51 protein-coding genes, 1 tRNA gene and 1 pseudogene are annotated in these 55469 nt (G+C 73.8%); 27 read left to right on the top strand and 26 right to left on the bottom strand.

Features of this window, described 5'->3' with window-relative positions:
* The first annotated feature begins 284 nt into the window (after positions 1 to 284).
* From IG64_RS23695 to IG64_RS23670, 6 genes are all read left to right on the top strand, one after another.
* The gene (locus tag IG64_RS23695) at positions 285 to 1049 is read left to right on the top strand and encodes an IclR family transcriptional regulator (protein WP_037859583.1); all 765 of its coding nucleotides are present in this window, start codon (positions 285 to 287) and stop codon (positions 1047 to 1049) included.
* A gap of 392 nt (positions 1050 to 1441) precedes the next feature.
* Positions 1442 to 2236: an MIP/aquaporin family protein gene (locus IG64_RS23690; RefSeq protein WP_037859581.1), complete on the top strand. Its 795-nt coding sequence runs from the start codon at positions 1442 to 1444 to the stop codon at positions 2234 to 2236.
* A gap of 94 nt (positions 2237 to 2330) precedes the next feature.
* On the top strand, positions 2331 to 3869 hold the full coding sequence (gene glpK, locus IG64_RS23685) for a glycerol kinase GlpK (RefSeq protein ID WP_037859580.1): 1539 nt from the start codon (positions 2331 to 2333) through the stop codon (positions 3867 to 3869).
* Positions 3870 to 3877: 8 nt separating this feature from the next.
* Positions 3878 to 5494: a glycerol-3-phosphate dehydrogenase/oxidase gene (locus IG64_RS23680; protein WP_037859579.1), complete on the top strand. Its 1617-nt coding sequence runs from the start codon at positions 3878 to 3880 to the stop codon at positions 5492 to 5494.
* Between the two features lie 224 nt (positions 5495 to 5718).
* The gene (locus IG64_RS23675) at positions 5719 to 6390 is read left to right on the top strand and encodes a FadR/GntR family transcriptional regulator (protein ID WP_037859577.1); all 672 of its coding nucleotides are present in this window, start codon (positions 5719 to 5721) and stop codon (positions 6388 to 6390) included.
* A gap of 187 nt (positions 6391 to 6577) precedes the next feature.
* On the top strand, positions 6578 to 7747 hold the full coding sequence (locus tag IG64_RS23670; protein WP_078884184.1) for a PAC2 family protein: 1170 nt from the start codon (positions 6578 to 6580) through the stop codon (positions 7745 to 7747).
* A gap of 120 nt (positions 7748 to 7867) precedes the next feature.
* Here the strand turns inward: IG64_RS23670 and mshC are convergent, their stop codons facing one another.
* From mshC to IG64_RS23650, 4 genes are all read right to left on the bottom strand, one after another.
* Complete coding sequence (mshC, locus tag IG64_RS23665) at positions 7868 to 9097, bottom strand: cysteine--1-D-myo-inosityl 2-amino-2-deoxy-alpha-D-glucopyranoside ligase (RefSeq protein WP_037859575.1); 1230 nt, start codon at positions 9095 to 9097, stop codon at positions 7868 to 7870.
* A gap of 94 nt (positions 9098 to 9191) precedes the next feature.
* The gene (locus tag IG64_RS23660; RefSeq protein WP_107474334.1) at positions 9192 to 10031 is read right to left on the bottom strand and encodes an SCO1664 family protein; all 840 of its coding nucleotides are present in this window, start codon (positions 10029 to 10031) and stop codon (positions 9192 to 9194) included.
* The gene (locus IG64_RS23655; protein ID WP_037859571.1) at positions 9995 to 10585 is read right to left on the bottom strand and encodes a DUF3090 domain-containing protein; all 591 of its coding nucleotides are present in this window, start codon (positions 10583 to 10585) and stop codon (positions 9995 to 9997) included. The genes IG64_RS23660 and IG64_RS23655 overlap by 37 nt, the downstream gene beginning before the upstream one ends.
* Positions 10586 to 10664: 79 nt before the next feature.
* Positions 10665 to 11351, bottom strand: a complete 687-nt coding sequence (locus tag IG64_RS23650; RefSeq protein WP_037859568.1) for a histidine phosphatase family protein — start codon at positions 11349 to 11351, stop codon at positions 10665 to 10667.
* Positions 11352 to 11412: 61 nt separating this feature from the next.
* On the opposite strand from IG64_RS23650, the gene IG64_RS23645 reads away from it, so the two are divergent.
* Positions 11413 to 12414, top strand: a complete 1002-nt coding sequence (locus IG64_RS23645; RefSeq protein ID WP_037859566.1) for a magnesium and cobalt transport protein CorA — start codon at positions 11413 to 11415, stop codon at positions 12412 to 12414.
* A gap of 543 nt (positions 12415 to 12957) precedes the next feature.
* Here IG64_RS23645 and IG64_RS23640 read toward each other — a convergent pair.
* Positions 12958 to 14013, bottom strand: coding sequence for an LLM class F420-dependent oxidoreductase (locus IG64_RS23640; protein ID WP_037859565.1), 1056 nt, complete (start codon positions 14011 to 14013; stop codon positions 12958 to 12960).
* A gap of 175 nt (positions 14014 to 14188) precedes the next feature.
* On the opposite strand from IG64_RS23640, the gene IG64_RS23635 reads away from it, so the two are divergent.
* Both IG64_RS23635 and IG64_RS23630 read left to right on the top strand, forming a co-directional pair.
* Positions 14189 to 15172 carry an aldo/keto reductase gene (locus tag IG64_RS23635; RefSeq protein WP_037859564.1) on the top strand — a complete coding sequence of 328 codons (984 nt, stop codon included), beginning with the start codon at positions 14189 to 14191 and terminating at the stop codon, positions 15170 to 15172.
* Entirely contained in the window at positions 15169 to 17619 is a 2451-nt protein-coding gene (locus IG64_RS23630) for a helix-hairpin-helix domain-containing protein (protein ID WP_037859562.1), read from the top strand. Before IG64_RS23635 ends, IG64_RS23630 begins: the two co-directional genes overlap by 4 nt.
* A gap of 387 nt (positions 17620 to 18006) precedes the next feature.
* On the opposite strand, the gene IG64_RS23625 is transcribed toward IG64_RS23630, so the two are convergent.
* A complete protein-coding gene (locus IG64_RS23625; protein WP_037859560.1) occupies positions 18007 to 18762 on the bottom strand; it encodes a hypothetical protein in 756 nt (251 codons plus the stop codon).
* Between the two features lie 47 nt (positions 18763 to 18809).
* On the opposite strand from IG64_RS23625, the gene IG64_RS23620 reads away from it, so the two are divergent.
* Positions 18810 to 18998, top strand: coding sequence for a DUF5703 family protein (locus IG64_RS23620; RefSeq protein WP_037859559.1), 189 nt, complete (start codon positions 18810 to 18812; stop codon positions 18996 to 18998).
* A 164-nt stretch (positions 18999 to 19162) separates the two neighbouring features.
* On the opposite strand, the gene IG64_RS43100 is transcribed toward IG64_RS23620, so the two are convergent.
* From IG64_RS43100 to IG64_RS23605, 3 genes are all read right to left on the bottom strand, one after another.
* On the bottom strand, positions 19163 to 19978 hold the full coding sequence (locus tag IG64_RS43100; protein WP_037859556.1) for a chaplin: 816 nt from the start codon (positions 19976 to 19978) through the stop codon (positions 19163 to 19165).
* Between the two features lie 200 nt (positions 19979 to 20178).
* The gene (gene chpH / locus IG64_RS23610; protein WP_037859555.1) at positions 20179 to 20412 is read right to left on the bottom strand and encodes a chaplin ChpH; all 234 of its coding nucleotides are present in this window, start codon (positions 20410 to 20412) and stop codon (positions 20179 to 20181) included.
* A gap of 158 nt (positions 20413 to 20570) precedes the next feature.
* Entirely contained in the window at positions 20571 to 21896 is a 1326-nt protein-coding gene (locus IG64_RS23605; RefSeq protein ID WP_037859554.1) for a M20/M25/M40 family metallo-hydrolase, read from the bottom strand.
* A gap of 216 nt (positions 21897 to 22112) precedes the next feature.
* Between IG64_RS23605 and IG64_RS23600 the strand changes: the two genes are divergently transcribed.
* Positions 22113 to 22197 (top strand) — tRNA-Leu (locus IG64_RS23600).
* 50 nt (positions 22198 to 22247) lie between these two features.
* Here the strand turns inward: IG64_RS23600 and IG64_RS23595 are convergent.
* Together IG64_RS23595 and IG64_RS23590 are read right to left on the bottom strand one after the other, a co-directional pair.
* A complete protein-coding gene (locus IG64_RS23595; RefSeq protein ID WP_037859553.1) occupies positions 22248 to 23540 on the bottom strand; it encodes a phosphoribosyltransferase family protein in 1293 nt (430 codons plus the stop codon).
* A gap of 12 nt (positions 23541 to 23552) precedes the next feature.
* Positions 23553 to 23867, bottom strand: a complete 315-nt coding sequence (locus IG64_RS23590) for a dsRBD fold-containing protein (RefSeq protein ID WP_037859550.1) — start codon at positions 23865 to 23867, stop codon at positions 23553 to 23555.
* A gap of 237 nt (positions 23868 to 24104) precedes the next feature.
* On the opposite strand from IG64_RS23590, the gene IG64_RS23585 reads away from it, so the two are divergent.
* On the top strand, positions 24105 to 24476 hold the full coding sequence (locus tag IG64_RS23585) for a YchJ family protein (protein ID WP_199811646.1): 372 nt from the start codon (positions 24105 to 24107) through the stop codon (positions 24474 to 24476).
* Between the two features lie 24 nt (positions 24477 to 24500).
* Here the strand turns inward: IG64_RS23585 and IG64_RS23580 are convergent, their stop codons facing one another.
* The gene (locus IG64_RS23580; RefSeq protein ID WP_037859546.1) at positions 24501 to 25202 is read right to left on the bottom strand and encodes a FadR/GntR family transcriptional regulator; all 702 of its coding nucleotides are present in this window, start codon (positions 25200 to 25202) and stop codon (positions 24501 to 24503) included.
* 143 nt (positions 25203 to 25345) lie between these two features.
* On the opposite strand from IG64_RS23580, the gene IG64_RS23575 reads away from it, so the two are divergent.
* The 4 genes from IG64_RS23575 to IG64_RS23560 all read left to right on the top strand — a co-directional run bounded on the left by IG64_RS23575 (position 25346) and on the right by IG64_RS23560 (position 29248).
* Complete coding sequence (locus IG64_RS23575; RefSeq protein WP_107474333.1) at positions 25346 to 25891, top strand: gluconokinase; 546 nt, start codon at positions 25346 to 25348, stop codon at positions 25889 to 25891.
* A 75-nt stretch (positions 25892 to 25966) separates the two neighbouring features.
* Positions 25967 to 27364 (top strand): GntP family permease, encoded by a 1398-nt coding sequence (locus IG64_RS23570; protein ID WP_037859540.1) that lies wholly within the window; start codon positions 25967 to 25969, stop codon positions 27362 to 27364.
* A 10-nt stretch (positions 27365 to 27374) separates the two neighbouring features.
* Positions 27375 to 28139: an SDR family oxidoreductase gene (locus IG64_RS23565; protein ID WP_037859537.1), complete on the top strand. Its 765-nt coding sequence runs from the start codon at positions 27375 to 27377 to the stop codon at positions 28137 to 28139.
* A gap of 38 nt (positions 28140 to 28177) precedes the next feature.
* Complete coding sequence (locus IG64_RS23560; protein ID WP_051813282.1) at positions 28178 to 29248, top strand: L-idonate 5-dehydrogenase; 1071 nt, start codon at positions 28178 to 28180, stop codon at positions 29246 to 29248.
* Between the two features lie 166 nt (positions 29249 to 29414).
* On the opposite strand, the gene IG64_RS23555 is transcribed toward IG64_RS23560, so the two are convergent.
* Complete coding sequence (locus IG64_RS23555) at positions 29415 to 30041, bottom strand: cytochrome b/b6 domain-containing protein (RefSeq protein ID WP_037859535.1); 627 nt, start codon at positions 30039 to 30041, stop codon at positions 29415 to 29417.
* Positions 30025 to 30813: a molybdopterin-dependent oxidoreductase gene (locus IG64_RS23550; protein ID WP_037859533.1), complete on the bottom strand. Its 789-nt coding sequence runs from the start codon at positions 30811 to 30813 to the stop codon at positions 30025 to 30027. The genes IG64_RS23555 and IG64_RS23550 overlap by 17 nt, the downstream gene beginning before the upstream one ends.
* Positions 30814 to 31489: 676 nt before the next feature.
* Between IG64_RS23550 and IG64_RS23545 the strand changes: the two genes are divergently transcribed.
* From IG64_RS23545 to IG64_RS23530, 4 genes are all read left to right on the top strand, one after another.
* Complete coding sequence (locus tag IG64_RS23545; RefSeq protein ID WP_199811645.1) at positions 31490 to 32401, top strand: DMT family transporter; 912 nt, start codon at positions 31490 to 31492, stop codon at positions 32399 to 32401.
* 87 nt (positions 32402 to 32488) lie between these two features.
* The gene (locus IG64_RS23540) at positions 32489 to 33004 is read left to right on the top strand and encodes an NUDIX hydrolase (RefSeq protein ID WP_037859527.1); all 516 of its coding nucleotides are present in this window, start codon (positions 32489 to 32491) and stop codon (positions 33002 to 33004) included.
* A gap of 53 nt (positions 33005 to 33057) precedes the next feature.
* A complete protein-coding gene (locus tag IG64_RS23535; RefSeq protein ID WP_037859523.1) occupies positions 33058 to 33450 on the top strand; it encodes a YidH family protein in 393 nt (130 codons plus the stop codon).
* Positions 33447 to 33779, top strand: coding sequence for a DUF202 domain-containing protein (locus IG64_RS23530; protein WP_037859519.1), 333 nt, complete (start codon positions 33447 to 33449; stop codon positions 33777 to 33779). Before IG64_RS23535 ends, IG64_RS23530 begins: the two co-directional genes overlap by 4 nt.
* A 67-nt stretch (positions 33780 to 33846) precedes the next feature.
* On the opposite strand, the gene IG64_RS23525 is transcribed toward IG64_RS23530, so the two are convergent.
* From IG64_RS23525 to IG64_RS23510, 4 genes are read right to left on the bottom strand one after another with little or no spacing between them, the layout of a single operon-like run.
* Positions 33847 to 34776 (bottom strand): NADP-dependent oxidoreductase, encoded by a 930-nt coding sequence (locus tag IG64_RS23525; protein ID WP_037859516.1) that lies wholly within the window; start codon positions 34774 to 34776, stop codon positions 33847 to 33849.
* Between the two features lie 46 nt (positions 34777 to 34822).
* Positions 34823 to 35416, bottom strand: a complete 594-nt coding sequence (locus IG64_RS23520; protein ID WP_037859671.1) for a TetR/AcrR family transcriptional regulator — start codon at positions 35414 to 35416, stop codon at positions 34823 to 34825.
* A gap of 24 nt (positions 35417 to 35440) precedes the next feature.
* A complete protein-coding gene (locus IG64_RS23515; protein ID WP_037859514.1) occupies positions 35441 to 37114 on the bottom strand; it encodes a class I adenylate-forming enzyme family protein in 1674 nt (557 codons plus the stop codon).
* A complete protein-coding gene (locus IG64_RS23510) occupies positions 37111 to 37875 on the bottom strand; it encodes an SDR family oxidoreductase (protein ID WP_037859511.1) in 765 nt (254 codons plus the stop codon). The genes IG64_RS23515 and IG64_RS23510 overlap by 4 nt, the downstream gene beginning before the upstream one ends.
* A gap of 206 nt (positions 37876 to 38081) precedes the next feature.
* On the opposite strand from IG64_RS23510, the gene IG64_RS23505 reads away from it, so the two are divergent.
* Together IG64_RS23505 and IG64_RS23500 are read left to right on the top strand one after the other, a co-directional pair.
* Positions 38082 to 39329 (top strand): exo-beta-N-acetylmuramidase NamZ domain-containing protein, encoded by a 1248-nt coding sequence (locus IG64_RS23505; RefSeq protein WP_199811644.1) that lies wholly within the window; start codon positions 38082 to 38084, stop codon positions 39327 to 39329.
* A 161-nt stretch (positions 39330 to 39490) separates the two neighbouring features.
* Positions 39491 to 40804 carry a serine/threonine protein kinase gene (locus IG64_RS23500; RefSeq protein WP_037859506.1) on the top strand — a complete coding sequence of 438 codons (1314 nt, stop codon included), beginning with the start codon at positions 39491 to 39493 and terminating at the stop codon, positions 40802 to 40804.
* Positions 40805 to 40825: 21 nt separating this feature from the next.
* Here IG64_RS23500 and IG64_RS23495 read toward each other — a convergent pair whose 3' ends face one another.
* The gene (locus IG64_RS23495; RefSeq protein WP_078884183.1) at positions 40826 to 43624 is read right to left on the bottom strand and encodes a penicillin acylase family protein; all 2799 of its coding nucleotides are present in this window, start codon (positions 43622 to 43624) and stop codon (positions 40826 to 40828) included.
* Positions 43625 to 43887: 263 nt separating this feature from the next.
* Between IG64_RS23495 and IG64_RS23485 the strand changes: the two genes are divergently transcribed.
* Together IG64_RS23485 and IG64_RS39210 are read left to right on the top strand one after the other, a co-directional pair.
* The gene (locus IG64_RS23485; protein ID WP_037859499.1) at positions 43888 to 44493 is read left to right on the top strand and encodes a hypothetical protein; all 606 of its coding nucleotides are present in this window, start codon (positions 43888 to 43890) and stop codon (positions 44491 to 44493) included.
* A 244-nt stretch (positions 44494 to 44737) separates the two neighbouring features.
* Positions 44738 to 45440, top strand: a pseudogene (locus tag IG64_RS39210) (3-keto-5-aminohexanoate cleavage protein); the annotation flags it as partial.
* Between the two features lie 322 nt (positions 45441 to 45762).
* Here the strand turns inward: IG64_RS39210 and soxR are convergent.
* A complete protein-coding gene (soxR, locus tag IG64_RS23475) occupies positions 45763 to 46254 on the bottom strand; it encodes a redox-sensitive transcriptional activator SoxR (RefSeq protein WP_037859497.1) in 492 nt (163 codons plus the stop codon).
* 115 nt (positions 46255 to 46369) lie between these two features.
* On the opposite strand from soxR, the gene IG64_RS23470 reads away from it, so the two are divergent.
* The gene (locus IG64_RS23470; protein WP_037859494.1) at positions 46370 to 46831 is read left to right on the top strand and encodes a MaoC family dehydratase; all 462 of its coding nucleotides are present in this window, start codon (positions 46370 to 46372) and stop codon (positions 46829 to 46831) included.
* A gap of 23 nt (positions 46832 to 46854) precedes the next feature.
* Here IG64_RS23470 and IG64_RS23465 read toward each other — a convergent pair whose 3' ends face one another.
* The 3 genes from IG64_RS23465 to IG64_RS23455 all read right to left on the bottom strand — a co-directional run bounded on the left by IG64_RS23465 (position 46855) and on the right by IG64_RS23455 (position 49261).
* Positions 46855 to 47514 (bottom strand): TetR/AcrR family transcriptional regulator, encoded by a 660-nt coding sequence (locus IG64_RS23465; RefSeq protein ID WP_037859492.1) that lies wholly within the window; start codon positions 47512 to 47514, stop codon positions 46855 to 46857.
* A gap of 157 nt (positions 47515 to 47671) precedes the next feature.
* Positions 47672 to 47857 carry a hypothetical protein gene (locus IG64_RS23460; RefSeq protein WP_078884188.1) on the bottom strand — a complete coding sequence of 62 codons (186 nt, stop codon included), beginning with the start codon at positions 47855 to 47857 and terminating at the stop codon, positions 47672 to 47674.
* A 252-nt stretch (positions 47858 to 48109) separates the two neighbouring features.
* On the bottom strand, positions 48110 to 49261 hold the full coding sequence (locus IG64_RS23455) for an acyl-CoA dehydrogenase family protein (RefSeq protein WP_037859485.1): 1152 nt from the start codon (positions 49259 to 49261) through the stop codon (positions 48110 to 48112).
* A gap of 89 nt (positions 49262 to 49350) precedes the next feature.
* On the opposite strand from IG64_RS23455, the gene IG64_RS23450 reads away from it, so the two are divergent.
* Positions 49351 to 50004: a TetR/AcrR family transcriptional regulator gene (locus IG64_RS23450; protein ID WP_037859484.1), complete on the top strand. Its 654-nt coding sequence runs from the start codon at positions 49351 to 49353 to the stop codon at positions 50002 to 50004.
* A gap of 201 nt (positions 50005 to 50205) precedes the next feature.
* Positions 50206 to 50916 carry an ArsR/SmtB family transcription factor gene (locus IG64_RS23445; RefSeq protein ID WP_107474338.1) on the top strand — a complete coding sequence of 237 codons (711 nt, stop codon included), beginning with the start codon at positions 50206 to 50208 and terminating at the stop codon, positions 50914 to 50916.
* Positions 50917 to 50994: 78 nt separating this feature from the next.
* On the opposite strand, the gene IG64_RS23440 is transcribed toward IG64_RS23445, so the two are convergent.
* The 3 genes from IG64_RS23440 to IG64_RS23430 all read right to left on the bottom strand — a co-directional run bounded on the left by IG64_RS23440 (position 50995) and on the right by IG64_RS23430 (position 55070).
* Positions 50995 to 52077 (bottom strand): Zn-dependent alcohol dehydrogenase, encoded by a 1083-nt coding sequence (locus IG64_RS23440; RefSeq protein WP_037859480.1) that lies wholly within the window; start codon positions 52075 to 52077, stop codon positions 50995 to 50997.
* Between the two features lie 14 nt (positions 52078 to 52091).
* Positions 52092 to 53480: an aldehyde dehydrogenase family protein gene (locus IG64_RS23435; protein ID WP_037859478.1), complete on the bottom strand. Its 1389-nt coding sequence runs from the start codon at positions 53478 to 53480 to the stop codon at positions 52092 to 52094.
* A gap of 240 nt (positions 53481 to 53720) precedes the next feature.
* Positions 53721 to 55070: an ABC transporter ATP-binding protein gene (locus IG64_RS23430; protein WP_037859476.1), complete on the bottom strand. Its 1350-nt coding sequence runs from the start codon at positions 55068 to 55070 to the stop codon at positions 53721 to 53723.
* Between the last annotated feature and the right edge of the window lie 399 nt (positions 55071 to 55469).

The raw sequence follows: 55469 nt of genomic DNA, 5'->3' as shown, positions 1-55469 counted from the left end.
CTTTGCGTCTTCCCCGGCAGTCGCGGGCGATGGGCCCGGGGCTTCCCGAGGAGGGCGCACGCCGCAAGAGTAGCCGGGACCGGCGCGGGGAGGTCAGGGGCGTCCACCACCCGGACGACAGCCGGACGGGCGTGTCACCGTGACCGGGCGAGGTGGCCGGTTGCGTAACAGGTGCGGACCGGCCATTAGCGGAGAGTCGACATCGACCGGTAGTGTTCGGCATTGCCGAACGGTGGCAGTGAGTCGCACGCCGGCGGTCGAAGGGGACGGAGGGCAGCACGGCGATGGCACGGAACATCCAGTCGCTCGAACGGGCGGCCGCGATGCTGCGGCTGCTCGCGGGCGGCGAGCGACGGCTCGGCCTGTCGGACATCGCCTCGTCGCTGGGCCTCGCCAAGGGCACCGCCCACGGCATACTCCGCACCCTCCAGCAGGAGGGGTTCGTGGAGCAGGACGACGCCTCGGGCCGCTACCAGCTCGGCGCGGAACTGCTGCGCCTGGGCACCACCTATCTCGACGTGCACGAACTGCGGGCGCGGGCCCTGGTCTGGGCCGACGACCTGGCCCGCTCCAGCGGGGAGAGCGTCCACCTGGGCGTGCTGCACCAGCAGGGCGTCCTCATCGTGCACCACGTCTTCCGGCCCGACGACAGCCGGCAGGTGCTGGAGATCGGCGCCATGCAGCCGCTGCACTCCACGGCCCTGGGCAAGGTCCTGTCGGCGTACGACCCGGTCGCGCACAGCGAGGCGCTGGAGAGCGAGCGCAAGGCGTTCACGGACCGGACGGTGTGCGCCGCCGAGGGCTTCGAACAGCTCCTCGACCTCACGCGCGCGCGGGGCTGGGCGGCCGACGTGGAGGAGACCTGGGAGGGCGTGGCGTCCATCGCCGCCCCCATCCACGACCGGCGGCGGATGCCGGTCGGCGCGGTCGGCATCACCGGCGCCGTGGAGCGGCTGTGCCGGGAGGGCGAGCTGCGCCAGGAGCTGATAGCCGCGGTGCGCGACTGCGCCCGCGCGGTCTCCCGGGACCTGGGCGCCGGGCGGTTCTGAGACACCGTACGGCGCCTTCCCGCGCTCCCCGCCCCTCCGGGGCCACGCGACCCACCGGGCCGGCACGCACGCGCGTGCCGGCCCTTCGCACCCGCACGCCCCGTTCCACGCGGCCGCGCCGCCTTCGCACGCGCGTGCGGAGCAGGGTGTTCCGCGCCGTGCCGGGTGGGACGTTCAGTAACGATCGTGCTTTGCGCAACAGAACTCTTGACGCCCATGTGATGACGAGGTGAGACTCGCGTCCATCGGTCGGCATTGTCGAACACCTTGCGGAAAAACGCGTTAGAGTGTGACAGCGCCAAGGGCCGGCATCGCTCTCACCCCGAGGGCACCAGACCCCCGGAGGGACCCGGGGTTCAGCCACCCCTGGACGAAGGACAAAGGAGTCGCGGGTGTCCAGCTCCGACATCTTCATCGGCGAGACCATCGGTACCGCCATACTCATCCTGCTCGGCGGCGGCGTCTGCGCCGCCGTCACCCTGAAGGCCTCCAAGGCCCGCAACGCCGGCTGGCTCGCCATCGCCTTCGGGTGGGGCTTCGCGGTCATGACGGCCGCGTACATATCGGGCCCGCTCTCCGGTGCCCACCTCAACCCCGCCGTGACGCTCGCCATCGCCATCAAGGACGGCGCGTGGACGAACGTGCCGACCTACCTCGCCGGCCAGCTGCTCGGCGCCATGATCGGTGCGGTGCTCGTCTGGGGCGCCTACTACGGCCAGTTCCAGGCGCACCTGACCGACAAGGAGATCGTCGGCGGACCCGGCGCCCAGGCCACCGGCGCCAAGGCGGTCGAGGCGCAGGAGAAGGGCGCCGGCCCCGTGCTCGGTGTCTTCTCCACCGGTCCGGAGATCCGCAACGTGGTGCAGAACCTCATCACGGAGATCATCGGCACGTTCGTGCTGATCATCGCGATCCTCACGCAGGGCCTGAACGACAAGGGCAACGGCCTCGGCGTCATCGGCGCCCTCATCACCGGCTTCGTGGTCGTCTCCATCGGCCTCTCGCTCGGCGGCCCCACGGGCTACGCGATCAACCCGGTCCGTGACCTCGGTCCCCGCATCGTGCACGCCCTGCTCCCGCTGCCCAACAAGGGCGGCTCGGACTGGGGCTACGCGTGGATCCCGGTGGTCGGCCCGCTGATCGGCGCGGCCATCGCCGCGGGCGTCTACAACGTCGCCTTCGCCTGACGACCGGCGCGCTCGCCGCTGCCCGCGGCGAGCGCCGAGCCGCACCGCGCGCCGTACGCGCAGCCCCACTGACCACGGACCCCAGGAGCAGACAGTGACCGACGCCCACACCGCCGGACCGTTCATCGCCGCCATCGACCAGGGCACGACCTCCTCCCGCTGCATCGTCTTCGACCGGGACGGCCGGATCGTCTCCGTCGACCAGAAGGAACACGAGCAGATCTTCCCCAAGCCCGGCTGGGTCGAGCACGACGCCGCCGAGATCTGGACCAACGTCCAGGAGGTCGTCGCCGGCGCCATCGAGAAGGCCGGCATCACCCGCGACGACATCAAGGCCATCGGCATCACCAACCAGCGCGAGACCACCGTGCTGTGGGACAAGAACACCGGTGAGCCCGTCCACAACGCCATCGTCTGGCAGGACACCCGCACCGACGCCCTCTGCCGCGAGCTGGGCCGCAACGTCGGCCAGGACCGCTTCCGCCGCGAGACCGGCCTGCCGCTGGCCTCCTACTTCGCCGGTCCCAAGGCCCGCTGGCTGCTCGACAACGTCGAGGGCCTGCGCGAGCGCGCCGAGGCGGGCGACATCCTCTTCGGCACCATGGACACCTGGGTCATCTGGAACCTGACCGGCGGTGTCGAGGGCGGACAGCACGTCACCGACGTCACCAACGCCTCCCGCACCCTCCTGATGAACCTGCACACCATGGAGTGGGACGAGCGGATCGCCGAGTCCATCGGCGTGCCGACCCGGATCCTGCCCGTGATCCGCTCCTCCGCCGAGGTCTACGGCGAGATCAAGGGCGGCCGGCTGGGCGACCTGCTCGGCGGCATCCCGGTCGCCTCCGCGCTCGGCGACCAGCAGGCGGCCCTGTTCGGCCAGACCTGCTTCGCCGAGGGCGAGACCAAGTCGACGTACGGCACCGGCACCTTCATGGTGATGAACACCGGTGACAAGATCATCAACTCCTACAGCGGCCTGCTGACCACGGTCGGCTACCAGATCGGCGACCAGAAGCCGGTCTACGCCCTGGAGGGCTCGATCGCCGTCACCGGCTCCCTGGTGCAGTGGATGCGCGACCAGATGGGCCTGATCTCCACGGCCGCCGAGATCGAGACGCTGGCGCTCTCGGTGGAGGACAATGGAGGGGCGTACTTCGTACCGGCCTTCTCCGGTCTGTTCGCCCCGTACTGGCGCTCCGACGCCCGCGGCGTGATCGCCGGCCTCACCCGGTACGTCACCAAGGCGCACCTCGCACGCGCCGTCCTGGAGGCCACGGCCTGGCAGACGCGGGAGATCGCGGACGCCATGACCAAGGACTCCGGCGTCGAGCTGACGGCGCTGAAGGTCGACGGTGGCATGACCTCCAACAACCTGCTGATGCAGACGCTCTCGGACTTCCTGGACGCCCCCGTGGTGCGCCCGATGGTCGCCGAGACCACCTGCCTCGGCGCCGCCTACGCCGCCGGTCTCGCCGTCGGCTTCTGGGCCTCCACCGACGACCTGCGCCAGAACTGGCGCCGGGCCGCCGAGTGGACCCCCCGCATGGACGCGGACACCCGCGACCGTGAGTACAAGAACTGGCTCAAGGCCGTCGAGCGGACCATGGGCTGGCTCGAGGACGAGGAGTAAGAACCGCAATGACCAGTCAGTCCACCCTGCAGTCCGTGCCTGCCCTGGGGACGCACCCGGCCTCCGGCTCGAACCCGAGCCGGGCCGAGACCCGGGAGCAGCTCTCCAAGGCGACGTACGACCTCCTCGTGATCGGCGGCGGCATCCTGGGCATCTCCACCGCCTGGCACGCCGCGCAGTCCGGCCTCAGGGTGGCCCTGGTCGACGCCGGCGACTGGGCCGGCGCCACCTCCTCCGCCTCCTCCAAGCTGCTCCACGGGGGTCTGCGCTACCTGCAGACCGGTGCGGTGAAGCTGGTGGCGGAGAACCACTTCGAGCGCCGTGCGGTCTCCCGCCAGGTGGCCCCCCACCTGGCGAACCCGCTCACCTTCTACCTCCCCGTGTACAAGGGCGGGCCGCACGGCGCGGCGAAGCTCGGGGCGGGCGTGTTCGCCTACTCCGCGCTCTCCGCGTTCGGTGACGGCGTGGGCCACCTGCTCAGCCCGGCGAAGGCCGCGCAGGACGTGCCCGAGCTGCGCACCGAGAACCTCAAGGCCGTGGCCGTGTACGGCGACGACCAGATGAACGACGCGCGCATGGCGCTGATGACGGTCCGCGCGGCCGTCGAGGCGGGCGCGGTGGTCCTCAACCACGCCGAGGTCACGGGCCTGCGCTTCACCAAGGGCCGGGTGACCGGCGCGGAGCTGCGCGACCGGCTCTCCGGCGACGAGTTCGGGGTGGACGCCCGGCTGGTGCTGAACGCGACCGGCCCCTGGGTCGACCACCTGCGGAAGATGGAGGACCCGAACGCGGCGCCGTCCATCCGCCTGTCCAAGGGCGCCCACCTGGTCCTCAAGCGCACCGCGCCGTGGAAGGCCGCGCTGGCGACCCCCATCGACAAGTACCGCATCACCTTCGCCCTCCCCTGGGAGGACATGCTGCTGCTCGGCACCACCGACGAGGAGTACGAGGGCGACCCGGCCGACGTCGCGGTCAACGACAAGGACGTCGCCCAGATACTCGACGAGGCCGCGTTCTCCATCCGCGACCAGCAGCTCGACCGCGACCTGATCACGTACTCCTTCGCGGGCCTGCGGGTGCTGCCGGGCGGTCCCGGCGACACCGCCAAGGCCAAGCGCGAGACCGTGGTGACCGAGGGCAAGGGCGGCATGCTGTCCGTCGCGGGCGGCAAGTGGACGACGTTCCGGCACATCGGGCGCACCGTCATGAAGAAGCTGGAGGCGCTGCCGGGCCACCCGCTGGGCGACGACTTCGAGCCGATCTCGGCGCTGCCGAAGAAGCTGCCGCTGCCGGGCATCGCCAACCCGCGCGCGGTCGCGCACCGCCTGCTGGTGGACCGTCCCGCGCCCGGCCCGCGCATGGCCGCCGACACGGCCCGGCACCTGGCCACGCACTACGGCTCGCTGGCCCTGGACATCGCCCGGCTGGCCAACGAGAACCCGGAACTGGGCGAGCGGGTCCACCCGGACGCGCCGGAGATCTGGGCGCAGGTCGTGTGGGCCCGCGACCACGAGTGGGCCGAGACCCCGGACGACGTGCTGCGCCGCCGCACGACGCTGACGATCCGCGGCCTGGCCACGGACGAGGTCCGGGCCAAGGTCCAGGACGTGCTCGACAAGAAGTAGCCGGAAGTAGCCGGTGCGGCGGCACGGCCGGCCCGGCGTCCGGCGAGGGGCGCCGGGCCGGCCGTGCCGCGAGGCGGGGCGGTCCGGCGTCCATGGGCGGGGCGGGCCGGCCGGAGGCCTCCCGGGCGGGGCACGGGTCGTGCTGCCGCCCGCGCCGGGGCGGGGCGGCCGGGTCGCATAATGGCCGCCGACACATCCCATGCACGAGGGGCGGGAGGCCGAGCATGGCAGTGACCGACGAGGCGATCGAGAAGATCAAGGGGATGATCGTCTCCGGCGCGCTGCGGCCCGGTGACCGGCTGCCCAAGGAGAGCGAACTCGCCGCCGACCTCGGCCTGTCCCGCAACTCCCTGCGGGAGGCGGTGCGCGCGCTGTCGCTGATGCGGATCCTGGACGTGCGGCAGGGCGACGGCACGTACGTCACCAGCCTGGATCCCCAACTCCTGCTGGAGGCGCTGAGTTTCGTCGTCGACTTCCACCGCGACGACACGGTGCTGGAGTTCCTGGCCGTGCGCCGCATCCTGGAGCCGGCCGCGACCGCGCTGGCCGCCTCACGCATCAGCGAGCAGCAACTGATCTCCTTGGACGCCCAGTTGGACGCGCTCGGCGGCAACCCCTCGGTGGAGGAGCTGGTCGCCGCCGACCTGGAGTTCCACCGGGGCATCGTGGGCAGTTCGGGCAACTCGGTGCTGTGCTCGCTGCTCGACGGACTGTCCGGACCCACCACGCGGGCCCGGATCTGGCGCGGGCTGACCCAGGAGGACGCCGTGGGCCGCACCCTGCGCGAGCACCGGGCGATCCTCGGCGCGCTGCGCGACCGGGACGCGGAGGCGGCGCGCTCCTGGGCGACGGTGCACATCGCGAGCGTCGAGCAGTGGCTGCGCTCGGCGCTGTGACCGCGCCGGGCCGTCGCAGGTGCGGGCGCCGCGGGCGGGGCGGGCCGCGCCGACGATCATGGGTGTCCGACCGCCCCGGACGGGGCAGTGATGCGTTCACTCCCCCGTGCAAGGGGGTCGCGGGCGCCCCCGCCGCACGCCGTAAGGTTGGTGGGTCAAGCGAGGGCACGTCGGAAGGAGGCGCTGGGTGATCGAGCTCGAGGGGGTTCCCGAGCTGATCGACCCGGTCATGGTGGCCGCGTTCGAGGGCTGGAACGATGCCGGCGACGCCGCCTCCACCGCGGTCGCGCATCTGGAGAAGGAGTGGAAGGGCGAGGTGTTCGCGGCGCTGGACGCCGAGGACTACTACGACTTCCAGGTGAACCGCCCCACCGTCTTCATGGAGGGCGGTGTGCGGAAGATCACTTGGCCGACGACGAGACTGTCGGTGGTCCGCATCGGCGGGGACAAACCACGCGACCTGGTCCTGGTGCGCGGGATCGAACCGTCCATGCGCTGGCGCTCGTTCTGCAACGAACTGCTCGGTTTCGCCCACGAACTGGGCGTGGAACTGGTGGTCGTCCTGGGCGCCCTGCTCGGTGACACCCCGCACACGCGTCCGGTCCCGATCAGCGGGACGACCTCCGACGCGGACCTGGCCCGCCGGATGGACCTGGAGGAGACCAAGTACGAGGGTCCGACGGGCATCGTGGGCGTCCTCCAGGAGGCCTGCACGCACGCCGGGGTCCCGGCGGTCTCCCTGTGGGCCGCGGTCCCCCACTACGTGTCGCAGCCGCCCAACCCGAAGGCCACGCTGGCGCTGCTCAACCGTCTGGAGGACCTGCTCGACCTGCGCATCCCGCTGGGCGAGCTGCCGGAGGACGCGCGCGCCTGGCAGGTGGGGGTGGACCAGCTCGCCGCCGAGGACACCGAGGTCGCCGAGTACGTCCAGACGCTGGAGGAGGCCCGGGACACCGCCGAGCTGCCGGAGGCGTCGGGCGAGGCGATCGCCCGCGAGTTCGAACGGTACCTGCGCCGCCGGGACGGTGGCGGCCCCTCGTCCGGGGGCCACGCCACGGCGGACGGCGGCGAGGCCGGCTCGTTCCTGCGGGACGGCCCCGGCGGGCGCACCCGGCCCCCGAGGCCGCCGAGGCCCGAGGCGGAGTCCGGCGCCGGTGAAGAGGACCGCGGCAAGGACGGCGCCGGGGACGGGGGCGGGGACCACGCCCGCGACGGGGACGACACCCCCGGGGCGGGCGAGGGCCGGGCGACGGACGGCGACCGCGACGGAGGCGAGGGCCAGGACGCGGACGGCGACCGCCGCGGCGACCAGGGCCCGGACGGGAACGACGGCTCGGGCACCGACACGCGGGAGTGACCCGGCGGACCGGCCGAGTGAGCCGGCGGGGTGAACGGGCGTGGTGAACGGATCAGAGGCGGTGCGCGGATCGCGCACCGCCCCTGATGTCCGTACGGGGGCCGGACGTCGGCCTACGGGTCAGACCGCCACGCCGAGCAGGGCGTCCACGGCGCGCGAGACGAGGCCGGGCGCACCGGTGTCCGTGCCGCCCCGCTCCTGCTGGAGCGCGGCCCACCGGTCCACGGCGGCGAGCGCGGCGGGGGCGTCCAGGTCGTCGGCGAGGGCGTCGCGGATCTCCTCCACCAGGGCCTCGGCGGACGGTCCGTCGGGCCGGGAGACGGCCGCGCGCCAGCGGCCCAGGCGTGCGACGGCGTCCTGGAGCACCTGGTCGGTCCACTCCCAGTCGGAGCGGTAGTGGTGGGCGAGCAGGGCGAGCCGGATGGCCGCGGGGTCGACACCGTCGCGCCGCAGCCGCGACACGAAGACCAGGTTCCCCTTGGACTTGGACATCTTCTCGCCGTTCAGCGCGACCATGCCGGCGTGGACGTACGCCTTGGCCATGGGGAACTCGCCGGTGAGCACCTGGGCGTGCGAGGCGCCCATCTCGTGGTGCGGGAAGGCGAGGTCGGAGCCGCCGCCCTGGACGTCGAAGCCCATGCCGAGGTGGTCCAGGGCGATGGCCACGCACTCGATGTGCCAGCCGGGCCGGCCACGGCCCAGGGAGCCGCCGTCCCAGCTGGGTTCGCCGTCCCGGGCCGCCATCCACAGCATCGGGTCCAGCGGGTTCTTCTTGCCGGGGCGGTCGGGGTCGCCGCCGCGCTCGGCGGACAGCAGCCGCATCGCTGCGGCGTCGAGGTGCGAGACGCCGCCGAAGTGGGGGTCGGACTCGACGGAGAAGTAGACGTCGCCGTCCAGCTCGTAGGCGGCACCCATGTCGCGCAGGCGTTCGACCAGCGGGACGATGCCGGGTATCGCCTCCACGGCACCTATGTAGTGCCGGGGCGGCAGCATCCGCAGGGCGGTCATGTCCTCGCGGAACAGGGCCGTCTCCTGCTCGGCCAGCTTCACCCAGTCGACGTCGTCGCGCTGCGCCCGCTCCAGCAGCGGATCGTCGACGTCGGTCACGTTCTGGACGTAGTGGACCTGCCGCTTGGTGTCGAGCCACACGCGCTGTACGAGGTCGAACGCGTTGTAGGTCGCCGCGTGCCCCATGTGGGTGGCGTCGTACGGCGTGATGCCGCAGACGTAGATACGGGCGACGGGACCGGGGGCGAGGGTCACGAGACCCCCGGTCGCGGTGTCGTGGATCCTCAGGTCGCGGCCCTGACCAGGCAGGGCGGGGACCTCGGAAGCGGGCCAGGCATGCATGTCATGAGCGTAACCGGACCGCGGTCCCGTCCACGAACCGGATCTCGCAGTTGGCCGGGAAGGCGTTCTTGCCGGAACGCGAGGGGTGTGCTTCCTACACCGGTGGCCAGGGGATCGCCGGCCACTCCCCCGTCGGTTCCGGGTGGACACCGGTGCCGAGGAGGGCGTCCACGCGCGCGCGGGTGGCGTCGACCTCCGCCGGGGTGAGCAGAGCGGCCAGCCGGGTCGCGAGACCCGCGCCGTCGGCCAGGGCGTCCTTGAGGCCCTTCAGGACGCACAGGGCCTCCTGGGGCAGGGGCTCGCCGGCCCAGCCCCACAGCAGGGTGCGCAGCTTGTTCTCGGCGTTGAAGGTGACGCCGTGGTCGATGCCGTAGAGCCGGCCGTCCGCTGCGGGCAGCAGGTGGCCGCCCTTGCGGTCGGCGTTGTTGATGACCGCGTCCAGGACGGCCAGCCGGCGCAGCCGCTCGTCGTCGGCGTGCACCAGCAGCGCGGTGCGGTCCTCGCCGACCTCCGCGAAGCCGATCGCCTTCCAGCCCGGTCCCGGCTCCTCGGCGTCCAGCAGGGCGAGGAGTTCGGTGCCGGGGCCTTCGGGGGCCGCGTCGATCCACAGCTGGACCATGCCCTCGCCGTAGGGGCCGTCGCGCAGCACGGTCGGCGGGACCAGGCCCCAGCCGGTCGCCTCGGAGACCTCGTAGGCGGCGACCTCGCGGCCGGCCAGGGTGCCGTCGGGGAAGTCCCACAGCGGGCGTTCCCCGGCGACCGGCTTGTAGACGCAGGACGCCTGACGGCCGTCGTGGGCGACGGTGCACAGGAGCACCGCGTTGGAGGCCTCACGGATGCGGCCGCGCACGGTCAGCTCGCCCCGGGCGAGCAGCTCGGCGGGCGCCTGCTCGGGCGTCACGCCCCGCGGCGGTATCCGTTCTGGCGCGGACATACGTGTCCTTCCGGGTCGAGCGGGAGGCTGCACAGCGGGCACGGCGGCCGCCCGGCGTTGACGACGTCGAGGGCGCGCTTGGCGAAGGCCCTCGCCTGCGCGCCGGTGAGCCGGACCCGCAGCATCGGGGGTCCGTTCTCCTCGTCCTGGAGCAGCCGCTCCTCGGCCTCGGCGAGGTCCTCCTCGGACTCGGCGTCGAGTTCGACGAGGGCCTGGGCCTCGACGATCATGCGCTGCTCCTCGCCGTCCCAGGCCAGGGCCATGGTGCCGACCCGGAACTCCTCCTCGACGGGGGTGTCCAGCGGGCCGGTGTCGGCGATCTCGGTGGGGGCGACCGCGGGCACGGCCGCGTTGCCGCCGCTGCGGCGCACCACCTCGTCGAGCAGCTCGTCCATGCGCTCGGCGAGCGCGGCCACCTGGGTCTTCTCCAGGGCCACACTGGTCACCCGGGAGCCGGCGGTGGCCTGGAGGAAGAACGTACGGCGCCCGGGCAGTCCGACCGTGCCGGCCACGAAACGGTCCGGGAGGTCGTAGAGGAACACCTGACGGGACACGTCCTGTCTCCATGGGGATCGGGAAAACGACGGAATCTTGAGGTCGACGGCGACCGCTTCACCCTACTGCGGCCGACGATCACGGTGCGCCCGCGCCGCCCCCGACCGGTGCGTCGCCGCCGGCGGGCTCCTCGCGGGGCGCCAGGGACGTGAGGTCGCCGGTGTCGCCGAGGCGCACCAGGAAGGGCCGCAGGCGGGTGTAGCGGATCGCGGTGACGGAGCAGGGCTCCACGGAGATCCGCTGGAAGAGGTCGAGGTGCAGTCCCAGTGCCTCCGCGACGAGGGACTTGATGATGTCGCCGTGGGAGCACATCAGGTACACGGCGTCGGGGCCGTGGTCGCGTTCCACGCGCGCGTTCCACTCGCGCACCGCCTCGGCGGCGCGGGTCTGCATCGCGCGCAGGGACTCGCCGCCGGGGAAGGCCGCGGCGGACGGGTGCGCCTGGACGACCTCCATCAGCGGCTCGTCCTTGAGTTCGGCGAGTTTGCGGCCGGACCAGTCGCCGTAGTGGCACTCCCCGATCCGCTCGTCGGTGTGCGCGCTCAGGCCGGGACGGGCCTCAAGGAGCGGCTGTACGGTCTCCTGGCAGCGTTGCAGCGGGCTGGTGACCACCTCGGCGATCGGCAGCCCGCCGAGCCGGCCGGGCAGCGCGGCGGCCTGCTCGGTACCGCGTTCGTCGAGGGCGACACCGGGTGTCCAGCCGGCGAGCAGTCCCGCGGTGTTGGCGGTCGAACGTCCGTGCCTGACGAGGATCAGCGTGGGCATGCGGCCAGGGTAGGGGTACACGCGGCTCCGGCGTCGGCCGGGCGAAGGGAGAGAACGCTCCGTGATCGTGGACTGTGGCATCTACCGCGGCGGGCACCGGACGGAGGGCCCGGAGGACTTCTCCGACGCCCTGGCCGAGGCACGGGCGGCCGGCGGGTTCGTGTGGGTGGGGCTGCACGAACCGAGCGCGCAGGAGTTCGACCTGGTCAGCCAGGAGTTCGCGCTGCACGCGCTGGCGGTCGAGGACGCCCTGAAGGCGCACCAGCGGCCCAAGCTGGAGGTCTACGACGACTCGCTGTTCGTGGTGCTGAAGCCGGTGGTGTACGAGCCGCGGAGCGACGCCGTCTCGACCGGCGAGATCATGATCTTCCTGGGTGACTCGTTCGTCGTGACCGTCCGTCACGGTGAGGGCGACGGTCTCGCGACCGTACGGCACCGGCTGGAGCAGGAGCCGGAGATGCTCGGCAAGGGCCCGACGGCGGTGCTGTACGCCATCGCCGACACGGTCGTCGACCACTATCTGGACGTGGCGACCGAACTGCAGACGGACCTGGAGGAGCTGGAGGCGGAGGTCTTCTCCCCCGACCGGGGCGGCTCGCGGAACACCGCCTCCCGTATCTACAACTTCAAGCGGCAGATCACCGAGTTCCGCCGTGCGACAGGTCCGCTGGCCGTGCCGATGTCCCGGCTGGGCGGCACGGGGGTGGGCGCGTTCACCGCGACCGTGCCGTTCGTGGACGACTCGGCGCACCCCTTCTTCCGGGACGTCAGCGACCACCTGACCCGGGTGAACGAGTCCGTGGAGGGCCTGGACCGCCTGGTCTCGGACATCCTCTCCGCGCATCTGGCGCAGACCAGCGTCCAGCAGAACGACGACATGCGGAAGATCTCGGCGTGGGCGGCCATGGCCGCGATCCCGACGATGATCGCCGGTATCTACGGCATGAACTTCGACCACATGCCCGAGCTGCACTGGCTGTGGTCCTACCCGGCGGTGATCGCGGTGATGGCCGCCCTGGAGGTGCTGCTGTACCGGCAGTTCAAGCGGCGCGAGTGGCTGTGAGGGCACGCTGCGGGCGCGCTCGCGGGGCGCGCTGACCCAGGGGGCGCGGCGGTGGCTCAGGCGCACGCCGGGGTGCGCTCGGGCGGACTCAGGCGTCTTCGCCGGCGGGGGTGCCGGGGCCGTGAGTGCCGGGGCCCGGAGTCCTGGGCTGGGGGGCTGGGGCCGCCCGGCGCGTCGCGCCGCCGGGGCATCGTCAGGGCCGCCGCCCGGCGCACCGCCCAGGGCCGTAGACGGCGCGGACACCCGCCGCCAGAGCGCCGAACGGACCCGCGACAGCCGAGGACGAGGACGCGGTCCGTCCGGGCCATGACCGCGAGAACGCCGGACGGTGGGGAGAGGGAGACCGCCGTCCCGCCGGACCGTCGCAGCGGACGAGTCACGTGCGGGCTCGGGGTGGTGCGGCACGGGCGGGGGCGCATGGGACCGGACGGAGCGGCGGACACCCGGCGCGCGGGGCGTAACCCGGCGGGCGCCGGGGCGTTGTTCCCCGTGACGGCCGTGGCGGGGAAGACCCCCCGAGCCCCCACCACGGCCGCAGAAAGCTCACGCCAGTCCGGCGCGCTCCAGGGCCTCGGTGCCGGCCCGGAGGCTGGCCAGGCGCTCGTCCAGGGTGAATCCCGCCGGGGCGAGGGTCAACGTGGTCACCCCGGCCGCCGCGTAGGCCTTCATCCGGTCCGCGATCCGGTCGACGGAGCCGAGCAGCGTGGTCCGGTCGATCAGGTCCTGCGGTACGGCGGCGGCGGCGCCCTGCTTGTCCCCGGACAGGTACTTGTCCTGGATCTCGGCCGCCGCGCTCTCGTAGCCCATGCGCCGGGCGAGCTGGTTGTAGAAGTTCTGCTTGCGGCTGCCCATGCCGCCGACGTAGAGCGCCGTGTAGGGGCGGAAGGTGTCGGCGAGCGCGGGTACGTCCTTGTCCTCGCCGAGCGCGAGGGGGACCGTCGGACAGACGTCGAAGCCGTCCATCGACAGCCCGGCCTTCTCCCGTCCGGCCCGCAGATGGCGGACCGCCGTCTCCTCCAGGTGGTCGGCCGAGGGGAAGATGAGCAGGGCGCCGTCGGCGATCTCGCCGGTCTGCTCCAGGTTCTTCGGGCCGATGGCGGCGATGTAGAGCGGGATGTGCTCGCGCTGCGGGTGCACGGTCAGCTTGATCGGCTTGCCGGGGCCGCCGGGCAGCGGCAGCGTCCAGTGCTCGCCGTCGTGGGTCAGCCGCTCGCGGGTCATGGCCTTGCGGACGATCTCGACGTACTCGCGGGTGCGGGCGAGCGGCTTGTCGAACTTGACGCCGTACCAGCCCTCGGAGACCTGCGGGCCCGAGACGCCGAGGCCGAGGCGGAACCGGCCGCCGGACAGCGAGTCGAGCGTGGCCGCGGTCATCGCCGTCATCGCCGGCTGGCGGGCGGGGATCTGGAAGATGGCCGAGCCGACGTCGATGCGCTCGGTCTGCGCCGCGACCCAGGTGAGGACGGTGGCCGCGTCCGAGCCGTAGGCCTCGGCCGCCCAGCACACGGCGTAGCCGAGGCGGTCGGCCTCCTGCGCGACGGCCAGGTTGTCCGCGTCCATGCCGGCACCCCAGTAGCCGAGGTTGATCCCGAGCCGCATGCCCAATCCCCTTACCGATGAGTAACGTGCCTGTGCGGGAGACCCTAGCGCGGGGCCGCGGGATGCGGCAGGTCGCGGCCGGTGTGACGGCGGACTCGTCGGCTGCCGGGAGCGCCGGGAGCGGGTTGTCCACAGGTCACCCACGCGGCATCCGTGGCCAGTAATCTCGGCGTTCATGGAGCAGAGGCATCTCGGCCGTACGGGCCTGCGCGTGTCCCGCATCGGCCTCGGCACCCTCACCTGGGGCCGGGACACCGACGAGCACGACGCCGCGGACATGCTGAAGGCGTTCTGGGAGGCGGGCGGCACCCTCGTCGACACGGCCGACGTGTACGGCGACGGAGAGGCGGAATACCTGCTCGGGCGGCTCATGGAAGGGCTCGTTCCGCGCCACGACCTGATCGTGTCGACGAAGGCCGGCAGCGTGCCGGACCCCGACCGCCGCTTCGACGGCTCCCGCGGCCATCTGCTGGCGGCCCTGGACGCCTCGCTCACCCGCCTCGGCACGGACTACATCGACGTGTGGCACGTGCACGCCTACGACCCGTACACGCCGCTGGAGGAGACCCTCCAGGCCCTCGACCTGGCCGTGAGCAGTGGTCGGGTGCGCTATGCCGGGGTCTCCAACTTCTGCGGCTGGCAGCTGGCCAAGGCGGCCACCTGGCAGCTGGCGGCGCCGGGCACCCGGACCCGGCTGGCCAGCACGCAGATGGAGTACTCGCTGCTGCAGCGGGGCGTCGAGCGCGAGGTGCTGCCCGCCGCGCTCGACCTGGGCATCGGCATACTGCCCTCCTCCCCCCTGGGCAGAGGAGTTCTGACCGGCAAGTACCGCGACGGGCTGCCGACGGACTCGCGGGGCGCCTCGGACCATCTCGCGCCGTTCGTCGAGCCGTACCTCGACGACACCGCCGGCCGCATCGTCGACGCGGTGACCACGGCGGCGGACGGGCTGGCGGTGACCCCGCTCCAGGTCGCGCTGGCCTGGGTCCGGGACCGGCCCGGCGTGACCGCCCCGGTCATCGGCGCGCGCACGGCACAGCAGCTCACGGCGGCGTTGTCAGTGGAGACCCTTAGTCTTCCTGACGAGATCTGCCGGGCGCTCGACGACGTGTCGGCGCCCGTGCACCGCTATCCCGATCACGACTGGAGCACGCTGTGAGCACGGAGCCGGAGACCACGGAGAACACCGGGCCGGGGACCCCGGAAGCCGTCCCGGACCCGCGGGGCACCGGCCCGGACCCGGCCGGTACCGAGGCGTCCGGCGCGCAGGGGCCGGGCGCGGCGGGGGCCGGTGCCGAGGGGCCCGGCACCGACGAGCCCGGCACCGAGGAACCAGGCGACGCGGGGTCCGGGGGCGTCTCGGGCGACGGCGGGGCGGACACCGCCGGCCCGGGTGAGGGTGGCGCCGGCCCGGCGGACGCGAGCGCGGGCTCGGGTGCGGGCGCGGGCGGTACTGAAGGCGGCGAAGGCGCCGGCGGGGGCGGCGACGGAGCCGGCCGGGCCGGTGACGAGGACGGGCCGGGGGCCGGGGAGCAGGGCGGCTCCGACGGCGGAGGCCGGCTGTCCGAGGCCGAGGCGGAGCTCGCCGCGCAGCGGGTCGAGCGGGAACGCATCGCGCGGCGGAAGGCGGAGAAGACGGCGCCGATCGAGAGCGGGACCAAGCTCAGCGGCCGGGCGGCCGACCTGCTCGCCGCGGTACGGGCCGTGGAGAGCGGTGAGAAGCCCACGGCCGCGGTCTTCGCCGAGCCGGAGCCGGAAGCCGTGCGGCGCAGGCCCGCTCCCGAACCGGCACGGCGGCCGGCCCCCGTGCCGGCCGAAGCGGCCCCCGCGTCGCCGGCTCCCGGCGCCGGGACCGTCGAGGCCGTGGGCCGGGTACTGGCCGAGGGCGGCGCCCCGCGGACACTCGCCCTCGCGGTCGCGTCGGCCCTCGGTGAGAGTGCCGAGGACCGGCTGCGGGCCGATCCCTGGCAGTTGCTCCGCGTCCCGGGCGTACGTCCGGAGCAGGCGGACGGCTTCGCGCGGGCGCTGCTCGGGGCGGAGTGCGGGCCCGCCGACGAGCGGCGCGGCCGGGCGTTCACCGTCTGGCTCCTGGAGCAGGCGGCGCTCGCCGGGCACACCGCCCTCGACGCGCCGGCACTCACCGCCGCCCTGGCCCAGCGCGGTGTCCCCGATCCGGACGGTGCTCTGCAGGACGCGCTCGCGGAGGGCGAGGCACTGGTGTTCCAGGACGCCCTGGAGGAGCCGGGGGCACCGGCTGCCCCGGCCGGCGGCGAGGAGGGCGACGCGGAGGACGGCGGGACCGGCGAGGAACGCCCGGTGCGGATCCTGGTCGGCCTGGAGCGGTACGCGCTCGCCGAGGAGAGCCTGGCCGACGGCCTGGCCCGGCTCGTCAACTCCGTACCGAAGGAGGACGCCCCCGCGCAGAGCTGGGAGCGGGCCGCCGCTCAGGCCCGGGGTTCCACGGCCGAGCTGATCCGCGCGGTCGCGGGCCACGGTCTGGTGCTGCACACGGGCGGGGAGGCCTCCCGGTCCGAGGCGGCCCGGCTGCTCCGGGCGGCCCACGACCTGGGGCTGCGCGCCTGGGCCGCCACGCACAGCCCGCTCGGCCGGGACGCCTTCACCGCCTCCGGACAGGCCGGGGAGGGCGGTCACGCCGTCGCCACGGTGGCCGGGCTGCTGTCCGGCGCCGAGGGGCCTGGCCGGGACGCGGACGGCGCCCTCGACCTGGATCTCCTCGTCGTCCTCGACGCCCCCCAGCTCGACGTCGAGACGGCGGCCCTGGTCGTGGAGTCGCTGCCGGACGGTGCCCGGCTGGTGCTCGCCGGGGATCCCGCGGTGCTGTGGTCCGTGGGCCCCGGGCGGGTCTTCGCGGACCTGCTGGCGGCAGGGGTCTGCCCGCGCGTCGCCTCCCGGGTGCCGGACCCCGGTCCGCTGGGCGAACTGGTCTCCGGGATCGGCGTCGGCGAGCTGAACCAGGTGGACGCTCCCGGCAAAGAGGTGGTGATCGTTCCGGTTCGGGACGCGGGCGAGGCCGTGCACCGCACGGTGCAGCTCGTCGCGGACTCGGTGCCGCGGGCGATCGGTGTCCCGGCGGAGCAGACCGTGGTGATCACGCCGGGGCACGGCGGCGCGGCGGGTACCCGCGCGCTCAACGCGGCGCTCAAAGAACGGCTGAATCCGGGCCCCGGCCGCTTCGGCGGCTTCGACCCGGGTGACCGGGTGGCCTACTCCCCCGCACCCGGCCGGACGCTGCCCGGTCAGGTGGTGAAGGCCGACGCCGACGGGCTGCACCTGTCGTGCGCGGGCGAGCCCGTGGTCGTGCCCAAGGAGCGGGTGGAGGGCTGCGTACGGCTCGGGTGGGCGCTGACCGCGCACCAGGCCGTGGGCGGCCGGTGGCCCGCGGCGGTCGTGGTTCTTCCCGGGGACGCCGCGCAGGCGCTCAGCAGGCCGTGGGTCTACACCGCGTTCGGCCGGGCGAGCCGTCACCTGTCCGTGGTGCACGGGGTGGAGCAGGCGCTCCCCAGGGCCGTGGCCGAGGTCCCGGCCCGGCCGCGCACCACCCGGCTGCCCGTCCTGCTGGCCCCGCAGACGCGGGCCGAGGCGTAGGCCCGCACCCGGCGCCCCAGGACCCGGAGCCGGGACCGAGCAGGACCGGCACCGGAACGGATCCGCGGCCGGGGGCGGGGTGACGGCCCCGGACCCGTGCCGACGCGGGCTCAGCGATCCGGGCCGGGCCGCCACAGGCCCCGGCACGACCACCGGCGCAGGAGCCAGCAGGGTCAGCGGCCCGCACCAAGCCCGCAGGAGGCACCGGTACGGCCACCGGCGCCGCCCGCGCGGGGTCGGCAGGACCCGGCGGTCCGCACCAGGCCCGCCGCAGGCACCAGTACGGCCACCAGCGCCGCCGTCCGCGCAGAGACGGCCGGGCTCAGCCGTGCGCACCAGGCACGCCACAGCACCCGGCGCGACCGCCCCCGCAGGGGCCGGCCGGGCTCAGCGGTCCGTCGCGTCCAGGGGTTCCAGGTCCTCGTCGTCCTGCTCGTCGAGGCCGGAGCCGAGATCGTCGTCGTCGAGGTCGGACTCGAGGTCCTCGGCGTCGGCGTCCTCGTCGTCCGCCAGGTCCACGTCCAGCTCTTCGTCCTCATCGTCGAAGACCGCGCTGACGTCGAAGCGGCAGACCACGCGCTCCGGGTCGACCTGTTCGAACGGCGCTTCCAGCCAGTCACCCGGATCGGCGGGCTCGTCCGCGGCCGTGACCCACAGGGTCGAGTCGCCCTCCTCCAGGCCGAACTCCTTGTGCCGGGAGGCGATCTCGTCGGGTTCGAACTCGCCGAACAGCACACCGAGCGCCCCGTGCACCGTGTCGGGGGTGCCCGCGCCGATGCCCGTGCCGGTCCCAGCCTCCGCGGCCTCCACCCGCTCGGCCTGGGCCAGCAGCCGCTGCGGCTCGGCCACGGCGTAGTCGCGGCGGATCAGCACACTGATCGCGTTCGGCTCCTCGGGACCCGTGTACGGCGGCAGCGCGTCGTCGCCGGGGATCTCGAAGGGCGTGACCTCGTCGTAGTGGTCGTAGAGCAGCTCGTCGTACGCCTCCGCGGCCGCGGCCAGCTGGTTGAACGCCTCGTAGACGGCCGGGTCGTCGTCCCCCGACCTGCGTTCGACCGCCGCCAGGTGACGGTCGAGCGCGGTCTTGACCGCCTCGGCGGCGGCGCGTACCTCGGCAGCGGTGGGCTGCGCAGCATCAGACATAGTGCAGACGCTATCCGTACCGGGCCCCAGCCCGCACAATAGATGCGATGCCGGAATACGAATTTGTCGACGTGTTCGTCCCGCGCGGGGTGTCCCGCAAGGAGACGACGCGTCTGCTGACGGACCATGCCGAGTACGGACACTGGGAGTTGTACCGCCTGAGCCTGCTGCGGGACGGCAGCCGCAGGGTGCGGTTGCGCCGGCGGATCATCCGCCAGGTGCGTGCCACATGGTGAGCTGAGCCCGGGCCGGCGGCCACCGGAGCCAGCGGGCCCCGCGTCGGCGGGGCCCGCTGGGAGCTGCGGGACGAAAGTGGGTTCCGATCGGCGGGCGGCGCCGCCCGCCGGGACCCGCTTCTGTTCGCAGCTCCCAGTCGTGCCTCCGTACCGTGGACGACTGGTCAGGCCGAGGCACGCGCCCTGCGGTACAGCACCGCGCCCGCCAGCAGCGCGCCCGCGCCGACCGGCAGGACGAGGCCCATGGGCAGCTCGCTGCCGGTGTGGGCCAGCTGCCCGCTGCCGCGGGGAGCGGTGACGGTCTGCGTACCGGGGTGGTTGACGTGCACCGCTCCGCCGGGTGTCCGGCCCCCCGTCGAGGGCGGCGTGGCGGGCGTCCCCGGATGCCCGGGAGTGCCCGGGTGACCGGGAGTGCCCGGGTGACCGGGGTGGCCCGGGTGACCGGGGTGGCCCGGGTGACCGGGCGGGTTGCCGTGGCCGCCGCCCGGAGGCGTGTGGTGCCCGCCGCCCGTGTTGCCGCACTTGTTGCCCACCGCCGGGTTGAGCACCCCGACCACGTCGACGGTGTTGCCGCAGACGTTCACGGGCACGTCCACCGGCACCTGCACGGTGTTGCCCGAACCGACGCCCGGCGATCCCCCGGTGTGCCCGCCGGCCTGCGCGCCGCCGGAGCCGCCGTGCCCCTTCCCGCCGTGTCCCTTCCCCCCGTGACCGTGTCCGTCGGAGGCACCGCCGCCACCGACGTCGGCGCACTTGTTGCCCACCGCCGGGTTGAGCACCCCGACCACGTCGACGGTGTTGCCGCAGACGTTCACGGGCACGTGCACCGGCACCTGGACCGTGTTGCCGGACAGCACGCCCGGCGAGCCCGCCGCAGCGCCCGCGGCGCCCGCGTCGGCGTACGCGGCACCGCTCGCCGCGGCGATCACGCCGGTGGCTGCCGCCACGGTCATCAGGCCCTTGCGGGTGACCTGTCGCATTTTGCTGAATCCCTGCCTTCGACCTTTTCGAACCTTCCGGAACGCGCGTCTCGTGAACGGCGGGAATGCACCCGTCGCCGGCACGGCCGCGCGCGAAAAACCGGTCGGCCCCGGAGCGCATGGCGCGCGCTCCGGGGCCGACGGGTTCAGACCCCCCACGGAGTCGATGAAGTCAGACCCTCACGGGGCGGGGCACAACGTCACTTGTTGACGCAGGCGTTGCCGAAGGCGGGGTTCAGCAGCCCGATCACCGAGATCGTGTTGCCGCAGACGTTCACCGGCACGTGCACGGGCACCTGGATGACGTTGCCGGACACGACGCCCGGGGACTGCACGGCGGCACCCTGGGCTCCGGAGTCGGCGGCGGCCAGGCCCGCGCCCGCGAGGACGAGCCCACCGGTGGCAACCGCGGCAGCGACGACCTTCTTGATCATTATTCCTCCTAGTTGGCAAAAGCGATCCCGTGTTGCTGATCGCATTACCTGTAACGAGGAGGGAGTAATGGAGCTACGAGCTTATCGTCGCATTCACTCTTCTCAGTTGTTTCCGCACACGCTGCCGATTACCGCGGTCAAGCCGGGGCTGACCGGGGTCAGGAGGCGTCGATGAAACGGTCCAGCACCCGCACCCCGAACTTGAGGCCGTCCACCGGCACCCGCTCGTCGACGCCGTGGAACATGCCGGCGAAGTCCAGCTCCGGCGGCAGCTTCAGCGGCGCGAAGCCGAAGCCCCGGATGCCCAGGTCGTCGAAGGACTTGGCGTCGGTGCCGCCGGAGAGCATGTACGGGATCGCCTTCGCGGCCGGGTCCTCCGCCAGCAGCGCCGACTGCATGGCAGCGACCAGGTTCCCGTCGAACGTCGTCTCGACGGCCTTGTCGGCGTGCACGTCCTCGCGCCTGACCTTGGGGCCGAGGATCCGGTCCAGGTCGGCGAGGAACTCCTCCTCGAAACCGGGCAGGAAGCGGCCGTCGACGTGTGCCGTGGCCTCGCCCGGGATGACGTTCACCTTGTAACCGGCGCCCAGCTGGGTGGGGTTGGCGGTGTTGCTCAGGGTCGCGCCGATCAGCTTGGCGATACCGCCGAGCTTGGCGATCGTGCCCTCCATGTCCTCCGGGTCCAGCTCGGTGCCGAGCGCGTCGCCGAGTTCGTCGAGGAAGGCCCGGGTGGTCTTGGTCACCCGCACCGGGAACTTGTGGCGCCCCAGGCGCGCGACGGCCTCCGACAGCTCGGTGATCGCGTTGTCCCGGTGGACCATCGAGCCGTGGCCCGCCGTGCCGGCCACGGTCAGCTTCATCCAGTGCATGCCCTTCTCGGCCGTCTGGATCAGGTAGAGCCGCCGCTGCTCGCTGACCGTGAAGGAGAAGCCGCCGACCTCGCTGATCGCCTCGGTGACACCCTCGAAGAGGTCGGGGTGGTGGTCGACGAGGTGCCGGGCCCCGTAGGTGCCGCCCGCCTCCTCGTCGGCGAGGAAGGCGAGCACGATGTCCCGCGGGGGCCTGCGCCCGCTGCGCAGCCGGTCGCGCACGACGGCCAGCGTCATGGCGTCCATGTCCTTCATGTCGACGGCCCCGCGGCCCCACACGCAGCCGTCGGCGACCTCGCCCGAGAAGGGGTGGTGGGTCCAGTCGTCGGCGTTGGCCGGTACGACGTCGGTGTGGCCGTGGATCAGCAGCGCGGGCCGTGAGGGGTCCTCGCCCTCGATGCGGGCCACGGTGGAGGCGCGGCCCGGGTGCGACTCGAAGATCTTCGGTTCCAGGCCCACCTCGGCGAGCTTCTCGGCGACGTACTCGGCGGCCTTGCGCTCGCCCGGACCCGAGTGGTCGCCGTAGTTGCTGGTGTCGATCTGGATCAGCTCACGGCAGAGGTCCACGACCTCGTCCTCGCCGGTGACGCCCCTGGCCGTGTCCGTCTCGCTCACGCTGCTTCCTCCCGCTGGTGTGCTGGTGGGCCACCTCGTGTGCCGGTGGTCCGTTCATCCTCCCTCTCCCCCCGGCTCCGCCCCAAGAGTGGTCCCGGCCCGTCACACTCCGTTCACGCACGGTCCGGGGGCGGGCCGGGGGTGATCGGGCACGCCGGAAAGCCTGGTAATGTTTACGTCGTCGCCGCGAGGGAAACCCCGCACGACAGACACCTTGTCCGGGTGGCGGAATGGCAGACGCGCTAGCTTGAGGTGCTAGTGCCCTTTATCGGGCGTGGGGGTTCAAGTCCCCCCTCGGACACATTGAAGAACGGCGTCGACCACGGTCGGCGCCGTTCTTCGTCGTGCTCGTCACACGTGCGTGGCCGCCATGTGGTCCGTGAACCAGTCGCGGGCCAGGTCCGTCACCGCCTCCAGGGCGCCGCTCTCGCCGAAGAGGTGGGTCGCGCCCGGGACGACGGAGAGCCGGTTCTCGCAGGTCAGCACGGTCTGAGCCTGGCGGTTGAGGTCCAGGACGGTGGGGTCGGCGCCGCCGACGACGAGCAGCGTGGGCGCGGTCACCGCGGCCAGGGCGGGCCCCGCCAGGTCGGGGCGCCCGCCGCGGGAGACGACGGCGGCGACACGGGCGCCCGGTTCCGCGGCGGCCCGCAGCGCTGCGGCGGCGCCGGTGCTGGCACCGAAGTAGCCGACGGCGAGGTCGCGGGCCTCGGGCCGGGCGCGCAGCCAGCGGGTGGCACCGGTCAGGCGCGCGGCCAGCAGGCGGGTGTCGAACACGTTGGCCCGGTGTCCCGCCTCCTCCTCGGTGAGCAGGTCGAACAGCAGGGTGGCGAGGCCGGCCCGGTTCAGCCCGGTGGCGACGTACAGGTTGCGCGGGCTGTGCCGCCCGCTGCCGCTGCCGTGCGCGAAGACCACGATCCCGGCCGCGTCCGCGGGGACGGTCAGCCGCCCGCCCAGCCGTACGGAGCCCGCCGTCACCTCCACCTCGCGGTCGGCGGGTCCCCGGCGCCCGGCCGAGGGCGCGCGCCGCAGGCAGGCGACCACGTCCTCGTCGTCGAGCTGCCCGAAGTCGGCGTAGAACTGGCCGACGGCGAAGAATCCGACGGGGGTCGCCAGGCTGACCAGTTCGTCCGCCTCGCCCGCCAGCCGCCGGGTCCAGTCCGGCGGTGCGACCGGCACCGCGAGCACGGTGCGCGCCGCTCCCCTGGCGCGTACCGTCCGGCAGGCGGCGCGCGCGGTGGAACCCGTGGCCACGCCGTCGTCGACGAGCACGACGGTCCGTCCGGTGACGACGACCGGCGGGCGGTCGCCCCGGTACCGCGCGGCGCGCCGGGCCAGTTCCCGCCGCTCGCGTTCCTCGACGCGCTCCAGGGCGCCGGGCCGCACGTGCGCCCCGCGCACGACCGTGTCGTCGACGACCCGCACGCCGTCCTCGCCGATCGCGCCCATGGCCAGCTCCGGCTGGGAGGGCACGCCGAGTTTCCGTACCAGGCAGAGGTCCAGCGGCGCACCGAGCGCCGCCGCGACGGCGGCCGCGACCGGCACGCCCCCGCGGGGCAGGCCGAGCACGACCACGTCCGGGCCGGCGAGGTGCGCCAGGCGGGCGCCGAGCCGCCTGCCCGCTTCGTCACGGTCCGTGAAGAGCACCGTGCGGCTCCTTCACTCCCCGGCGGACCAGAGCGGCGCGGACGACGTCGCCTCCGGCGCTCCGACCGCCTCGATGTCGCCCGCGGCGGCGCGCAGCAGTTCGCGGCCGAGCGCGATCAGGGCACGGCCCGCGGCCAGTTCGTCGCCTATGTCGGGCACGGCCGGGTCGTAGGGGCTGCGGCGGGCCTCCGCGCAGGTCTCCACGACGTTGTCACCGGTGTCCAGGACGATCCGGGCCGTGGTGTCCGGGTCGTGTTCGGACAGGTACAGGTTCAGCCGCCACTCCTTGACGGACGCAGGCCGGCTGATGTCGACGGGTCGCGTCATCGTCGGTCCCTCCTCAGCTCCGCTCGCCGGGACGGTGGACTCTCCGCCTCTCCGCACCCCTTCCACTGTGCCTCGGACGCGGACGTGCCGCGCGGTCGTCCCGGCGGGCGGCGCGCGGCGGCACCCGCCGGTGTGCGACGGTGTGCGCCGGGGCGGATGGGCAGCCGGACGACGGTGTGGGCCGGGGCCGGTGGGCGGTGTGCGTCGGGGCCGGCGGGCGCGGGCACAATGGGCGCCATGACCACGCGTTCCTGCCCGTGCGGGCTGACCGGGCCGTACGAGAAGTGCTGCGGCCGTTACCACGCCGGCGCCGCCGCCCCGAGCGCCGAGGCGCTGATGCGGTCGCGGTACAGCGCCTTCGTCCGGCAGGACGCGGGGTACCTGCTGCGCACGTGGCACCCGCGGACGCGGCCGGCGCGGCTGGACCTGGACCCGGCGATGCGCTGGACGGGACTGGAGATCCTGGGGACGACGGACGGTTCCGCGTTCCACACCACCGGCACCGTGACGTTCCGGGCGTCCTACCGGGGCGGTTCGCTGCACGAGCGCAGCCGTTTCGAGCGGGTGGACGGGGCGTGGGTGTACGTGGACGGCGACTTCCTGGCGTAGGACCTCACCGCGGGGGCCGCCGCTCTACGGCGCCAGGATGTCCAGTTCCTGCAGGGCGCCGACGGTGATCTCGCGGGTCAGCCGCTCGGCCCGTTCGGCGTCGCGCTCGCGGACGGCCTCGGCGACCTGGACGTGGAGGGTGACCGCCGCCGGGTCGGGGTCCTCGAACATGACCTCGTGGTGGGTGCGGCCCGCCAGCACCTCGGCGACCACGTCGCCCAGGCGCGCGAACATCTCGTTGCCCGACGCGGTGAGGATCACGCGGTGGAAGGCCATGTCGTGGAAGAGGTACTGCTCCAGGCGGTGGCCGCGCGAGTTCGCGACCATGCCGAGGGCGCACTCGGTGAGTTCGGCGCACTGCTCGGGCCCCGCGTGCCGGGCGGCCAGCCCGGCCGCCACGGGTTCGACCGCCGAGCGCAGCACGGTCAGCGAGCGCAGTTGCCGCGGCCGGTCGGCGCCCGCCAGCCGCCAGCGGATGACCTGGGGGTCGTAGACGTTCCACTGGTTGTGGGGCAGGACGGTCACGCCCACGCGGCGGCGCGACTCGACCAGGTGCATGGACTCCAGGACGCGGACCGCCTCGCGCATCACGGAGCGTGAGACGTCGAAACGCTGTGCCAGTTCGTCGGTGCGCAGGACACTGCCCGGCGGGTACTCGCCCGCGGTGATGGCGGGGCCGAGGGTGTCCAGTACGCGGCCGTGCAGCCCCCGGCCCGGTGTGCTCATGCACTCAGCGTACGGGGCGGATCACGGAATCAAAAAGTCAGACTTATACGTCACAGTCTCTTGAATTCGTCGTACCTAATGGGTTTCAGTGTGGCGGACGCCGGATGTCGGCGTCCCATGTCGAGGAAGACAGCGAGGCAGTGATGCGCACCCCCCACGTCGTCGTGGTGATGGGCGTCGCCGGCACGGGCAAGACCACGATCGGTCCCCTGCTCGCGGCCCGGCTCGGCGTCCCGTACGCCGAGGGCGACGACTTCCACCCGCAGGCCAACATCGACAAGATGTCGGCCGGAATCCCGCTCGACGACGACGACCGGTGGCCCTGGCTCGATGCCATCGGCGGCTGGGCGCACGGGCGGGCGGGGCTCGGCGGGGTGGTGAGCAGCTCGGCGCTGAAGCGGTCGTACCGCGACCGGCTCAGGGCGGCGGCCCCCGGGATCGTCTTCGTCCATCTGACGGGCTCCCGGCAGCTCATCGAGGACCGGATGACGCACCGCCAGGGTCACTTCATGCCTACCGCGCTGCTGGACTCCCAGTTCGCCACGCTCCAGCCGCTCCAGGCGGACGAGCAGGGCGTCGCGGTGGACGTCTCCGGCTCGCCGGAGGAGATCACCGCGCGCGCCGTGGCCGCGCTGGACGGCCTCGACAGCACCGCGCGGTCCGCACCGGCCGAGCCGTCCCCCCGGTGACGCCGCTCCCCCACGGCCGCCGGCCGCGCCACCTCTGAAACCCACCGTCCCTCTTCACCACCAAGGGAACTCCCCGTGACCAGACTCAGCGTCGAGATGCTGGCAGCGGACGCGCCCCCGCCGATCACCTCGGCCGGACACGCCCAGCTGGGAATCGCCGTCCTGGCGGGCATCGCCGTCATCGTCCTGCTCATCACCAAGTTCAAGCTGCACGCCTTCCTGTCGCTGACCATCGGGTCCCTCGTGCTCGGCGCGGTCGCCGGCGCGCCGCTGGACAAGGCGATCACCAGCTTCACCAGCGGCCTCGGCTCGACGGTCGCCGGCGTGGGCGTGCTGATCGCGCTGGGTGCGATCCTCGGCAAGCTGCTCGCCGACTCGGGCGGCGCGGACCAGGTCGTCGACACGATCCTGGCGAAGGCCGGGGGCCGGGCGATGCCGTGGGCGATGGTGCTGATCGCCTCGGTGATCGGTCTGCCGCTGTTCTTCGAGGTCGGCATCGTGCTGCTGATCCCGGTGGTCCTGATGGTGGCCAAGCGCGGCAACTACTCCCTGATGCGGATCGGCATCCCGGCGCTGGCCGGCCTGTCCGTGATGCACGGTCTGATCCCGCCGCACCCCGGCCCGCTGGTCGCGATCGACGCGGTCAAGGCCAACCTGGGCGTGACGCTGGCGCTGGGCATAGTCGTCGCGATCCCGACCGTGATCATCGCCGGTCCGCTGTTCTCCAAGGTCGCCGCCCGCTGGGTGGACGTCCCCGCCCCGGACCGCATGCTCCCGGAGCGCGCCTCGGAGCAGCTGGAGCGGCGGCCGGGCTTCGGCGCCACGCTGGCCACGGTGCTGCTGCCGGTCGTGCTGATGCTGGTCAAGGCCCTCGTCGACATCGTCGTGGACGACCCGGCGAACATGACCCAGCGGGTCTTCGACGTGATCGGCTCGCCGCTGATCGCGCTGCTCGCCGCCGTGATCGTCGGCATCTTCACGCTGGGCCGGCCGGCCGGGTTCACCAAGGAGCGCGTCAACTCCACCGTCGAGAAGGGCCTGATGCCCATCGCGGGCGTCATGCTCATCGTCGGCGCGGGCGGCGGCTTCAAGCAGACGCTGATCGACTGCGGGGTGGGCCAGATGATCCTGGACATCTCCAAGAGCTGGTCGATCCCGGCGGTGCTGCTGGCCTGGCTGATCGCGGTGGTGATCCGGCTCGCGACCGGTTCGGCGACCGTGGCGACCGTCTCGGCGGCCGGTCTGGTCGCGCCGCTGGCGGCCGACATGTCGACCACCCACGCCGCCCTGCTGGTGCTGGCGATCGGCGCCGGTTCGCTCTTCTTCAGCCACGTCAACGACGCCGGCTTCTGGCTGGTGAAGGAGTACTTCGGGCTGGACGTCGGCCAGACGGTCAAGACCTGGTCGCTGATGGAGACGATCCTCTCCGTGGTGGCGGGCGCCCTGGTCCTCGTCCTGTCCCTGATCCTGTAGGGGTACGGCGATGACGGCTCACCCCCTCTTCGACATCGCCGGCCGCACCGCACTGGTCACCGGCTCCTCGCGGGGCATCGGGCTGGCCCTGGCCCGCGGCCTGGCCGAGGCCGGCTGCACGGTCGTGCTCAACGGGCGGGACGGCGGCACGCTCGCGAAGGCGGCCGCCGCCCTGCCCGGCGACCGGGTGCACACGGCGGCGTTCGACGTGACCGACGGCGCCTCGGTGGCCGCCGGGATCGCGGACGTCGAGGAGCGGGTGGGCCCGCTCGACATCCTGGTCAACAACGCGGGCATGCAACTGCGCGCCCCGCTCCTGGAGTTCACGGACGCGGACTGGCACCGGATCCTGGACACCAACCTCACCAGCGCCTTCCTCGTCGGGCGGGAGGCCGCCCGGCGGATGACCGGGCGCGGCCACGGCAGGATCATCAACATCTGCTCGCTGCAGAGCGAGGTGGTCCGCCCCGGCATCGCGCCCTACGCGGCCGCCAAGGGCGCGCTGAAGATGCTCACCAAGGGCATGTGCGCCGACTGGGGACCGTACGGGGTGCAGGTCAACGGACTCGGGCCCGGCTACATCCGGACCGAGCTGACCGAACCGCTGGTCCAGGACGAGGAGTTCAGCGCGTGGGTGCGCCGCCGCACCCCGGCCGGCCGCTGGGGCCGCACCGAGGACCTGGTGGGCGGGGTGCTGTTCCTCGCCTCCCCGGCCGCGGACTTCGTCTCCGGGCAGGTGCTGTACGTCGACGGCGGCATGACGAGTGTGCTGTAGGCGGCACGACGGACGTGCGGCCGGAAGGGCGGTCCCGGATGCTCGGCTGTGTGATCCACGGTCAGGGTGACCTGCGGGTACAGGAGCTGCCGGTGCCCGAGCCCGGCCCCGGGCAGGCGCTGGTCGCCGTCCGCTACGGCGGGGTGTGCGGCTCCGACCTGCACTACTGGCGCCACGGCGCCGTCGGCGACTTCCGGCTGAGGGAGCCGATGGTGCTCGGGCACGAGGTGGCCGGCACGGTCGTCTCCTACGGTCCCGGAGCCGGCGGCCCGGCCCCGGGCACGGCGGTCGCGGTGCACCCGGCGACCCCGTGCGGGACCTGTCCGGAGTGCGCGGACGGGCGGCGAAACGTCTGCCGGGACACCCGTTACCTGGGCAGTGCGGCCCGATTCCCGCACGTCCAGGGCGGCTTCGCGGCGCGCGTGGCCGTCCCGGCCGCGCAGGTGCGGCCGCTCCCGGCGGGTCTGGACCTGCGCCGGGCCGCCCTCGCCGAACCGCTCGCGGTGGCGCTGCACGCGGTGCGCCGGGCCGGGGACGTGGCGGGCCGGCACCTGCTGGTGACCGGAGCGGGGCCGATCGGCTGCCTGGTCGTCGCGGCGGCGCGGGCGGCGGACGCGGCCCGCGTGACCGTCACCGACCTGGTGCCGCGCGGCCTGCGGTACGCCTCGGCCGCCGGCGCCGACACGGTCGTACGGGCCGACGACCCGGCGGACCCCGGGTGGCCGTCCGAGGCCGACGTGGCCGTGGAGGCCTCCGGCGTGGCGGACGGGCTCGGCACGTGCCTGCGCCTGGTGCGGCGCGGCGGGGTGGTCGTCCAGCTGGGGATGCTGCCGGCCGGGCGGTCGCCGTTCGCCGGGAACCTCGTCGTCAGCCGGGAGATCGAGCTGCGCGGGGCGTTCCGCTTCGACACGGAGTTCGACGGGGCGCTGCGGCTGCTGGCCGCCGAACCCGTCTTCGACGAACTGGTCAGCGCGGTGGTCCCGGTGGCCGACGCCGAGGCGGCGTTCGCGCTGGCGGCGGACCGCGCGCGGTCGTGCAAGGTGCTGCTGGACTTCGGGGTCCCTCAAGTGGGCCAGGAGGGCCTCGGAAAGGTCGTCGGCTCCCGGTGACCTCGCCGTCCACGGGACCTCGTGGGCCACGGTGATCTCGGCGGTCACGGGACCTCGTCGGCCGAGGCGCCCTCGGCGGTCACGGGACCTCGTCGGCCGAGAGGCGTCCTCGGCGGTCACAGTGACCGACCCGGTGGTTCCGGCGGCCCCGTGAGCTGAACCGCCCTCACGGTCTCCACAGCGGGTGTTCGTGGTCCGCCCAGGTGCGGCTGACCATGCCGGTGCGCAGACCTCTGCGGGCCTCCGGGTCGCCGAGGGCCATGCCGATGTGGCCGGCCAGCACCACGCCGATGGTCAGGGCCAGCCAGTCGTGGACGAAGGTGGCCCCGGTGCGCCACCTCAGCGGGGTGAGGTGGGTGAACCACATCATCAGACCGGTACCGAGCATGACCACGGCGGCCCCCGCGATCCAGGCCGCGTAGACCTTCTGACCGGCGTTGAACTTGCCCGCGGGGCGCGCGGCGGGCCGCCGGTCGCGGCGCAGGGCGGCGCGCAGCCACACCTTGTCGTGCGGGCCGAAGCGGTTGAGGAAGCGCAGGTCGGCGCGGAGGGCGCGGGAGGCCAGGCCCAGCAGGACCGGCACCGGGAGCGCGAGGCCCGCGCACTCGTGGACACGGACGACCAGTTCGCGGCGGCCGACGAGCACCGCGAGCTGCGGGATGTACAGGAAGGCGGCCGTCAGCACGCACACGCCCATCAGCGCGGCCGTCGTGCGGTGCACCCAGCGCTGGACGGTGCCGAAGCGGCGGACGTCACCGACGGGCGGGGCCGCGGTCTCAGCTCGTGGGGTCATCATTGCGTCCGTTCGAACGGCCGACCCAGGCGTCGACGTCGTACCCCCGGTCCTCCCAGTAGCCGGGACGCACCTCGTCGGTGACGGTGATGCCGGAGAGCCACTTGGCGGACTTGTAGAAGTACATCGGGGCGACGTAGAGGCGCACCGGGCCGCCGTGGTCGTGGCCGAGGTCCTTGTCCTGCATGCGCAGGGCCACCAGCACGTCGGGACGGCGGGCCTGGCCGAGGGTCAGGCTCTCGGTGTAGGTGCCGTCGAAACAGGTGAACCGGACGGCCCGCGCCGTGCGGCGAACGCCCGCGGCCTCCAGGAGCCGGGAGAGCCGTACGCCTTCGAAGGGCGTGCCGGGCACCCGCCAGCCGGTGACGCACTGGACGTCGCGGACCATGCGGGTCTGCGGCAGGGCGCGGAGATCGGCGAGGGTGTACGTCGCCGGGTGATCGACCAGGCCGTCGACCCTCAGACGGTAGTCGGTGGCGTCCTCGCGCGGGACGGAGGCGGCGACCGAGTAGTAGCGGAAGCCGCCGCCGTTGGGCAGCAGCCCGGTCAGGCCGGTGGGGTCCTTGCCGGAGGCGGCGCCGAGGACACCTTCCAGACCGCGCTGCAGGGTGGGCGCGGCGGCCACGCCGAGGGCGCCCAGGCCCAGGGTGGCGAGGAAGACGCGGCGGCCGACGGGACGGCCGTGTTCCTCCGCCGCTGCGGCGGTGCGGCTCTGTTCCTCGGGCGGGCCGACCGGCCGGCGGCTCCGCTCCTCGGACGGTTCGGGGTTCACGTCTTCATTCGAGCACCCGGGCCCCTGGCGGGCCAGGGTTCGCGGGTGCACGTCAGACTTCCGTCATCTTCTGCCTCCGCCTTCGGCCGCCGTCTCCTGGGCCGGCCGGGGTGGGCGTCGGCCAGAATCCGACGGCCTGCCGTGTACACGGCGATCATCAGGAGGGCGCGGTGTGCCCCGGCCGGGCGCGGACGGTGACACGGTGCCCGCGGCGACGGCCCCCGCCGTCACCGGTGCGGGCGCGCCAGCGAGCGGCCCACAGCCCGCAGCTCACGGCTCACAGCCCGCAGGCCGCAGCCCGCAGCCCGCAGCCCGCAGCTCACGGCTCACGGCTCACGGCTCACGGACAGCGAACCCTCAGCCCGGCACACGGCCTCGAGGAACGTCGTCGCGTCACACGCGTCAACCGCCCTGCTCCGCGCGGCACTTGTGGAGCGGGGGCGCGGTCGGCCCCGCCGGGGCCGGGCGGAGGCGGGCGGAGGCGGGCGGCTCACCCGTGTGGCGTACGCCATGGCGGGGTTCTCCGGGGCGGCCCACCATGGACCTACTGCCGTGCCATCGCCCCGACGCACAGGGCGTCGTGGCCGAGTCGACCGCGCGGATCCGGGTACTGGCCCCAGCGAACAGCGCTCCAGGACGCTACAGTCGGCCATTACGCACCCCGTGGCCCGGCCGGATGATCGAGGTACGCAGCGTGTCGGTTCTGGTTCTGATTCTCGCCGTGAGTGCCGCCTGCTGCCTGGGCTTCGGTTTCGTACTCCAGCAGAACGCGGCCCAGCGGGCTCCGCTCAGCGACTTCCTCTCACCGCGGCTGCTGCTCGACCTGGTCAGGGTGCCGCGCTGGCTGGGCGGGATCGGGCTGATGGTCGTCGGCATGGTGCTGGGCGCGATGGCCCTGGGCCGGGGCGAGATCTCCCTGGTGGAGCCGCTGCTCGCCACGAACCTGCTGTTCGCGCTGGCGCTGTCGCGCAGACAGACCCGACAGCCGCTGGGCCGCCAGGGCTGGCTCGGTCTCGCGCTGCTGGCCGGGGGCGTGACGGCGTTCATCCTGGCGGGCCAGCCGCGGGCGGGCAGCGCGGTCACCGACCCGCTGCGGCACTGGCTGATCATCGGAACCGTGGTCGGCGTGGCGCTGCTGCTGACCACCTACGCCAAGCGGTCCCGGCTCAGCTGGGGGCCGGTGCTGCTCGCGGTCGCCGCCGGGCTGCTGTACGGGGTGCAGGACGCGCTGACCCGGGTGAGCGGGCAGCGGTTCTCGGCGGGCGGCTGGGCGGAGCTGTTCACCAGCTGGCAGCCGTACAGCCTGCTGGTGATCGGGGTGACCGGGCTGATCCTGGTGCAGAGCGCCTTCGAGACGGCCCCGCTGCGCATGTCGCTGCCCGCGCTCACCGCGGCCGAGCCGCTGGCCGGGATCGCCTGCGGCGTCGGCTTCCTCGGCGACCGGCTGCGCACCGACGTCGGCGCGCTGACCTGGGAGGCCACGGGCCTTGCGGCGATCGTGGCGGGCATCGTCCTGCTCGGCCTGCACCCGGCGATGCCCTGCGGCGTCTCGGTGCCCGAGCAGAAGCGGAAGCTGCAGCCGCGCTGACCCGCGCCGGCCGCCGCACCGGAACCTACTGCCGCGCGTCCTTGCGGCCGGCTGACCCGCGCCGGTGCGGCCTGCTTGGATGGGGGCATGAGCGCTGCGGACGAGATCCTCGACATCGTCGACGCCGACGACCGCGTCGTCGGCCGGGCTCCCCGCGGGGAGGTGTACGCCGGCGGGCTGCGGCACCGCTGCGTCTTCGTCGAGGCCCGGGACGCCCAGGGGCGGCTCTTCGTGCACCGGCGTACGGCGACCAAGCTGGTCTTCCCCTCCCTGTACGACCTGTTCGTGGGCGGGGTCGTCGGAGCCGGGGAGAGCTACGACGACGCGGCGCTGCGCGAGGCCGAGGAGGAGCTGGGCGTGACAGGACTGCCCCGGCCCGAGTACCTGTTCAAGTTCCTGTACGAGGACGGCGCCGGGCACAGCTGGTGGTCGGCGGTGTACCAGGTCCGCTGCGAGCTGCCGGTGCGCCCGCAGGCCGAGGAGGTCGCCTGGCACGGCTTCCTGACCGAGGACAAGGTCCGGCGGCGGCTGCGCGAGTGGGAGTGGGTGCCCGACGGTCTCGCCGCCCACGAGCGGCTCATGGCTCACCGGTCGGGTCGGTGACGGTGACGCGGCTCTCCGGGGCCGGCCGGCCCGCGCCCGGATAGGGTCCCCTCGTGATCGACTTCGTACGGAACGTCCGCCTGTGGTTCGCGCCCGAGGAGGTCAGGGAGGAGGGCTCGACTCCGGACTACCGCTTCTCGCTGGCCAACGAGCGGACCTTCCTGGCCTGGCTGCGCACCGCGCTCGCGCTGATCGGCGGGGGGTTCGCGGTGGACCAGTTCCTGCCGCACCTGGGGTGGGCCTGGCGCGTCGGGCTGGCGCTCGCCCTGCTCGCGGCGGGCGTGCTGTGCTCGCTGCGCGCGGTCAACCACTGGGTGCGCTGCGAGCGGGCGATGCGCCGCGGAGAGGACCTGCCCGCCTCCCGGTTCCCGGCGCTGCTGGGCATCGTCGTGGCGGTCGTGGCCGTGGCGATGGTCGTGGTGGTCCTGGCGGGACGGGCGGGGTGAGCGCGCGGGGCGGGGCGGCCGGTCCGGTGCGCGATCCCGGGCTGCAGCCGGAGCGGACGCGGCTCGCCTGGCGGCGTACGACACTGTCGGGCACGGTGGCGGCGGTGCTCGCGGTGAAGACGGCCCTGCACGGCGGCGTCTCCCCCGCCGGCGTCCTGGTCTGCGCCCTGTGCTGCCTGCTCTGGCTGGCGTTCCTGCTGCTGGCCCAGTTCCGCATCCGCCGCCTGGCGCGCACCGCTGCCCCGCCGGCCCTCACCGCCCGGCTCGCCACGACCGCGGTGCTGTGCACGGTGGCCCTGGCCCTGTGCGCGGCGGTGCTGGTCTTCTAGACCCGCCCCGGCAGCCCGCCTGCGCGCTCGGGCCTCCCGCCGCCCCGGCCTCCCGCGCCCTGTCCTCTCAGGACCCCACCGTCACGACGATCTTCCCGCGGGTGCGGCCCTCCTGGCTGCGCCGCTGCGCCTGTGCCGCCCGCTCCAGCGGGAACGTCTCCGCCACGTGCACGCGCAGCACGCCCTGGTCGGCCAGCTCGGACAGGCGGCCCAGATCCTCGGCGTCGGGGCGGACGAAGCAGTAGCGGCCGCCGTAGGAGACCACCTCCGGGTCGGCGATGGAGGCCAGCCGGCCCTCGGGCGCGAGCAGGTGGGCGGAGGTCCTGGTGGTCTCGCCGCCGACCGTGTCGAACACGGCGGCGACGCCCTCGGGCGCGAGCCCGCGCACCCGCTCCGCCAGCCCGTCGCCGTAGGTGACCGGCTCGCCGCCCAGGGAGCGCACGTAGTCGTGGTTGCGTTCGCTCGCCGTGCCGATCACGCGGGCGCCCAGGTGGCCGGCGAGCTGGACGGCGAACGAGCCGACCCCGCCCGCGGCGGCGTGCACGAGGACGGTCTCGCCGCGGGCGACCCGGAGGGTTCTGACGAGCACCTGGTAGGCGGTGAGTCCGGCCAGCGGCAGACCCGCGGCCTCCTCGAAGGAGAGGGCGCGCGGCTTGCGGGCCAGGGTGCGCACCGGGGCGGCGACGTACTCGGCCAGGGTGCCGCGGGAGAGGAAGTCCTCGCGGACGTAGCCGATGACCTCGTCGCCGGCCGCGAACTCGGTGACCGCGGCACCCGGGCGCACCACCGTCCCGGCGAGGTCCCAGCCCGGGACCACCGGGAAGACCGGGTCGAGCAGGGCGTCCAGGTGGCCCTCGCGGCACTTCCAGTCGACCGGGTTCACGCCGGCCGCCCGCACCTTCACCAGCACCGAGTCCGGGCCGACCTTGGGATCGCGGACCTCCCCGTACTCGAGCACCTCGGGTCCACCGTACCGGCTGTAGCTGATGGCCTTCATGGCACCGACCCTCCGGGCTGCGCGCCGCTCGCGCAACCCGGCGCACTCACGGGCGCAGCGCCCTCAGCAACAGGTCGGCCAGGTGGTCGGCGACCTGCTGCGGGGTGAGGGGGCCGTCGGGGCGGTACCAGGTGGACAGGTGGTGGACGGAGCCGAAGTGGTAGTCGACGACCAGGTCGGCGGGGGTGGCCCTGGTGAAGACGCCCTTGTCCTGGCCCTCTTCGATGAGCGCGCGGAAGCGTTCGTGATAGCGCCGGCGCTCGGCGCGCACCTGCTTGTTCTTCTCCGGGCTGAGGTGGTGCATGGACCGGAAGAAGATCATCGCGTCGTCGAGGTTGTCGATCGTGGTGACGACCACGTCGGCGGCGGCGTCCCGCACCCGCTTCTCGACGGGTTCGTCGGCGTCGGCGAAGGCCTCCAGCCGCTCCTGCTGGAGGCGCAGCATGCGCGCGTACACCTCGTGCAGGAGGTCGTCCTTGGAACCGAAGTAGTGGTACAGCGCGCCCTTGGTGACCCCGGCCGCCTCGACGATCTCCTGCACCGAGGTGCGGTCGTAGCCCTGGTCGGCGAAGAGCCGGGTGGCGGCGGCGAGCAGCCGCTGGGGCACGGGGGTCCCGGCCGATTCCGTCGTCCTGGGCACTGCCGCCACCTGCCTTTCCTGGTTCTACCGGGTGTCGTCGCGGGAACGCAGTTCCCGCCGGAGGATCTTCCCACTCGCCGTCTTCGGCAGCTCCGGCAGGATCTCCACCTGCCGCGGGTACTTGTAGGCGGCCAGTCTCTCCTTGCAGTACGCGGCGAGCGCGTCCGGGTCCGCCTCGGCGCCGGGGCGCAGGCTGATGTAGGCCTTCACGGTCTCCCCGCGGTAGCCGTCGGGGACCCCGACGACGGCCGCCTCGCGCACCGCCGGATGGGTGTAGAGGACGTCCTCGACCTCGCGCGGCCACACCTTGAAGCCGGAGGCGTTGATCATGTCCTTCTTGCGGTCGACGACGTACAGCCAGCCCTGTTCGTCCATGAACCCGATGTCGCCGGTACGCAGCTCCCCCTCGGGGAAGGTCTCGGCGGTGGCGTCGGGGCGGCGCCAGTACCCGGGCACGACCTGCGGGCCCTGTACGACGATCTCGCCCTGCTCGCCGAAGGGCACCTCCGCGCCGCTGTCGTCGAGGATCCGTACGACGGTGTCGGGGCCGGGCACGCCCACCGCGAGCGTCCCGGAGACCGGGTCGACGGGGGCCTCGCGGCCCGGGGGCACCGAGGCGCAGGGCGCGGTGCACTCGGTGAGTCCGTAGCCGTTGCGGATGTAGGGGCCGAAGCGGGAGCGGAACTTCTCCACCAGTGCGGGCGGCAGGGGCGCGCCGCCCGAGGAGATGACGTGGAAGGAGGAGAAGTGGTCCGGGGTGACGCCCGGGTGGGCGGCCAGCGCCATGAAGGCGGTGGACGGGCCGACGGTGTAGTGCGGGCGGTGCTCGGCGAACGCCTCCAGGACGACGGAGGGTTCGAAGCGGTACGCCAGCACCAGGGTGCCCGCGCTGTTCAGGCAGGCGCCGAACTGGCAGACCATGCCGGTGATGTGGAACAGCGGCGCCAGCGCGAAGTAGACGGGCCCCTCGGGCAGGCCCAGGCCGGTGCGCTGCCGCTCGGCGTTGTACATGATGTTGCCGTGCGTGTTGGTGGCGCCCTTGGGGGTGCCGCTGGTGCCGGAGGTGTAGCTGATCAGCGCGGTGTCGGCGGGTGCCGGGGCGGGCACGGCGGGGGCCGGGTGGCCGGCGCGGGCGACGTCCGTCAGGTCGTCGGCGTCCGCGGCCCGCGGCAGCCGTTCGAAGCCGAGCACGCGGGGGTCGTCGCGGGTCTGGAGGTCCCGTTCGCACGCGGTGAGCACGATCCGCACGGGCGAGCCGGCGGCCGTGGCGCGCAGGTAGGACTCCCAGGCCCGGTCGGAGCAGACGAGGGCGGTCACCTCGCCGTCCGCCAGGACGTGGGCCAGCTCGGCGGACTTGTACATGGGGTTGACCGGGACGACGGTCGCGCCCGCCTTCCAGGCGCCGAGGACGGCGAGCACGAAGTGCGGGGAGTTCTGCAGGACGACGGCCACCCGGTCGCCGGGGCGCAGGCCGCGCGTGGCGAGGTGCCCGGCCACCGAGTCGCTCAGCGCGTCGGTCTCGCGGTAGGTGAGGCGGGCGTCGAAGTAGGCGAGGAAGGTGCGGTCGGGGGCCTCGGCGGCCGACCGGCGCAGGGCGTGCACCAGGGAGCCGGCGGGGTCGACGGGGGCGCGCTGGGCCTCGTCGAGCAGGCGCAGCCAGGGCTTGGCCGCGTACCGGGAGGCGGGGGTGGCGGTCACCGGTTCTCCTCCCAGGTGCGCTGGATGCGGTTCATGTGGGCCACCCACCGGTCGGGGTCGTCCGCGCGGTTGCGGTAGAAACCGGCGACCTCGGGGTGCGGCAGGATCAGGAAGCGGTCCTCGGCGATGCCCTTGAACAGGGCGTCGGCGACGTCCCGCGGTTCGATGGCGGTGGGCTTGAGCATCAGGTCGCCCGCGCTGCCGGTGGCGGCCAGCATGTCGGTGCGCACGCCCTGCGGGCAGATGGCGTGCACCTTGATCCCGCGGTGGCCGTAGGTGAGCGACAGCCACTCGGCGAAGGCGTACGCGCCGTGCTTGGTGACGCTGTAGGGGGCGGCACCGATCATGGTGAGCAGTCCGGCGGCGGAGACGGTGGAGACGAACCGGCCCCGGCCGCGTTCGAGCCAGGCCGGGAGCAGTGCCTCGGCGGCACGGACGTGGGCCATGACGTTGACGTCCCAGGCGCGTGCCCAGGCCTCCTCGCCGGCCGCCTCCGAGCCGGGTGATCCGACCCCCGCGTTGGCGCAGTAGACGTCGACGGTGCCGCCGAGCGCGTCACGGGCGTCGGCCACGATCGCCGAGGCGTCTCCCGGCAGGGCGATGCCACCGGTCTCCTCGGCGACGGCGGCGGCCCGGGCGGCGTCGAGGTCGTTGACGACGACCCTGGCCCCCTCGGCGGCGAACCGGCGGGCCAGCGCGGCCCCGATGCCGCTCCCGGCTCCGGTGACGACCACTCCCGCACCCTGAACGGCTTGCACCATCGGTCTCCTTCGACGCGGCACGCTCCTGCTCTGCCGCGCCACACTAACCGGTCGGTATGTGCTGCGGGAAGAGGTGGCACGGCACCGGGCGGGGGCGGCTCCAGTGGTGTAGACCTCGGGCACTCCCGCAGGTTCGTTCCCAGCGGCCCGGGGTGCGCGCTAGCGTGCGTGACCATGACACCCGCCCTGATCACGGAGGTCGCCGCATGAAGCTGTCCAGACGGAGTCTGCTCGCCGGCACGGCCGCGGTCGCGGCGTCGGCCGGGCCGGCCGCACAGGCCGAGGCGGCCCCGCAGGGGCGCGGCCGGCCGCTGCGGACCGGGTTCGAGCGGCTGGCGGCCGACGGCTACGCGGTGCTGGACGGACAGCGGGTCGGCATCGTCACCAACCCGACCGGCGTCACCTGCGACGTGCGGCACATCGTGGACGTGATGCACGCCGACCGCCGGGTGGACCTGGTCGCCGTCTTCGGCCCGGAGCACGGCTTCCGCGGCACCGCGCAGGCGGGCGGTTCCGAGGGCCGCTACGACGACCCGGCCACCGGACTGCCGGTGTACGACACGTACCTCAAGAGCGGGCAGCCCCTCGCCGACGTCTTCACCGCCTCCGGCGTGGACACCGTCGTCTTCGACATCCAGGACGCCGGGGCCCGCTTCTACACGTACATCTGGACCCTGTACGACTGCATGGAGGCCGCCGCGCTCGCCGGGAAGCGGTTCGTGGTGCTCGACCGTCCCAACCCGGTGACCGGCCGGGAGGCGCTGGGCCCGGTGCTGCACGAGGAGTTCGCGACCTTCGTCGGGCGGCGGCCGGTCGCTCAGGCGCACGGCATGACGGTCGCGGAGCTGGCACGGCTGTTCAACGGGGAGTTCCTGAGCCGGCCGGTGCGGCTGGAGACCGTCCTGATGACCGGCTGGCAGCGGTCGGACTTCTACGACGCCTCCGGGCTGCCGTGGGTGCCGCCGAGCCCGAACATGCCGACCCCCGACACGGCCCTCGTCTACTCCGGCACCTGCATGTTCGAGGGCACGAACCTCTCCGAGGGCCGTGGCACCACCCGCCCCTTCGAACTCCTGGGCGCGGAGGGCATCGACGGGCGCTGGGCGGACGCGGCGAACGCCCTCGGGCTGCCGGGGGTGCGCTTCCGGGAGGCGTACTTCGCGCCCACCTTCTCCAAGTTCCAGGGCAGGACGGCCGGCGGGGTGCAGATCCACGTCCACGACCGGGCCACCTACGACCCGGTACGGACCGGGATCGCACTGCTGGTGACCGCCAAGCGGGTCTGGAGCGGCTTCGCCTGGCGCCCGGACGACTGGATCGACAAGCTCACCGGTTCCACTCGGGTGCGCACCATGATCGACGCGGGCGCGGACACCGACGAGGTGGCGGGCGGCTGGCGCGAGGAGCTGGCCGCGTTCCGCAGGACCCGCCGGCACTACCTCCTGTACCGGTGAGGCACGCCCGCCCCCGGTACCGGTGAGGCACGCCCGCGCCGTCACGGCAGGACGTCCGGAATTACTCCTTACGGGAGTGTCCTGACGTATGGCCAACGTCCCCCGGTCGCAGGACGATGCACCACACATCGCACCGCTTCGGGGGACGAGGGGGTCCGGCCATGACGGACACGGGCACGGGTGTCGCTCCGTACTGGGAGCTGACCTTCGACGCCGACGGGGACGTGGACGTCCCGGAACGGGACCGGCTGCTCGCCGGGGCCCGCGCCGGCGGCGTGCGCGACCTGATCGTCTTCGCGCACGGCTGGAACGACGACCGTTCCGGCGCCACGCGTCTGTACCAGCAGTTCTTCGCGCCGGTCCCGGGGCTCGCGCCGGCCGCGCGGATCGGGTACGTGGGTGTGATCTGGCCGTCGATGCGGTTCTGCGACGAGCCCATCCCCGACTTCCCGCGCTCCACCGCGGCCGGTCCGGTGTCCGGTCCCGCGCTCGACAAGGACACCCGGCACGCCCTCGTGGAGACCTTTCCGGGGCGGGCCACCGTGGTGGACCGGCTCACGCGGCTGCTGGACCAGCAGCCGCGCGAGGCGGCCGCCCTGGAGGAGTTCGGGCGGCTGGTGCGGCTGCTGGTGGAGGTGGTGCCGCCGGGGCCGCAGGGGCACTTCACGGCGGACACGGTGACGGAGGGCGTACCGGAGCGCGAGCCCGGCATCCTCACGCGCCCCGCGGCGGACGTCTGCGCCGAGTTCGCGCAGGCAGCAGCCCGGGCGGGGCGGGCGGGGCAGGAGTCGTTCTCGCTGCCGAACCCGTGGGAGGGCGCCAAGGAACTGCTGCGGCAGGCGACGTACTACACGATGAAGCGTCGCGCGGGCACCGTCGGCGAGCGCGGGCTGGGGCCGGCGGTGGGCCGCCTCGCCGAGGCGGCACCCGGTCTGCGGGTCCATCTGGTCGGGCACAGCTTCGGCGGGCGGCTGGTGTCGTTCGCGCTGCGCGGGCTGCCCGCGGGGGTGCGGACGGTGAAGTCCGTGACCCTGCTCCAGGGGGCCTTCTCGCACTACGCGTTCGCCGCCCGGCTGCCCGGCGACCCGCGCGCGGGAGGTGTCCTGCAAGGGCAGGAGCACCGGGTGGACGGCCCCCTGGTGTGCTGCACCTCGCGCTTCGACACGGCGCTCGGCACGTTCTATCCGCTGGCCTCGCGGATGGCCGACGACGACAGGTCGGTGCTGGGCGTGGACATCGGCGCACTGCTCGGCGCCCGCTGGGGTGCGATGGGGCACGACGGGGTGCAGGCCGTGCCGGGCACGCGCGCGTGCACCCTGGCCGAGGCGCTGAGGGGGCCGCTGCCGGCGTCCGGGTGCGTGAACGTGGACGCGGCCGGGGTGGTCCGGCGCGGCGGGCCGCCCGCCGGCGCGCACAGCGACATCGTGCACCCCGAGCTGGCGCGGCTGGTGCTGGCGGCGGGCCGCATCGTGTGACCCGCCGCCGGCACCCGGACGTCACCGGTGGGAGGTGTACTCCACCACCTGCTGGAAGGTGGGCCGGTTCTGCCAGCTGATGCTGCCGTGCTTGATGCCGCCCAGCGGGCGCTGGACGATCGAGTCGGCGCACCACTGGTCGCCCGCCGAGCACTGGTCGTCGCCGGGGTAGACCTGGGCCGCGGTCAGGCCCGCGGCCTGCTTGAGCGTGGCGGCCAGGGTGTCGTGGCAGGCGGTGAGGCTGCCGGCGCCGCAGTACTTGCCCGCCAGCGGCCCCCGCACCTGCTCACCGAGCACCGCCCGGATGTCCTTGTCGACATAGCTCCACCAGCCGTACTGGAAGGCGCTGCCGGCGTGCGAGCCGGTCGGGCCGTGTCCGGCCGACGGGGACTCGTCGACGGGCAGGTTCGCGCCGAAGGCGGTGAACAGGTCGCTGCCGAGGCCCGGTTCGAACTCGGCCTTGACCAGCAGCGGCCACCAGGCGTCCAGGATGCGGATCGCGTCGGCGTCGGCGTACTTCTTGGAACCGGCCGAGGTCTCGGTGCGGTGGGCGCCCGCGGCCACCCAAGCTCGCAGCTTGTCCACGGCCGCCGCTGTCGCGGGGTCGGTGACCGGTGAGCTGTCGAGCACCTTGAGCAGCTTCGGCAGCACGTCCTCGGCGCGCAGGTCGGCGACGGCCGCGTCCGCCATCGCCCGGGTGAGCGAGGCCCTGGTCACCCCGCCGGAGGCGACGAGCTTCTTCACCCGGTCCTCCAGCAGGTTGCCGCGGTGCACCGAGCCCTCGCCCCAGGGCGCCGCCGCGTAGTCCTCGGCCTGCTTGTTGTTCCAGGAGATGTAGTAGTCCTGGTCGACCGAGTTGGGGTGCGCGGCGGGCGCGGTGTAGTCGGCGGTGTTGGCCGCCGGGTCCCAGCCGCGCCACTCGTACGGCTGCCGCGCCCAGACCGGGAACTCGGCGTCGACGCCGTCGGCCCGCACCGGGTTGTCACCGCTGTTGTAGTAGGCGGTGTGCGCGGAGTCGGCGTAGAACCAGTTGAAGGTGAAGTTGATGTGCTGCGCGGCCTTCTGGAAGTCCTGCGGGCCCTGGACGAAGCCGGGGTCGTTGAGCATCTGGAAGCCGATGATCGAGTCGGCCTCGTGCAGGTAGGAGGAGCGCAGGGTGGTGTAGGCGACCTTCTTGCCGCCGACGGTGGCGCGGTACTGGACCGGGCCGTACTTGGTGCGCCACACCCGCATCGTGTAGGAGCCGGCCTTGGTGCCGTCGGCCACGGTCGGCTTCCAGGCGTTGGCCTGCTGGACCTGGTCCATGGCCGTGCAGGTGCCGTGGTAGAGGTAGTGGTGGTCGTCCTGGCACAGCTCGACGGCGTAGGTGTCGATGATGTCCTGGCCGGAGGTCGTGGCGCTCCACGAGTAGTCCTGGCCGCGCCCGAGTTCGACGTACATGCTCAGGCCCGCGAAGGAGGCGCCGCGGGCGCTGATGCCGGGGCCCTGGATCTCCTGGAGCAGCAGCAGCTGGGGCGCGAAGTAGCCGGTCTGCGGGCCGAAGACGGCCACGGGGTGGCCGCTGGCGGTGTGCCGGCCGCCGACGACGAGGGCGTTGGACATGCCCCGCCGGGCCGAGGAGAGGGCGGCCTTCGCGGCGGTGGCGGCCGCGGTGCCCGCCGAGCGGGCGGTGGCGCTGCCGGTGCGGTCGTACAGGAGGGGTTCCTCGGTGACCGAGCCCGCGTCGGGCAGGGCCTCGCCCTTCGGGGAGCCGGGCCTGGTGGCGTACGGGAAGCTCTGGCCGTCGTGGAGGGTGAGGACGGCCTCGGGGTCGTTGCGCTCGCGGAAGGACTCCCACACGCGGGTGCCCTCCTCGACGCCGTACTTGGCCTGGGCGGCCATCAGGGAAAGGGCGTTGTTCACCTCGCCGCCCCCGCCGGCGCCGAACAGCGAGCCGACCACCGAGGCCAGCGCGACCAGGTCGGTGACCTTGAAGTGGTCGATGGTGCCGGCGTTGGTGATGGCGTCCTTGTGCCCGGTCAGGACGTACTCGCCGGGGAAGTAGCGTCCGGGGTCGGCGGCGTCGATGTAGGCGTTGATGCCCGCGAGGTAGGCGTTCACGTCCGCGAGGGCCTGCTGTCCGCGCGCGCCGTTCTTCGCCACGGCGCTGTCGATCTGGGCCTGGAGGTCGGCCTCGGTGTAGGGCGCGTTGCGGTAGAACTGCTGCTCCAGGCCCTGGTTGGCGGGCGCGCCGCCCGCGAAGGAGGTCAACTGGCCGCGGCCGACGTGCCGGAAGACGTCCATGAGCCACAGCCGGTCCTCGGCGGCGGCGTACCCGGCGCCGAACTCGGTGCCGTAGCGCGTGGTGCCCGTGATGTGCGGCACGCCGGTCTTCTTGTCCCGCACGATCGTGACGTCGCCGCGGCCCGCGGGCTTCTCGGTGGAGGCGACCTGGTCGGACCGGACGCCGAACGAGGCGTCGTTGAAGAAGGTGTTGATCGTGTCGTCGGTCAGGGCCGGGTAGCCCTTGGCCAGGTTCGCGTAGGGGCCGAGCTGGTCCTCGGCGTGGGCGGGCTGGGTGCCGAAGCCCTGGTTGAGGAGGATCTGGGCGAGGGTGGCGTTGCCGTTCTCGCCCGGCGGCAGGATGTCCGAGCACCGGCCGCCGCAGTGGTCGTCGTCGGCCGCCGCGGCCTTCGGCGCCGCGTCCGCCGCGACCGCTTGGGAAAAGGGTGACAAAAGACCGGCAACGAGGACGCATACGGATGCCGTCTTCAGGAACCCGGGGAATCTGTGGGGAGTTCTCACTCTGTCGAGCGCGCTGTGTGGGGTGCGCCGTGGCATGACTGCTCCTCCCGACGGGGGTGGAGCGGGACGTTACCGGCGGTATCCCCGAGTTGGAAGATGAGCACGCGTCACTTTTTGGAGTCTGCGGGAGGGACATGACGGTCGAGCGGGGCGAATCCATGACGGACACCGGAAACCGGATGGAGCCGAATCGCGGGCCGGCACGTCTATCTGACGACGTCGGCAGTGCGCTCGTGCGGGACGACGCCGAAGTTCCCCACGTACAGCTACAGGTGCAGGTGTGACGGAGGTGCAGGGCGATGGCCGGTTTCCGGAGTCTGGCGAGACAGGTGAGGGATCCGCGGTGCGATCTGGCGCTGCGGCGCTACTCACTGCGCAAGTGCCTTGAGCGGTTCGCTCCTTACGGGCACCGGGCGACCTGGGACCACCTGTGTTCCCGGGCCGGGTTCGGCCCCGAGGACAGGTCTCCCGACCCGGTGCGGCTCGTGGCCGCGCTGGAGGAGCTGGAGGAGGCGCGCTCGGTGTGGCTCGACTACGAGTCGGAGTTCGCCGGGCGCCGCAGGAAGGAGAAGCACGACGGGCTGCGCCGCCCGGGCAGCGTGGACGACTGGCACCGGCTCACCTGGGGCGGCTTCGGGGTCGCGTGGTGCGACGACCCGCGGGTCCACCCGCGCCGGCCCCTGGCCGAGGTACTGCGCCGGCTGATCGCCGCGCTGGAGCGCGCACCCGGCGCGGAGTGCCCGGTGTGCGGCGGCGAGCGGCTGGTGTGGCGCTACGGCCTGGACCACGAGCCGTCCGCCGGACCGGTCTGCGCGGACTGCGGCATCCTGGTCCCGCGCCCCGTCCTCACCCCCGAGGCACTGGCGTCCGCCCGGCGCGGGCAGCGGCTGCTGGTGTCGGCCTGAGCGGACGGCTCGTACGCACGACCCGAGCGGGCGGCCCGAGCACTCGGTCTGAGCACTCGGTCTGAGCAGGGGCGTGGTGCACCGGGCGCGTGCCGGGTCGGGCCGAGGCGTGGCGGGGCGTACCGGGCCGCACCAGGGATGCCTCACCCTCGGGACCGGGGGCGGGCGGCCGCTGCGGGGCTGAGGGCGCGCGCCCGTCCGCGGCCGAGGAGTGTCCCGGTGCCGGGCGGGGCACTGTCCGGCCGTGCAGGCATGTCTCAACGGAGCCCGTACGGCCGCGGACGGCGCGGTGGTGCCGCTCACCCCGCGGGCGCCGGCCGAGTCCGCGGCGCGGGCCGTCGCGGCCGGCGCCACCGAGGTGGCCGTCCGGCCGCGGACGCCGTGCGGGCGGGAGAGCCTGTCGCCGCGCGTGATGGCGCGCGCGGTCGAGGCGGTCCGGCCCGGGTGTCCGTGCCGGTCGGAGTGGCCACCGGGCCCGGCCGGAGCCCGCCGCGCCGGCCCGCGCGGCGCGCGTGCGGGAGCGGGCGGTGCTGCCCGGCCTCGCCCGCGTCGACCGGCACGCACCGGACGCGGAGGAACCGGCCGCCGCCCTGCTCCCCCTGGCCGTCGGCGTGGAGGCCGGTCTGCGGTCGGGCACGGACGGCCCGGACCGGTTCGCCGTCTCGCCGCCCGGCCCCCGGGTGCGGCGCGTCCTGGCGGAGGTGGCGGACCCGTCCGCCGCGACCGCCGCGGCCTGCGCCCGCGCCCTGCCGGGGGCCGTCGGCACGGCGCACGGCCGCCCGGTCCTGCTGCACGGCGGGGAGGGCGGTGCCTGGCCGGTCCTGCGCCTGGCCGGCCGGCTGGGCCTGGCGGGCCGGACCGGCCCGGCGGACACACTGGTCCTGCCGGACGGACGACGGGCCTGCTCGAACGCCGAGCTGGTCGCGGAAGGCCTGCGCCTGCACGGACACGGCGACCGGAGCCGGAGCCCGAGCCAACAGCCGCAGGCTCCGGCGGTCCTTCTCGCCGGGCCCGCCGGGCGGTGCGGGAAGGGCGGGGAGGGCGGCCGGCGCCCGTCTTCGCCCATCGCACCCGCCGCTCGGGCGGGGACGGCGGTGGTCTCAGAGCTGCGAACAAAAGGGGAGTCCGGTCAGCTCGCGGCGTCCGGCACGCACGCTCGCGGCGTTGCCGAAAGGCCCTGGTAGCTCCGCCACAAGGACCTTCCGGCGCCTTGCGATCGCACGCACCGGAGGCCGCGAGCTGACCGGACTCCCCTTTTGTTCGCAACTCTCAGGCCCGGTTGCTCCGGGCGGACGTGGTGCCGCCGCCGCGCTCCACCATCAGGCGCGAGCCGGCGCGCTGTTCACCGAAGACGTCGTCCGGGTTGGACAGGACGCAGGTGTCCAGGGAGAGGCAGCCGCAGCCGATGCAGTCGGTCAGGTGGTCGCGCAGCCGGTTGAGCTGCTTGATGCGCTCGTCCAGTTCCGCACGCCAGGCGGCGGAGAGACGGGCCCAGTCCTCGCGGGTGGGGGTGCGCTCCTCGGGGAGTTCGGCGAGCGCCTCACGGATCGTGGCCAGCGGGATGCCGACGCGCTGCGCGGCCCGTACGAAGGCGACCCGCCGCAGCGCGTCCCGGCTGTACCGGCGCTGGTTGCCGGTGGTGCGCCGACTGCTGATCAAGCCCTTGGCCTCGTAGAAGTGGAGGGCGGAGACGGCCGCTCCGCTGCGGGCGGACATCTGGCCCACGGTCAGCTCGTGGATCTTCTCGGGAATCTGGGGCACTCCCCAGAGCCTACCGACCCCGCCGGGTCCGGCCGCGTTGACAGGGGCCCGGCCACCGAGCATGCTAAGCAGTTGCTTAGACATGGACGTACGCGCGATGCGAGAGGCCGGGCACATGGCAGAGCCGAGGATCTTCACCTCCGCCGACGAGCTGAAGGCGGCGGTGGGCGAGCAGCTGGGGTACACCGACTGGCTGGAGATCGACCAGAAGCGGATCGACCTGTTCGCGGAGGCGACCGGCGACCACCAGTGGATCCACGTGGATCCGCGGAAGGCCGCCGCGGGCCCGTTCGGCACGACGATCGCGCACGGCTACCTGACGCTGTCGCTGCTCCCGCTGTTCGGGCCGCAGCTGATCCGCGTGGAGGGCGTGAAGATGGGTGTCAACTACGGCACGAACAAGGTCCGCTTCCCCGCCCCCGTCCCGGTCGGCTCGCGGCTGCGGTCCACCGCCACGATCACGGGCGTGGACGACGTCAGCGGCGGGGTTCAGGTGACCGTCGCCTTCACCGTGGAGCGCGAGGGCGGCGACAAGCCCGTGTGCGTGGCGGAGTCGGTGTCCCGCTACTACCTCTGAGCGACGCCCTGGCCGCCCGTGCACTACCTCTGAGCGGCACCCTGCCCGCGCGTGGTGTCCGTCCGGGCCCCGACCATGCGCAGGACGAGGTCGGCGTAGAGCGCGCCGACCTCCTCCGGGGTGCGGGGGCCTTCCACGTTGAACCAGCGGGCGACGTCGATGCACAGGGAGAGCACGGCCAGCGTCGTGCCGCGCACGTCCGGGACGTCGAACTCGCCCGCGGCCACGCCCTCCTCGATGACCGCGCGCACCTCGGCGTCGACCAGGCGGCGCAGCGCGACGATCTCGGCGCGGGCGTCCGGGCCGAGGGAGTCGAGTTCGTACTGGACGACGCGCGCGGTGGTGCGCCCGCGCGCGTGCCAGCGGACGAAGGAGCTGACGGCGTCGGCGAGCCGCTCGGTCGCGCTGCCCTCGCGCCGGGCCGCGGTGCGCAGGATCTCCAGCGCCTTCTCGTGGCCGATCCGGCTGATGCGGTGGAGCAGCTCTTCCTTGGTCTTGTAGTGGATGTAGAGCGCGGCGGGGCTCATACCGGCGCGGCCGGCGATGTCGCGGGTCGTCGTCGCGTGGTAGCCGCGCTCGGCGAAGGCCTCCACGGCCGCCACGAGCAGCCGCCGGGCCGCGTCAGGGGTGACCTCGGCCCACGGCTGCGCGTCCTGGCCGGCCGTCTCCTCCGCCGTACTCATCGCTCGTTCGACCCCTCTCTGCGTCCGGGGGTCCACCATACCGCCGAAGCTGAGCGGGCGCTTAGCATCCCCGGTCGGCGGGGTGGCACGCCCGGGGTGCGGGCCGAGCGGGGCGCGCGGTCCGAGTGAGGGGGCGGGCCGGCTGCGGAAGGCGGGTTCAGATCTTCTCGAAGGGATCGTGCTCGGCGAGCAGCTTCTCCAGGCGGGCCTGGTCGACCCGGCTGACGATCTGCCCGGCCTCCTGGCGGTCGCGGATGACCTTGGCGAGCGTGAAGGCGGAGGTGACGAGGTAGAGGACGGCGATGCCGAGGGTGCTCTGCTGCTTGCCGGGTGTGTCCCTCATGGGTTCCAGCATGGGGGGGTGGGCCCCCCGCCACATCCGCCGGGATACTCAGTCCACGTACTCAGAAACGCCCCGCTCGCCCCGGCCCGCCCGGCGTTCGTCCGGCCCACCGCCGCGCCCCCGGCTCACGGGCCCCCCAGGGCCCGCCACCGTACTCCCGCGTCCCACCGGCCCCCGGCGACCGGACCGGCCGGCCGGCTCGCCTGCCGCCCGCCCCCGGCCCGGCCCGACCCGACCCGACCCGACCCGGCCTCAGAAGGCCGAGACGCCCGTCAGCGCCCGCCCGATGACGAGCTTCTGGATCTGGCTCGTGCCCTCGTAGAGGGTCATCACGCGGGCGTCGCGCAGCAGCTTGCCCACCGGGTACTCGTCGATGTAGCCGTAGCCGCCGAAGACCTGGAGGGCGTTGTTGGCGGCGCGCACGGCGGCCTCCGAGGCGAAGAGCTTGGCCTTGGAGGACTCGACGGCGAACGGCTGCCCGCGGTCGACCAGGTCCGCGACCCGCCAGGTCAGCAGGCGGGCGGCGTCCACGTCGACGGCGATGTCGCTGATCAGCTCCTGGACGAGCTGGTGGTGTGCGATGGACCTGCCGAACTGCTCGCGCTCGCCGGCGTGCCGGACGGCCGCGTCCAGGGCGGCCTGGGCTATGCCGACGCAGCCGGCCGCCACCGACATCCGGCCCTTGGCCAGCGCCGACATGGCGACGGAGAAACCTTTGCCCTCCGGGCCCAGCATCGCGGAGGCCGGCACGCGCACGTCCTGGAGGACCAGTTCGGCGGTGGCCTGGCCGCGCAGGCCTAGCTTGCCGTGAATGGTGCGGCGGGTCAGGCCGGGGGTGTCGGTGGGCACCAGGAAGGCGGTCACGCCCTTGTGGCCGGGGGCGTCGGTGGAGCGGGCGAAGAGCAGGACGACGTCGGCCCAGGTGCCGTTGGTGATGAACATCTTGCTGCCGTTGACGACGAAGCCGTCGCCGTCGCGCACCGCCCGGGTCGTGAGGCTGCCCGCGTCGGAGCCGGTGCCCGGCTCCGTCAGGCCGAAACAGCCGACGTACGCGCCGGAGGTCAGGCCCGGCAGCCAGCGCCGCTTCTGCTCCTCGTCGCCCCAGGCGGCGATGGTCTTGGCGACCAGGCCGAGCGAGACGGAGACGATCCCGCGCACGGAGGAGTCGCCGCGGCCCAGTTCCTCGGTCACCAGGCAGTAGGAGAGGTGGTCGCCGCCGCAGCCCCCGTACTCCTCGTCGACGGTCAGCCCGAGGAAGCCGACCTCGCCGAGCTTCTTCACGATGGACCGGTCCACTTCCTCGGCGCGGTCCCAGGCCACGGCATGGGGGGTGATCTCCCGCTCGACGAAGTCCCGGGCGAGCTGCCGCACCGCGGTCTGCTCCTCGCTGAGGCCGAGGTTCATGACGGATCACCCCACAGATGACGGATCTTGAAAGCCGTACATTTAAATTACCACTGCTAGTTTTACGCCGCAGCCCTACTATGTGCGCCATGGCCCGACCGCGCAAGCCCCTCCTGAGCACCGACCGCATCGTCGCGACGGCGCGGGACCTCGTGGATACGGAGGGCCTCGCCGCGGTCTCCACCCGCCGGCTCGCGGCCGAACTGGGCGTCAGCGGTCCCTCCCTCTACAACCACTTCCGCACCAAGGACGAGATCCTGGAGGCGGTCGCGGACTCGGTGAGCGCCCAGGTCGACCTGTCGATGTTCGAGGACGGCCGCGACTGGCGGACCGCGCTGCACGACTGGGCCGTCTCCTACCGGGCCGCGCTGCGGGCCCACCCGAACATCGTCCCGGTCCTGGCCCGCGGCCCCGGCCGCCGGCCGGCCGCGCTGCATCTGGCGGACGCCGTGTACGGCGCGATGGTCGACGCGGGCTGGCCGCCCGCGCAGGCCACCTCCATCGGCGCGCTCATGCGGTACTTCGTCATGGGCTCCGCGCTCGGCTCCTTCGCCGGCGGCTTCGTGGACGACGCCGGTGCCTACGACCCCGCCGACTACCCGCACCTGGGCCAGGCCCACCTGCTCGCCGAGCAGCAGGAGAAGATCGACGAGCGGGCCTTCGAGACGGGCCTCGCGGCGCTCCTGGACGGGCTGGCGCAGCAGTACGCGCAGGACGCGGCGGGCGCGAAGGCCGGAGAGTAGGAGCAGGACGCGAAGGCCGGGCGGGGGCGGGCCCGCGCGAGGGCCGCGCAGGACGGGCCACGCGAACGCCGGGCGGGAGACGTGCACCGGGCAGGACACGGAGGGCCCGGAGGGGGGGGCGGGGCCGTGGACCGGGCGGGAACGTGGCGCGCGCCCACCGTTCGGCGGGTGCCGAACCGTCCGTGCCGCATGCTGGGACGCATGACCTCGAAGGATCCCCAGGCGCCCGGTCTGGCCGCGCTCGCCGGGCTGATCGCCGACGAGACCCGGGCCGCCTGTCTGCTGGCGCTGCTCGACGGGCGGGCGTGGACGGCCGGCGAGCTGGCCCGGCACGCGGGCGTGGCCGCCTCGACGCTCAGCGAACACCTGGGCAAGCTCGTCGCGGGCGGTCTGCTCGCCGAGGAGCGGCAGGGCCGTCACCGCTATGTCCGGCTCGCCGACGCGCGGGTGGCCCAACTGGTCGAGGACCTGGCCGCGCAGGTCGCGCCGGCGGCGGCGCGCCGGCCGCGCACCCTGCGGGAGGCCGGTGCCGGCTCCGCGATGGCCCGGGGCCGCACCTGCTACGACCATCTCGCCGGGCGGCTCGGCATCGCCGTCACGGACGCGCTGACCGAGCGCGGACTGCTGCGCCAGGACACCGGGTTCGCGCTCACGGACGCGGGGCTGGACTGGTTCGGCGCGGCGGGCATCTCCCTGGACCGCCGGGGCAGGCGTCCGCTCGCGCGGGCCTGCCTCGACTGGACGGAACGGCGCCCCCACCTGGCCGGGGTCGCCGGGGCCGCCCTGTGCCGGCACGCCCTGGACACCGGCTGGTGCGTGCGCATCGGCTCGGAGCGGGCGGTGAAGGTCACCCCGGCCGGTGAACACGCCCTGGCCGGGCTGCTCGGCATCGGACGGGCCGCACTGGGCTGAGTCCCCGGCCGCGGCGGCAGGCGGCGTGCCGTGTCCGGCCGGGATGGCGGTGTCGCGGTCGCGGCCGCCCGGCCGGGCTCAGAACACCACCAGCGCCCGGCCGCCCTTGCCGGCCCGCATGTTCTCGAAGGCGGCCGGGATGCCGTCCAGGGCGATCCGCTCGGTCACCAGCGCGTCCAGGTCCAGGCGCCCGGCGCGGACGTGTCCGGCGAGCACGGGCAGGTCCTCGGCCGGGTCGCAGTTGCCGTAGACACAGCCGCTCAGGGTGCGGCCCCAGTGGAAGATCTCCAGGGCGTTGAAGGTGACCTGCTGGTCCTTGCCGCCGATGCCGACGACGGTGGTCCGGCCGCCGCGGCGGGTGGACTCCCAGGCGGCGCGGATGGAGACGGCGCGGCCCACGCACTCCACGGAGACGTCGACGCCCTGCCCGGCGGTGAGTGCGCGGATCTCGCGCGGCGTGTTCTCCGAGGCGACGACGTAGTCGGTGGCACCCGCGCGGCGCGCCAGTTCCTCCTTCCCGGGGCTCACGTCGACGGCAATGATCTGCGCGGCGCCCGCGATCCGGGCGGCCTGGAGGGTGGCGAGTCCGACGCCGCCCGCGCCGAAGATGGCCACCGTCTCCCCGGCCCGCACCCGGGCCGAGTGGTGGACGGCGCCGTAGCCGGTGAGGACGGCGCAGCCGAGCAGGGCGGCGTCGGTGAGCGGGACGCCGTCGGGCAGGGGCAGGACGCAGGAGGCGGCGACGACCGTCTCCTCGGCGAACGCGGCGACGTTCAGGCCGGGGTGCAGGGCGGTGCCGTCGGCGGTGCGGGCGTGGACGCCGGCGGCGCCGGTGAGCGCGTCTGCGCACAGCCAGACCTCGCCGAGCGAGCAGGCGTGGCAGGTGCCGCAGGAGGGCGCCCAGTTGAGAACCACGGCGTCGCCCGGTGCCACGTGGGTGACGCCGTCGCCGACGGCGAGCACGGTGCCCGCGCCCTCGTGGCCGAGGACGGCGGGGACGGGGACCCGCATGGTGCCGTCGGTCAGAGAGAGGTCGGAGTGGCAGACCCCTGCGGCGGCCAGCCGCAGGCGCACCTGGCCGGGGCCGGGTTCGGGCAGTTCGATCCGGGTGATCTCCAGCGGCGAGCCGATGGCGGGCAGGACGGCGGCACGTACGGCCATGACGCGTGACTCCCTTAGAACTGGAGGGACTTGGTCTGGAGGTATTCGGTGAGTCCGTGCGCGCCCAGTTCGCGGCCGACGCCGGAGGACTTGTAGCCGCCGAAGGGGGCCAGCGGGTTGAACCGGCCGCCGTTGATGTCGACCTGGCCGGTGTCCATCCGGCGTGCGAAGGCGACCGCCTCGGCCTCCTCGCCCGCCCAGACGGCGCCGGCGAGGCCGTAGACCGTGCCGTTGGCGATGCGCAGCGCGTCGTCCTCGTCGTCGTAGCGCAGGACCGACAGGACCGGCCCGAAGATCTCCTCCTGGGCGATGGTCATGTCCGGGGTGACGTCGGCGAAGACGGTCGGGCTGACGTAGTAGCCCCGCTCGCGCGGGGATCCGGGGCCGCCGGCGACCAGGCGCGCGCCCTCGGCGACGCCCTGCTCGATGTAACCGCGCACCCGGGCGAGCTGCCCGGCGTTGACGAGGGGGCCGATGCGGTCGCCGTACTTGGCGGCGGCCGTGGCGGCCAGTTCGACCGCCTCGTCGTAGCGGTCGCGGTGGACCAGCATGCGGGTCCAGGCGCTGCACGTCTGGCCTGAGTTGGACATGACGTTGGCGACGCCGACGTTCACCGCCTTGGCCAGGTCGGCGCCGGGCAGGATGACGTTGGCGGACTTGCCGCCCAGTTCCAGGGCGACCCGCTTGACGGCGGCGCCGGCCGTCGCGCCGATCCGCCGGCCCACCGCGGTGGAGCCGGTGAAGGAGACCAGGTCGACGCCGGGGTGTTCGGCGAGCGCCTGCCCGGCCACCGGGCCGAGGCCGGTGACCAGGTTGAAGACCCCGGCCGGGATCCCGGCCTCGTCGACGGCCTCGGCGAAGAGCTGGGCGGTGAGCGGGGTGTCCTCGGCGGGCTTCAGCACCACGGTGCAGCCGGCGGCGAGCGCGGGGGCCGCCTTGGCGACGATCTGGTGCAGCGGGTAGTTCCAGGGTGTGATGGCGCCGACCACGCCGGCCGGCTCGTGCAGGACGGTGGAGTTGCCGACGCGCTCCTCGAAGGCGTACGTCGCCGCGAGGCCGGCGTAGGACGCGGCGACCGCGATCGGCAGGCCCGCGTGCACGCTCTGGGAGAACGGCAGGGGTGAGCCCAGTTCGGCGGTGACGGTCTCGGCGATCTCGTCCTTGCGGGCCGCCAGTACGTCCCGCAGGGCGGCCAGGCGCGCGGCCCGCCCGGCCGGCGGTGTCGCCGCCCAGCCGGGGAAGGCGGCGCGGGCGGCGCGCACCGCGGCGTCGACGTCCTCGGCGGTGCCGGCGGGCACGGTGGCGAATACCTGTTCGTCGGCGGGGTTCACCACCTCGATGACGTCCCGGTCCGGGGCGGGGCGCCAGGCGCCGTCGATGTACATGCCGTCGTGTGCCTTCATCGTGTTCCTCCGGGGCGGGGGCGTCGTCGCGCTCCGTCGCGCGTCACGACCTCGACAACCCCATAAACTAGCGCCGATAGTTTTGCGGCGCCAGGGACGCGCTCGCGCCCCGCCCGGTGTCCGCCCGTTCCCCACGCCCGGCGTCCGCCGGCCCGAGCCCTCCGGATCCGGCCGTCCGCTCCTGCGGATCCGCCCCTACGCCCCTCGGATCCGGCCGTCCGCTGCCCCGGGTCCGGCGGTTCACTCCTCCAGGTCCGGGAGGTGCTCCGGGGCCGGGCAGACACGTTCGCCGTGCTGGTCGAAGACGAAGAGGCGGGCCAGGTCGACGAGGAGCGGCACCCGCATGCCGTGGCGGAGCCGGATGTCCGGGGTGGTGCGCACGACCAGGTCACCGGGGAGGCGGGGCTCTGCGGCAGGGGCGGGTTCGGGTGCGGCACCGGCCTCCTCGGGGCGGTCGAGCACCCCCACGGCTCCCGCGCGCAGCGCCCCGGCCCGCCCGCGCAGGCGTTCCAGCACGGTGCCGTCGCGGCGGCGGCGCCGGTCCGGCCGGGCCGTGGGGCGCGGCGCCTCCAGGTCCGGTACGACGGCCGGGCGGGAGCCGGTGTCGAAGTGGACGAGCACCTCGTGTCCCTGGAACTCGACATGCTCCACCAGTCCCGTCAGCGGTACCTCGCCGGGCCGGGCGGCGGCCGGGTCCGCGATGCGCACGGCCTCCGAGCGCAGTCCCACGATCACCTCGCGCCCCTGCTGCACGCGCAGCAACTGGTGGTCGCGGGAGAGGGGTTCGGGCAGCCGCAGGAACTGCTCGCCCAGGCTGACGGTCATGGCGCCGCCGAGCGGGGCGCGGACCAGGCCGCGCAGGAGGTTGATGCGCGGGGTGCCGACGAAGGCGGCGACGAACACGTTGCGGGGCAGGGCGTAGACGGCGCGCGGGGTGTCGGCCTGCTGCAGCACTCCGCCGCGCAGCACGGCGACCCGGTCACCCAGGGACATGGCCTCCGACTGGTCGTGGGTGACGTAGACGGTGGTGACGCCCAGCTCCCTGGTGAGCTGGGCGATCTCGGCGCGCAGGCGGTTGCGGAGCTTGGCGTCGAGGTTGGACAGCGGCTCGTCCATCAGGAAGGCGGTGGGGTGGCGGGCGATGGCACGGCCCATGGCGACGCGCTGGCGCTCGCCGCCGGAGAGCTGGCCGGGGAAGCGGTCGAGGAGGTCCTCGATGCCCAGCATCCGGGCGGTGCTGCCGATGCGGGGGCTGTGGTCGGTGCCGGGCGACTCGATGCGCAGCGGGAAGCCGATGTTGTCCCGACTGGTCATGTTCGGATAGAGCGCGAAGTTCTGGAAGACCATCGCCATGTCCCGTCCGGCGGGCGGCAGGTCGTTGGCGTACTCGCCGTCGAGCAGCAGCCGCCCCTCGGTGATGTCCTCCAGGCCGGCGATCATCCTCAGCACGGTGGACTTGCCGCAGCCGGAGGGGCCGAGCAGGACGAGGAACTCGCCGGGCGCGATGTCCAGCGACAGCCGGTCCACCACACGGGCGGTCTTGCTGGTGTAGGTCTTGCTCACGTCGTGCAGGGAGATGGCGCGTGTCATGAGGCATGCCTTCGGGGACTCACCGGGGCGCCGGGGCCCGGCGCGTCGGACGCCGCGTGCGGGTCGTACGGGGCGCGTGAGTCACGGAAGTCAACGGAATGCACGGGCCCGGGGAAGACACCGGGCACGATCTCGCACGCTTTCGTCCATCAGGTGAGAACAGGGGCGAAAGCGGACGGCCGGATTCAGGGCGCCGGGGGGAGGAGGCGGCGGATCAGTGTCCGGTGGCAGAGGGCGGTGACCGGGTCCGGGGCGGGCCGCTGGGGGCGCGGGGCCGCTGGTCGGGGCGCGGGGCGGGACAGGGCGACCGGAACGGGGGCGGGGCGGGCGGCCCGGGTCGGGCCGGTAGCAGGCACCCGGTCGGGCGGGAACCGGCTCGGGAGCGGCATCCCACACGAG

Source organism: Streptomyces sp. NRRL S-340 (assembly GCF_000720185.1).
Classification (GTDB): Bacteria; Actinomycetota; Actinomycetes; order Streptomycetales; family Streptomycetaceae; genus Streptomyces.
This window is presented reverse-complemented; position numbering and strand designations above follow the sequence as displayed.

What these genes read in the sequence shown, in the direction of transcription:
- IG64_RS23505 (WP_199811644.1), top strand. Translation starts at nt 38,082, where the DNA reads ATGAAGCTGTCCAGACGGAGTCTGCTCGCCGGCACGGCCGCGGTCGCG.
- IG64_RS23660 (WP_107474334.1), bottom strand. Translation starts at nt 10,031, where the DNA reads ATGTCCGCGCCAGAACGGATACCGCCGCGGGGCGTGACGCCCGAGCAG.
- IG64_RS23430 (WP_037859476.1), bottom strand. Translation starts at nt 55,070, where the DNA reads ATGACACGCGCCATCTCCCTGCACGACGTGAGCAAGACCTACACCAGC.
- IG64_RS23625 (WP_037859560.1), bottom strand. Translation starts at nt 18,762, where the DNA reads ATGTCTGATGCTGCGCAGCCCACCGCTGCCGAGGTACGCGCCGCCGCC.
- IG64_RS23590 (WP_037859550.1), bottom strand. Translation starts at nt 23,867, where the DNA reads ATGACGCGACCCGTCGACATCAGCCGGCCTGCGTCCGTCAAGGAGTGG.
- IG64_RS23585 (WP_199811646.1), top strand. Translation starts at nt 24,105, where the DNA reads ATGACCACGCGTTCCTGCCCGTGCGGGCTGACCGGGCCGTACGAGAAG.
- chpH (WP_037859555.1), bottom strand. Translation starts at nt 20,412, where the DNA reads ATGATCAAGAAGGTCGTCGCTGCCGCGGTTGCCACCGGTGGGCTCGTC.
- IG64_RS23640 (WP_037859565.1), bottom strand. Translation starts at nt 14,013, where the DNA reads ATGCGGCTCGGGATCAACCTCGGCTACTGGGGTGCCGGCATGGACGCG.
- IG64_RS23470 (WP_037859494.1), top strand. Translation starts at nt 46,370, where the DNA reads ATGGCAGAGCCGAGGATCTTCACCTCCGCCGACGAGCTGAAGGCGGCG.
- IG64_RS23635 (WP_037859564.1), top strand. Translation starts at nt 14,189, where the DNA reads ATGGAGCAGAGGCATCTCGGCCGTACGGGCCTGCGCGTGTCCCGCATC.
- IG64_RS23680 (WP_037859579.1), top strand. Translation starts at nt 3,878, where the DNA reads ATGACCAGTCAGTCCACCCTGCAGTCCGTGCCTGCCCTGGGGACGCAC.
- IG64_RS23555 (WP_037859535.1), bottom strand. Translation starts at nt 30,041, where the DNA reads ATGACCCCACGAGCTGAGACCGCGGCCCCGCCCGTCGGTGACGTCCGC.
- IG64_RS23510 (WP_037859511.1), bottom strand. Translation starts at nt 37,875, where the DNA reads ATGGTGCAAGCCGTTCAGGGTGCGGGAGTGGTCGTCACCGGAGCCGGG.
- IG64_RS23435 (WP_037859478.1), bottom strand. Translation starts at nt 53,480, where the DNA reads ATGAAGGCACACGACGGCATGTACATCGACGGCGCCTGGCGCCCCGCC.
- IG64_RS23580 (WP_037859546.1), bottom strand. Translation starts at nt 25,202, where the DNA reads ATGAGCACACCGGGCCGGGGGCTGCACGGCCGCGTACTGGACACCCTC.
- IG64_RS23440 (WP_037859480.1), bottom strand. Translation starts at nt 52,077, where the DNA reads ATGGCCGTACGTGCCGCCGTCCTGCCCGCCATCGGCTCGCCGCTGGAG.
- IG64_RS23445 (WP_107474338.1), top strand. Translation starts at nt 50,206, where the DNA reads ATGACCTCGAAGGATCCCCAGGCGCCCGGTCTGGCCGCGCTCGCCGGG.
- IG64_RS23545 (WP_199811645.1), top strand. Translation starts at nt 31,490, where the DNA reads ATGATCGAGGTACGCAGCGTGTCGGTTCTGGTTCTGATTCTCGCCGTG.
- IG64_RS23575 (WP_107474333.1), top strand. Translation starts at nt 25,346, where the DNA reads ATGCGCACCCCCCACGTCGTCGTGGTGATGGGCGTCGCCGGCACGGGC.
- IG64_RS23695 (WP_037859583.1), top strand. Translation starts at nt 285, where the DNA reads ATGGCACGGAACATCCAGTCGCTCGAACGGGCGGCCGCGATGCTGCGG.
- IG64_RS23450 (WP_037859484.1), top strand. Translation starts at nt 49,351, where the DNA reads ATGGCCCGACCGCGCAAGCCCCTCCTGAGCACCGACCGCATCGTCGCG.
- IG64_RS43100 (WP_037859556.1), bottom strand. Translation starts at nt 19,978, where the DNA reads ATGCGACAGGTCACCCGCAAGGGCCTGATGACCGTGGCGGCAGCCACC.
- IG64_RS23650 (WP_037859568.1), bottom strand. Translation starts at nt 11,351, where the DNA reads ATGCCCACGCTGATCCTCGTCAGGCACGGACGTTCGACCGCCAACACC.
- mshC (WP_037859575.1), bottom strand. Translation starts at nt 9,097, where the DNA reads ATGCATGCCTGGCCCGCTTCCGAGGTCCCCGCCCTGCCTGGTCAGGGC.
- IG64_RS23485 (WP_037859499.1), top strand. Translation starts at nt 43,888, where the DNA reads ATGGCCGGTTTCCGGAGTCTGGCGAGACAGGTGAGGGATCCGCGGTGC.
- IG64_RS23465 (WP_037859492.1), bottom strand. Translation starts at nt 47,514, where the DNA reads ATGAGTACGGCGGAGGAGACGGCCGGCCAGGACGCGCAGCCGTGGGCC.
- IG64_RS23495 (WP_078884183.1), bottom strand. Translation starts at nt 43,624, where the DNA reads ATGCCACGGCGCACCCCACACAGCGCGCTCGACAGAGTGAGAACTCCC.
- IG64_RS23460 (WP_078884188.1), bottom strand. Translation starts at nt 47,857, where the DNA reads ATGAGGGACACACCCGGCAAGCAGCAGAGCACCCTCGGCATCGCCGTC.
- IG64_RS23620 (WP_037859559.1), top strand. Translation starts at nt 18,810, where the DNA reads ATGCCGGAATACGAATTTGTCGACGTGTTCGTCCCGCGCGGGGTGTCC.
- IG64_RS23455 (WP_037859485.1), bottom strand. Translation starts at nt 49,261, where the DNA reads ATGAACCTCGGCCTCAGCGAGGAGCAGACCGCGGTGCGGCAGCTCGCC.
- IG64_RS23540 (WP_037859527.1), top strand. Translation starts at nt 32,489, where the DNA reads ATGAGCGCTGCGGACGAGATCCTCGACATCGTCGACGCCGACGACCGC.
- IG64_RS23525 (WP_037859516.1), bottom strand. Translation starts at nt 34,776, where the DNA reads ATGAAGGCCATCAGCTACAGCCGGTACGGTGGACCCGAGGTGCTCGAG.
- IG64_RS23500 (WP_037859506.1), top strand. Translation starts at nt 39,491, where the DNA reads ATGACGGACACGGGCACGGGTGTCGCTCCGTACTGGGAGCTGACCTTC.
- IG64_RS23675 (WP_037859577.1), top strand. Translation starts at nt 5,719, where the DNA reads ATGGCAGTGACCGACGAGGCGATCGAGAAGATCAAGGGGATGATCGTC.
- IG64_RS23565 (WP_037859537.1), top strand. Translation starts at nt 27,375, where the DNA reads ATGACGGCTCACCCCCTCTTCGACATCGCCGGCCGCACCGCACTGGTC.
- IG64_RS23560 (WP_051813282.1), top strand. Translation starts at nt 28,178, where the DNA reads ATGCTCGGCTGTGTGATCCACGGTCAGGGTGACCTGCGGGTACAGGAG.